Annotated in this window: 47 protein-coding genes and 1 tRNA gene (2 of these 48 cut by a window edge); 28 read left to right on the top strand and 20 right to left on the bottom strand. The window is 71.5% G+C overall.

Annotated features, from left to right (window positions below):
• A protein-coding gene (locus tag ACFYY6_RS16905; RefSeq protein ID WP_389193755.1) for a dolichyl-phosphate-mannose--protein mannosyltransferase crosses the window boundary here: on the bottom strand, window positions 1-905 show its 5' portion. Its footprint begins 934 nt before the window's first position; 905 of the gene's 1,839 nt are visible here — the first part of the coding sequence; the start codon lies at window positions 903-905; its stop codon lies beyond the left edge, outside the window.
• Window positions 906-1,173: 268 nt separating this feature from the next.
• Here ACFYY6_RS16905 and rsmI point away from each other — a divergent pair, with 268 nt between their 5' ends.
• The 5 genes from rsmI to ACFYY6_RS16880 all read left to right on the top strand — a co-directional run bounded on the left by rsmI (window position 1,174) and on the right by ACFYY6_RS16880 (window position 5,575).
• A complete protein-coding gene (gene rsmI / locus ACFYY6_RS16900; protein ID WP_351518949.1) occupies window positions 1,174-2,061 on the top strand; it encodes a 16S rRNA (cytidine(1402)-2'-O)-methyltransferase in 888 nt (295 codons plus the stop codon).
• 153 nt (window positions 2,062-2,214) lie between these two features.
• A complete protein-coding gene (locus tag ACFYY6_RS16895) occupies window positions 2,215-2,610 on the top strand; it encodes a hypothetical protein (protein ID WP_351518950.1) in 396 nt (131 codons plus the stop codon).
• A 144-nt stretch (window positions 2,611-2,754) separates the two neighbouring features.
• Window positions 2,755-3,621: a TatD family hydrolase gene (locus ACFYY6_RS16890; protein WP_351518952.1), complete on the top strand. Its 867-nt coding sequence runs from the start codon at window positions 2,755-2,757 to the stop codon at window positions 3,619-3,621.
• Between the two features lie 92 nt (window positions 3,622-3,713).
• On the top strand, window positions 3,714-4,685 hold the full coding sequence (gene rsmA / locus ACFYY6_RS16885; protein WP_351624087.1) for a 16S rRNA (adenine(1518)-N(6)/adenine(1519)-N(6))-dimethyltransferase RsmA: 972 nt from the start codon (window positions 3,714-3,716) through the stop codon (window positions 4,683-4,685).
• Complete coding sequence (locus ACFYY6_RS16880; protein WP_388650365.1) at window positions 4,682-5,575, top strand: 4-(cytidine 5'-diphospho)-2-C-methyl-D-erythritol kinase; 894 nt, start codon at window positions 4,682-4,684, stop codon at window positions 5,573-5,575. Before rsmA ends, ACFYY6_RS16880 begins: the two co-directional genes overlap by 4 nt.
• 36 nt (window positions 5,576-5,611) lie before the next feature.
• On the opposite strand, the gene ACFYY6_RS16875 is transcribed toward ACFYY6_RS16880, so the two are convergent.
• Entirely contained in the window at window positions 5,612-5,872 is a 261-nt protein-coding gene (locus ACFYY6_RS16875; RefSeq protein WP_351518956.1) for a Txe/YoeB family addiction module toxin, read from the bottom strand.
• Window positions 5,869-6,120 carry a type II toxin-antitoxin system prevent-host-death family antitoxin gene (locus ACFYY6_RS16870; RefSeq protein ID WP_351518958.1) on the bottom strand — a complete coding sequence of 84 codons (252 nt, stop codon included), beginning with the start codon at window positions 6,118-6,120 and terminating at the stop codon, window positions 5,869-5,871. Before ACFYY6_RS16870 ends, ACFYY6_RS16875 begins: the two co-directional genes overlap by 4 nt.
• Before the next feature lie 342 nt (window positions 6,121-6,462).
• Between ACFYY6_RS16870 and ACFYY6_RS16865 the strand changes: the two genes are divergently transcribed.
• The 9 genes from ACFYY6_RS16865 (at window position 6,463) to ACFYY6_RS16825 (ending at window position 20,727) form a co-directional block, all read left to right on the top strand.
• On the top strand, window positions 6,463-8,280 hold the full coding sequence (locus tag ACFYY6_RS16865) for an ABC-F family ATP-binding cassette domain-containing protein (RefSeq protein WP_389193750.1): 1,818 nt from the start codon (window positions 6,463-6,465) through the stop codon (window positions 8,278-8,280).
• Between the two features lie 272 nt (window positions 8,281-8,552).
• Window positions 8,553-10,391, top strand: a complete 1,839-nt coding sequence (locus ACFYY6_RS16860; RefSeq protein WP_351624094.1) for a PQQ-binding-like beta-propeller repeat protein — start codon at window positions 8,553-8,555, stop codon at window positions 10,389-10,391.
• A gap of 340 nt (window positions 10,392-10,731) precedes the next feature.
• Complete coding sequence (locus ACFYY6_RS16855; RefSeq protein WP_389193746.1) at window positions 10,732-12,576, top strand: PQQ-binding-like beta-propeller repeat protein; 1,845 nt, start codon at window positions 10,732-10,734, stop codon at window positions 12,574-12,576.
• 139 nt (window positions 12,577-12,715) lie between these two features.
• Window positions 12,716-14,710, top strand: a complete 1,995-nt coding sequence (locus ACFYY6_RS16850; RefSeq protein WP_351624098.1) for a PQQ-binding-like beta-propeller repeat protein — start codon at window positions 12,716-12,718, stop codon at window positions 14,708-14,710.
• Between the two features lie 312 nt (window positions 14,711-15,022).
• Entirely contained in the window at window positions 15,023-15,718 is a 696-nt protein-coding gene (locus tag ACFYY6_RS16845) for a LuxR C-terminal-related transcriptional regulator (RefSeq protein WP_351518397.1), read from the top strand.
• Between the two features lie 407 nt (window positions 15,719-16,125).
• Window positions 16,126-17,169: a galactose-1-phosphate uridylyltransferase gene (galT, locus tag ACFYY6_RS16840; RefSeq protein ID WP_389193742.1), complete on the top strand. Its 1,044-nt coding sequence runs from the start codon at window positions 16,126-16,128 to the stop codon at window positions 17,167-17,169.
• A complete protein-coding gene (gene galE / locus ACFYY6_RS16835) occupies window positions 17,166-18,146 on the top strand; it encodes a UDP-glucose 4-epimerase GalE (RefSeq protein ID WP_389193739.1) in 981 nt (326 codons plus the stop codon). The genes galT and galE overlap by 4 nt, the downstream gene beginning before the upstream one ends.
• Before the next feature lie 14 nt (window positions 18,147-18,160).
• A complete protein-coding gene (gene galK / locus ACFYY6_RS16830) occupies window positions 18,161-19,381 on the top strand; it encodes a galactokinase (protein WP_389193931.1) in 1,221 nt (406 codons plus the stop codon).
• 473 nt (window positions 19,382-19,854) lie between these two features.
• Entirely contained in the window at window positions 19,855-20,727 is an 873-nt protein-coding gene (locus tag ACFYY6_RS16825; protein ID WP_389193735.1) for a LuxR C-terminal-related transcriptional regulator, read from the top strand.
• Here ACFYY6_RS16825 and ACFYY6_RS16820 read toward each other — a convergent pair.
• Window positions 20,686-21,183, bottom strand: coding sequence for a MarR family transcriptional regulator (locus ACFYY6_RS16820; RefSeq protein WP_351518403.1), 498 nt, complete (start codon window positions 21,181-21,183; stop codon window positions 20,686-20,688). The two genes, ACFYY6_RS16825 and ACFYY6_RS16820, sit on opposite strands and share 42 nt — an antisense overlap.
• A 103-nt stretch (window positions 21,184-21,286) precedes the next feature.
• Between ACFYY6_RS16820 and ACFYY6_RS16815 the strand changes: the two genes are divergently transcribed.
• Both ACFYY6_RS16815 and ACFYY6_RS16810 read left to right on the top strand, forming a co-directional pair.
• Window positions 21,287-22,135, top strand: coding sequence for a trans-aconitate 2-methyltransferase (locus tag ACFYY6_RS16815; RefSeq protein ID WP_388650354.1), 849 nt, complete (start codon window positions 21,287-21,289; stop codon window positions 22,133-22,135).
• Window positions 22,132-22,506: a VOC family protein gene (locus tag ACFYY6_RS16810; protein WP_351518406.1), complete on the top strand. Its 375-nt coding sequence runs from the start codon at window positions 22,132-22,134 to the stop codon at window positions 22,504-22,506. Before ACFYY6_RS16815 ends, ACFYY6_RS16810 begins: the two co-directional genes overlap by 4 nt.
• Before the next feature lie 19 nt (window positions 22,507-22,525).
• Here ACFYY6_RS16810 and ACFYY6_RS16805 read toward each other — a convergent pair whose 3' ends face one another.
• From ACFYY6_RS16805 to ACFYY6_RS16795, 3 genes are all read right to left on the bottom strand, one after another.
• Window positions 22,526-23,128, bottom strand: coding sequence for a Uma2 family endonuclease (locus ACFYY6_RS16805; protein ID WP_351518480.1), 603 nt, complete (start codon window positions 23,126-23,128; stop codon window positions 22,526-22,528).
• A 148-nt stretch (window positions 23,129-23,276) separates the two neighbouring features.
• Entirely contained in the window at window positions 23,277-23,963 is a 687-nt protein-coding gene (locus tag ACFYY6_RS16800; protein ID WP_351518408.1) for a TetR/AcrR family transcriptional regulator, read from the bottom strand.
• The gene (locus ACFYY6_RS16795; RefSeq protein ID WP_351518410.1) at window positions 23,960-24,961 is read right to left on the bottom strand and encodes a fatty acid desaturase; all 1,002 of its coding nucleotides are present in this window, start codon (window positions 24,959-24,961) and stop codon (window positions 23,960-23,962) included. The genes ACFYY6_RS16800 and ACFYY6_RS16795 overlap by 4 nt, the downstream gene beginning before the upstream one ends.
• Before the next feature lie 339 nt (window positions 24,962-25,300).
• On the opposite strand from ACFYY6_RS16795, the gene ppc reads away from it, so the two are divergent.
• Window positions 25,301-28,030 carry a phosphoenolpyruvate carboxylase gene (ppc, locus tag ACFYY6_RS16790; RefSeq protein ID WP_351518412.1) on the top strand — a complete coding sequence of 910 codons (2,730 nt, stop codon included), beginning with the start codon at window positions 25,301-25,303 and terminating at the stop codon, window positions 28,028-28,030.
• An 85-nt stretch (window positions 28,031-28,115) separates the two neighbouring features.
• Here the strand turns inward: ppc and ACFYY6_RS16785 are convergent, their stop codons facing one another.
• The 7 genes from ACFYY6_RS16785 to ACFYY6_RS16755 all read right to left on the bottom strand — a co-directional run bounded on the left by ACFYY6_RS16785 (window position 28,116) and on the right by ACFYY6_RS16755 (window position 33,957).
• On the bottom strand, window positions 28,116-28,586 hold the full coding sequence (locus tag ACFYY6_RS16785; RefSeq protein WP_351518413.1) for a hypothetical protein: 471 nt from the start codon (window positions 28,584-28,586) through the stop codon (window positions 28,116-28,118).
• A gap of 194 nt (window positions 28,587-28,780) precedes the next feature.
• Window positions 28,781-29,374 (bottom strand): aminoacyl-tRNA hydrolase, encoded by a 594-nt coding sequence (gene pth / locus ACFYY6_RS16780; RefSeq protein ID WP_351518414.1) that lies wholly within the window; start codon window positions 29,372-29,374, stop codon window positions 28,781-28,783.
• A gap of 165 nt (window positions 29,375-29,539) precedes the next feature.
• A complete protein-coding gene (locus tag ACFYY6_RS16775) occupies window positions 29,540-30,127 on the bottom strand; it encodes a 50S ribosomal protein L25/general stress protein Ctc (RefSeq protein ID WP_351518415.1) in 588 nt (195 codons plus the stop codon).
• A gap of 192 nt (window positions 30,128-30,319) precedes the next feature.
• Entirely contained in the window at window positions 30,320-31,294 is a 975-nt protein-coding gene (locus tag ACFYY6_RS16770; RefSeq protein WP_073790034.1) for a ribose-phosphate diphosphokinase, read from the bottom strand.
• Between the two features lie 118 nt (window positions 31,295-31,412).
• Window positions 31,413-32,861, bottom strand: a complete 1,449-nt coding sequence (glmU, locus tag ACFYY6_RS16765; protein WP_389193730.1) for a bifunctional UDP-N-acetylglucosamine diphosphorylase/glucosamine-1-phosphate N-acetyltransferase GlmU — start codon at window positions 32,859-32,861, stop codon at window positions 31,413-31,415.
• Window positions 32,862-32,999: 138 nt separating this feature from the next.
• A tRNA-Gln gene (locus tag ACFYY6_RS16760) sits at window positions 33,000-33,073 on the bottom strand.
• Between the two features lie 11 nt (window positions 33,074-33,084).
• Window positions 33,085-33,957 carry a hypothetical protein gene (locus tag ACFYY6_RS16755; RefSeq protein ID WP_351518419.1) on the bottom strand — a complete coding sequence of 291 codons (873 nt, stop codon included), beginning with the start codon at window positions 33,955-33,957 and terminating at the stop codon, window positions 33,085-33,087.
• Window positions 33,958-34,112: 155 nt separating this feature from the next.
• On the opposite strand from ACFYY6_RS16755, the gene ACFYY6_RS16750 reads away from it, so the two are divergent.
• Window positions 34,113-35,441 (top strand): histidine kinase, encoded by a 1,329-nt coding sequence (locus ACFYY6_RS16750; RefSeq protein ID WP_351518420.1) that lies wholly within the window; start codon window positions 34,113-34,115, stop codon window positions 35,439-35,441.
• A gap of 342 nt (window positions 35,442-35,783) precedes the next feature.
• Here the strand turns inward: ACFYY6_RS16750 and ACFYY6_RS16745 are convergent, their stop codons facing one another.
• Window positions 35,784-36,317, bottom strand: coding sequence for an SUKH-3 domain-containing protein (locus tag ACFYY6_RS16745; RefSeq protein WP_351518422.1), 534 nt, complete (start codon window positions 36,315-36,317; stop codon window positions 35,784-35,786).
• 10 nt (window positions 36,318-36,327) lie between these two features.
• Entirely contained in the window at window positions 36,328-36,864 is a 537-nt protein-coding gene (locus ACFYY6_RS16740) for a YwqJ-related putative deaminase (RefSeq protein WP_351518424.1), read from the bottom strand.
• 347 nt (window positions 36,865-37,211) lie between these two features.
• On the opposite strand from ACFYY6_RS16740, the gene ACFYY6_RS16735 reads away from it, so the two are divergent.
• The 3 genes from ACFYY6_RS16735 (at window position 37,212) to ACFYY6_RS16725 (ending at window position 42,208) form a co-directional block, all read left to right on the top strand.
• On the top strand, window positions 37,212-38,189 hold the full coding sequence (locus ACFYY6_RS16735) for an SMI1/KNR4 family protein (RefSeq protein WP_389193726.1): 978 nt from the start codon (window positions 37,212-37,214) through the stop codon (window positions 38,187-38,189).
• 5 nt (window positions 38,190-38,194) lie between these two features.
• Window positions 38,195-40,951: an SUKH-4 family immunity protein gene (locus tag ACFYY6_RS16730; RefSeq protein ID WP_389193928.1), complete on the top strand. Its 2,757-nt coding sequence runs from the start codon at window positions 38,195-38,197 to the stop codon at window positions 40,949-40,951.
• Window positions 40,952-41,242: 291 nt separating this feature from the next.
• A complete protein-coding gene (locus ACFYY6_RS16725; protein ID WP_351518430.1) occupies window positions 41,243-42,208 on the top strand; it encodes a cellulose-binding protein in 966 nt (321 codons plus the stop codon).
• A gap of 147 nt (window positions 42,209-42,355) precedes the next feature.
• Here ACFYY6_RS16725 and ACFYY6_RS16720 read toward each other — a convergent pair whose 3' ends face one another.
• Together ACFYY6_RS16720 and ACFYY6_RS16715 are read right to left on the bottom strand one after the other, a co-directional pair.
• The gene (locus ACFYY6_RS16720) at window positions 42,356-42,496 is read right to left on the bottom strand and encodes a DUF397 domain-containing protein (RefSeq protein ID WP_351518432.1); all 141 of its coding nucleotides are present in this window, start codon (window positions 42,494-42,496) and stop codon (window positions 42,356-42,358) included.
• Window positions 42,459-43,373, bottom strand: a complete 915-nt coding sequence (locus ACFYY6_RS16715) for a helix-turn-helix transcriptional regulator (RefSeq protein WP_351518482.1) — start codon at window positions 43,371-43,373, stop codon at window positions 42,459-42,461. The genes ACFYY6_RS16720 and ACFYY6_RS16715 overlap by 38 nt, the downstream gene beginning before the upstream one ends.
• Window positions 43,374-43,562: 189 nt before the next feature.
• Between ACFYY6_RS16715 and ACFYY6_RS16710 the strand changes: the two genes are divergently transcribed.
• Window positions 43,563-44,072 (top strand): ATP-binding protein, encoded by a 510-nt coding sequence (locus ACFYY6_RS16710; RefSeq protein ID WP_389193721.1) that lies wholly within the window; start codon window positions 43,563-43,565, stop codon window positions 44,070-44,072.
• Window positions 44,073-44,104: 32 nt separating this feature from the next.
• Here the strand turns inward: ACFYY6_RS16710 and ACFYY6_RS16705 are convergent, their stop codons facing one another.
• Window positions 44,105-45,727 carry a cation acetate symporter gene (locus ACFYY6_RS16705; RefSeq protein WP_386606993.1) on the bottom strand — a complete coding sequence of 541 codons (1,623 nt, stop codon included), beginning with the start codon at window positions 45,725-45,727 and terminating at the stop codon, window positions 44,105-44,107.
• A 26-nt stretch (window positions 45,728-45,753) separates the two neighbouring features.
• Entirely contained in the window at window positions 45,754-46,257 is a 504-nt protein-coding gene (locus ACFYY6_RS16700; protein ID WP_351518438.1) for a DUF485 domain-containing protein, read from the bottom strand.
• A 720-nt stretch (window positions 46,258-46,977) separates the two neighbouring features.
• Here ACFYY6_RS16700 and ACFYY6_RS16695 point away from each other — a divergent pair.
• The 6 genes from ACFYY6_RS16695 to ACFYY6_RS16670 all read left to right on the top strand — a co-directional run.
• Complete coding sequence (locus tag ACFYY6_RS16695) at window positions 46,978-50,958, top strand: DUF6923 family protein (RefSeq protein WP_389193718.1); 3,981 nt, start codon at window positions 46,978-46,980, stop codon at window positions 50,956-50,958.
• A 444-nt stretch (window positions 50,959-51,402) separates the two neighbouring features.
• Window positions 51,403-52,191, top strand: a complete 789-nt coding sequence (locus tag ACFYY6_RS16690) for an ABC transporter ATP-binding protein (protein ID WP_351518442.1) — start codon at window positions 51,403-51,405, stop codon at window positions 52,189-52,191.
• Window positions 52,188-54,776, top strand: a complete 2,589-nt coding sequence (locus ACFYY6_RS16685) for an FtsX-like permease family protein (RefSeq protein ID WP_351518444.1) — start codon at window positions 52,188-52,190, stop codon at window positions 54,774-54,776. Before ACFYY6_RS16690 ends, ACFYY6_RS16685 begins: the two co-directional genes overlap by 4 nt.
• 335 nt (window positions 54,777-55,111) lie before the next feature.
• The gene (locus ACFYY6_RS16680; protein WP_386606871.1) at window positions 55,112-55,417 is read left to right on the top strand and encodes a hypothetical protein; all 306 of its coding nucleotides are present in this window, start codon (window positions 55,112-55,114) and stop codon (window positions 55,415-55,417) included.
• A 9-nt stretch (window positions 55,418-55,426) separates the two neighbouring features.
• A complete protein-coding gene (locus tag ACFYY6_RS16675; protein ID WP_389193715.1) occupies window positions 55,427-57,409 on the top strand; it encodes a BTAD domain-containing putative transcriptional regulator in 1,983 nt (660 codons plus the stop codon).
• Between the two features lie 5 nt (window positions 57,410-57,414).
• On the top strand, window positions 57,415-57,671 hold the start of the coding sequence (locus tag ACFYY6_RS16670) for a TOMM precursor leader peptide-binding protein (protein WP_389193712.1). Its footprint extends 2,077 nt past the window's final position; 257 of the gene's 2,334 nt are visible here — the first part of the coding sequence; the start codon lies at window positions 57,415-57,417; the stop codon falls past the right edge of the window.

The raw sequence follows: 57,671 nt of genomic DNA, 5'->3' as shown, positions 1-57,671 counted from the left end.
GCCGCCAGGATGTAGAGACCGTTCCACTTGGTGGCGAAGGCCAGCCCCAGCAGCACACCGGCGGCGATCCGCCAGGGGCGCCACCCGAGCCGCAGATGCTCCGCCACGTCCACGTCGGGCCGCAGCACCCCCTCCTCGTCCACCGGCAGCGCGTCGGCGAGCCTGCGCCGCGACCGGTCCCGGTCGATCAGCAACGCCCCGAACGCGGCCACCACGAAGAACATCAGCACCAGGTCGAGCAGTGCGGTGCGGCTCATCACGAAGTGCAGACCGTCGAACGCGAGCAGCGTCCCGGCCAGGCATCCAAGGAACGTCGAACGGAACAGCCGCCGCCCGATCCGGCACAGCATCAGCACCGACAGTGTGCCGAGCACCGCCACCATGAACCGCCAGCCGAACGGCGTGAAGCCGAAGAGCTGCTCGCCCAACCCGATGATCCACTTGCCGACCGGCGGATGCACCACATAGCCCGGGTCCACCGGGACGGTCACCTTGGACGGGTCTTCCAGGATCAGCTTGTCGATGTTCTTGGGCCAGTCGCCCTCGTACCCCTGGTTGATCAGCGCCCAGGAGTCCTTGGCGTAGTACGTCTCGTCGAATATCAGCGCGTGCGGGCTGCCCAGCCGCCAGAACCGCAGCACCCCGGCGCCCAGCGCCACCAGCAGCGGACCGCCCCACGCGGACCACCGCACCAGGCGCTCGGCCATGGCCGGGGAGATCCCGAGCACCGCCCACAGCTGGGCACCGGGCCGCGTGTACGGGGGGACCAGCCGCTCACGCAGCCCGATCCCGGGCCGGGGCACATGGCCGAAACGGCGCAGCCGTCGCTGCCAGGAGGGCGATTCCTCGCCGTGCGGATGTCCGGCGTCTTGGCCCGGCCGGGCGTCGGGCGCAGTACTCGTCACCGCGCCATCGTAGGGAACCGCCGCGCCGACGCAGGGGACGCGTCCGTCCGGGCGTCGTCATCCATCCCGCGTCATCCGGCGCGGGACTCCCGGGAGTTCCTGGGAGTTCCCGGGAGTCCCTGGGGGTTATGGGGCCAGGGGCCCCTGGAGTCACCGGAGTCCTGGTGGTCCCTACCGTCCCTGTGATCCCTGCGGTCTCTGCGGTCCCGGTGGTCCTGGGAGGATGGCCCATGTGACTGGAACGACCGGAACGAATGGAACGACTGCCATGGCGGGCACGACCGGAACGCTGGTGCTCGCGGGAACCCCCATCGGCGACGTGGCGGACGCCCCGCCGCGCCTCGCCGCGGAACTGGAGTCGGCCGACGTCGTCGCCGCCGAGGACACCCGCCGGCTGCGCCGCCTCACCCAGGCGCTCGGCATCCACACCACGGGCCGGGTCGTCTCCTACTTCGAGGGCAACGAGTCGGCCCGTACCCCGGAACTCGTCGAGGCCCTGACCGGCGGCGCCCGCGTCCTGCTGGTCACGGACGCCGGGATGCCGTCCGTCTCCGACCCCGGCTACCGGCTCGTGGCCGCCGCCGTGGAGCACGGCATCAGGGTCACCGCCGTACCCGGCCCGTCCGCGGTGCTCACCGCGCTCGCCCTGTCCGCCCTGCCCGTCGACCGCTTCTGCTTCGAGGGCTTCCTGCCGCGCAAGGCGGGCGAACGGCTCGGCAGGCTCCGCGAGGTCGCCGCCGAGCGCCGCACCATGGTCTTCTTCGAGGCCCCGCACCGGCTCGACGACACCCTCGCGGCGATGGCCGAGGTCTTCGGCGCCGACCGCCGGGCCGCCGTGTGCCGGGAGCTGACCAAGACCTACGAGGAAGTGAAGCGCGGCCCGCTGGGCGATCTGGCGGCCTGGGCGGCCGAAGGGGTGCGCGGCGAGATCACCGTCGTCGTCGAGGGCGCGGCCGACACCGGACCCGAGGAACTGGACGCCGAGGAGCTGGTACGCAGGGTGCGGGTGCGCGAGGAGGCGGGGGAGCGACGCAAGGAAGCCATCGCCGCCGTCGCCGCGGAGGCGGGACTGCCCAAACGCGAGGTCTTCGACGCCGTCGTAGCGGCAAAGAACGCGGCACGAACCGGCCCTGCGGAAGGCAAAGGACTATCGTAAAAAGCGCGAGCCGCGCACCGGGCTTTTCTGCCATGAGAAGGCCAAAACCGCTCCAACACTCGACAGGGCCTGATGCGCTCCCGCCGGTACGGGCGTCCACTGGACCGGGGACCCACTCCCCGGAGTGCCGGTCCGGAGGACAAAGGAGCAGGCATGAGCGAGATCGCAGCAACCACCGTGCACGAGGCGTACGCCTTCGCTTGCATGAGGTGCGGGTACGGCTGGGAACAGTCCTACGAGATAGAGCATCACGTCGACGGTTCCGGTAGACCCTTCATCATCTACAAGGCGGACGGAGAGCGAGTGCCCTCGCCGCTCTCCAAGCCCACCTGCGCGAACTGCGGCGGTCACGTCGTCCGGATCATGCGGGCCGGACGGGTGTCGGCCGTCGAGCAGCTGCTGGGCCACTCCCGGGCGGACCGGCTCGCGTCGAGGAGCCTCGTCGCCCCGGCGGGCCCCATCGGCGCCGGCGGTGCCATCGAAGCTCCCAAGGGCGAACCGCGCCACTGGCAGCTGTCCAAGCTGCTGCATCCGTTCCACCGGAAGTGACCGGCGGTCCACAGAAGCGACCGGCGTTCCACCGGAAGTGACCGGACGCGGCCGGACATGCGGCGTCAGGTGCCGGGCGTGGATCGCCCGGGTACGGGGAGCTGGTGCGGGGAGCCGTCGTAGGACCCTCGTACGATCGTCGGCATGAGCCGCTCCGAAGCCCCGCCGTTGCCCGAGCCTCTCCGGGTAGCGGTCGCCGATTCGCACACCCACCTGGACATGCAGGACGCGACCGTGGAGGAGAGCCTGGCCAGGGCCGCCGCGGTCAACGTGACCACCGTGGTCCAGGTGGGCTGTGACGTCGCCGGCTCGCGGTGGGCCGCCGAGACCGCCGCCGCGCACCCGAACGTGCACGCGGCGGTCGCCCTGCACCCCAACGAGGCGCCGCGCATCGTGCACGGCGATCCCGACAGCCGGTCGCGCCAGGGGGCGCGTGAGGCGGGCGGGACGGCAGCCCTGCACGAGGCGCTGGCCGAGATCGACGCACTGGCCGCGCTCGACCACGTACGCGGTGTCGGCGAGACCGGCCTCGACCACTTCCGGACCGGCCCCGAGGGCATGGCCGCGCAGGAGGAGTCGTTCCGGGCCCACATCGAGATCGCCAAACGGCACGGCAAGGCGCTCGTCATCCACGACCGCGAGGCGCACGCGGACGTGCTGCGCGTCCTGGCCGACGCGGGCGCGCCCGAGCGGACCGTGTTCCACTGCTACTCCGGCGACGCCGACATGGCCCGGATCTGCGCGGACGCCGGGTACTTCATGTCCTTCGCCGGGAACGTCACCTTCAAGAACGCCCAGCCGCTGCGCGACGCGCTCGCGGTCGCCCCGACGGAGCTGATCCTGGTCGAGACGGACGCGCCGTTCCTGACGCCGGCGCCCTACCGGGGGCGGCCCAACGCCCCGTACCTCATCCCGGTCACGCTGCGGGCCATGGCGGAGGTGAAGGGGCTGGACGAGGACACCCTGGCCGAGGCCGTCGCCGACAACACCGCGCGCGCCTTCGACTACTGAGGGCCTTCGGCCGCCACCGGCGGTGCCTCCCCGCGCGGGCGCCGGGCACGCGCGGGGACGAGTCCCCTCCCGCACGGCCGTACGCTTACCGGGTGAGCACCACAGAGCCCGATGCCCTCCTGGGCCCCGCAGACATCCGCGAGCTGGCCGCCGCGCTGGGCGTGCGCCCGACGAAGCAGCGCGGCCAGAACTTCGTCATCGACGCCAACACGGTCCGCCGGATCGTGCGCACGGCGGAGGTCCGCCCTGACGACGTCGTCGTCGAGGTCGGCCCGGGGCTCGGTTCCCTGACCCTGGCGCTGCTGGAGGCGGCGGACCGGGTGGTCGCCGTCGAGATCGACGACGTGCTGGCGGCGGCCCTGCCGACCACGGTCGCGGCCCGGATGCCGGAACGCGCCGACCGGTTCGCCCTGGTGCACTCCGACGCGATGCTGGTCCGGGAGCTGCCGGGCCCGGCCCCGACCGCGCTGGTCGCGAACCTTCCGTACAACGTCGCCGTGCCGGTGCTGCTGACCATGCTGGAACGGTTCCCGTCCATCGAGCGGACCCTCGTCATGGTCCAGGCCGAGGTCGCCGACCGGCTGGCCGCCGGGCCCGGCAACAAGGTCTACGGCGTGCCGTCGGTCAAGGCCAACTGGTACGCGGACGTCAAGCGGGCCGGGGCCATCGGCCGCAACGTCTTCTGGCCCGCCCCGAACGTGGACTCGGGCCTGGTGTCGCTGGTCCGCCGCACCGAACCCGTCACGACGCGGGCGAGCCGGACCGAGGTCTTCGCGGTCGTCGACGCGGCCTTCGCCCAGCGCCGCAAGACGCTGCGCGCGGCCCTGGCCGGCTGGGCGGGCTCCGCGTCCGCCGCCGAGGCGGCCCTGGTCGCGGCCGGGATCTCGCCGCAGGCCCGTGGCGAGGCGCTGACGGTCGAGGAGTTCGCCGCCATCGCCGAGAACAAGCCGGGCGGGATCGGTCCGGGAGCGAACCGGCCCCGCGAGGACTCGGGGCCGGGTGCGGACACGGACACGGACACGAACGACAACAACACGAACACGGCTTCAGGGAGTGGCGAGTGAGCGTCACCGTCCGCGTACCCGCCAAGGTCAACGTCCAGCTCGCGGTCGGCGCCGCGCGCCCCGACGGCTTCCACGACCTGGCCAACGTCTTCCTCGCCGTCGGCCTGTACGACGAGGTCACCGTCACCCCCGCCGACGAACTGCGGATCACCTGCTCGGGCCCGGACGCCGCGAAGGTCCCGCTGGACGCGACGAACCTCGCCGCCCGCGCCGCGATCGCCCTGGCCGGACGGCACGGCATCGAGCCCGACGTGCACATCCACATCGCCAAGGACATCCCCGTCGCGGGCGGCATGGCGGGCGGCAGCGCCGACGGGGCCGCCGCGCTGCTCGCCTGCGACACCCTCTGGAACACCGGCGCCGACCGGGACGAACTCCTCGCCATCTGCGCGGAACTGGGCAGCGACGTCCCGTTCAGCCTGGTCGGCGGCGCGGCCCTCGGCGTGGGACGCGGCGAGCGGCTGACCCCGATCGAGGTCGGCGGCACGTTCCACTGGGTCTTCGCGGTCGCCGACGGCGGGCTCTCCACCCCGGCCGTCTACGGCGAGTTCGACCGCCTCACCGCCGGTACGGACGTCCCGGCCCCCGTCGCGTCCCCGGCGCTCCTGGACGCGCTCCGGACCGGGGACACCACCGCCCTCGCGGGCGCCCTGGGCAACGACCTCCAGCCCGCGGCGCTCTCGCTGCGCCCGGCCCTGGCCGACACCCTCGCCGCGGGCACCGCGGCCGGCGCCCTGGCCGCCCTGGTCTCGGGGTCCGGGCCGACCACCGCGTTCCTGGTGGCGGACGAGGAGGCGGCACGCAAGGTGGCCGAGGCGCTGCTCACCTCGGGAACCTGCCGCAACGCCCGGACCGCGGTGTCCCCGGCGCCGGGCGCCACTGTCGTCTGACGGCGGGGCGGTACGACATCCCGTGCGGCCGGGGGCTTACCGGCCGTAGTGGTAGCGGCAGGCGGCGATGCGGACCTCTTCGTCGACCACCTTGTAGACGAGCCGGTGCTCAACGGTGATCCGGCGGGACCAGTAGCCCTGGAAGCCGTGCTTCAGGGGCTCCGGTTTCCCCAATCCCTCGTTCCCGTTCCGGGCGACGTCCCGGAGCAGCGCGTTGATCCGCTTGAGAACCTTTCTGTCCTCCACCTGCCACCAGGTGTAGTCCTCCCAGGCGGACTCGTCCCAGACGAACTTCATTCGGCGAGCTCCTGCACCGTGCCCCCGCCCGTCTCCAGACGATCGATGGCGGCCAGCAGACGGCGGGCATTCTCGGGGCTCCGGAGCAGATGAGCGGTCTCCTTGAGCGACTCGTACTCGTCGAGCGCGACGATCACCACCGGCTCATGTCCGGCACGTGTCACTATGACCTCCTCGCGGTCGTCCACGACTGCGTCGAGGGTCTCGGCGTACTTCGCCCGCGATTCGGTGTAGGTCATCGTCCGCACGGCTGCCTCCCGGTCGATTCATATGTACGGAATCCTGTACGTACAGAAAACTGTACGTCGCTCCGAGAGGGAAGGGCAAGGGCCCAGGACTGACAGTGCCGTGCCGCCGTTCTGCTCAGCCGGACCGCAGACCGCGAACGCCTCCGGGGCCTGGCGAGGGAAGGCAGGAAGAGGCGCGGGGAAGCGCGAGGAAGCGCGGAGATCCTGGACCGCCTTCCGGATCCGGGGCCGCTCGTGACCGTCCCCGCGGCCGGTATCGCCTCCGTGACCGGTCGCCGAGCGTTGCCCCGGCTGCGAGCCGACTACCCTGGGACGTCGATCGAACCCCGGGGCAGGAGCGAAATGGCCGTCAATCTGATCAACGTCGAGCAGGTCGGCAAGGTGTACGGCACCCGTGCCCTGCTCGACAACGTGTCCCTCGGCGTGTCCGAGGGGGACCGGATCGGTGTCGTGGGCCGCAACGGCGACGGCAAGACGACCCTCATCCGCATACTCGCCAAGCTGGAGGAGGCGGACAGCGGGCGCGTCACCCACAGCGGCGGGCTGCGCATGGGCGTGCTGACCCAGCACGACTCGCTCGACCCGCAGGCGACCATCCGCCACGAGGTGATCGGCGACCTCGCCGACCACGAGTGGGCGGGCAGTGCCAAGATCCGCGACGTGCTCACCGGCCTCTTCGGCGGACTCGCCCTGCCGGGTTTCGAACACGGCCTGGACACCGTCATCGCCCCGCTCTCCGGGGGTGAGCGGCGCCGCATCGCGCTGGCCAAGCTGCTCATCGCCGAACAGGACCTGATCGTCCTCGACGAGCCGACCAACCACCTCGACGTCGAGGGCATCTCCTGGCTGGCCGGTCATCTCCAGACACGCCGCTCGGCGCTCGTCTGCGTCACCCACGACCGGTGGTTCCTCGACCAGGTCTGCACCCGCATGTGGGACGTCCAGCGCGGCACCGTCCACGAGTACGAGGGCGGCTACAGCGACTACGTCTTCGCACGCGCCGAACGGGAACGGATCGCCGCGACCGAGGAGACCAAGCGCCAGAACCTCATGCGCAAGGAGCTGGCCTGGCTGCGCCGCGGCGCCCCCGCCCGCACCTCCAAGCCGCGCTACCGCATCGAGGCGGCCAACGAACTCATCGCCGACGTCCCGCCGCCGCGCGACACCAGCGAACTGATGAGGTTCGCCAGTGCCCGGCTCGGCAAGACCGTCTTCGACCTGGAGGACGTGACCGTACGGGCGGGCACCAAGACCCTGCTCGAACACCTCACCTGGCAGCTCGGCCCCGGCGACCGGATCGGCCTGGTCGGCGTCAACGGCGCGGGCAAGACCTCGCTGCTGCGGGCGCTCGCCGAGGCGGCCCGCACCGAGGGCGAGACCCAGCCCGCCGCCGGGCGGGTCGCCGTCGGCAAGACCGTCCGGCTGGCCTACCTCTCCCAGGAGGTCCACGAACTCGACCCGAACCTGCGGGTGCTGGAAGCCGTCCAGCAGGTACGCGACCGGGTCGACCTCGGCAAGGGCCGGGAGATGACGGCCGGCCAGCTCTGCGAGAAGTTCGGCTTCTCGAAGGAGAAGCAGTGGACCCCGGTCGGCGACCTCTCGGGCGGTGAGCGGCGACGGCTCCAGATCCTGCGCCTGCTGATGGACGAGCCGAACGTCCTCTTCCTCGACGAGCCCACCAACGACCTCGACATCGAGACCCTGACCCAGCTGGAGGACCTCCTCGACGGCTGGCCCGGATCGATGGTCGTCATCTCGCACGACCGGTTCTTCGTCGAGCGGACCACGGACCGGGTGATGGCCCTGCTCGGCGACCGTACGCTGCGGATGCTGCCGCGCGGGATCGACGAGTACCTGGAACGCCGACGGCGGATGGAGGAGGCCGCGACCCCCTCCGCCGCGCCCGAACCGGCCGGGCGGCAGGCCGCGCCGGCCACGACGCTCTCCCCGCAGGCCGCCCGTGCGGCCAAGAAGGAGCTGCAGAAGGTGGAGCGGCAGCTCGACAAGGTGGCGACGCGCGAGACCGCCCTGCACGCACAGATCGCGGAGCACGCCACGGACTTCGAGAAGGTGGCGAAGCTGGACGTGGAACTGCGCGAACTGGTCGCGGAACGCGACGAGTTGGAGATGCGCTGGCTGGAACTGGCCGAGGACGCCTGACCCTACGGGCCCGGTCGCGGCGCGCGCGACGTGTACGGCGCGCGTCTCGCACGCCGCGTGCGTCGTCACATGTACGGCGTGCGTGATCTGTGCGTCGTGCGTGACCTGTGGGGCGGGACTGATGTGACCGGCGGAACCGGTGGGCCCGGCACGGCTGGTGTGACCGCTGTGGCTGGTGGTCCGGCCGGGGCTCATGGGGCAGGTGGTAGAAAGAAGCCTTGCCCGGTACGGCTTCAGCCGCCGGTCCGATCCGCACGAAGGGGGACGTGCTGATGACCCAGCCGCCCGGCCAGCAACCGCCGCAGGGAGGCTTCGGGGCTCCGTACGACCCGCCGTCGGCGCCGGACACGCCGTCCTCGCCGCCACCCGCCGGTTTCGGCCCCGGCCCAGTGCCGCCCGGCTCCGTACCGCCGCCGGACCAGGCCCGGACCACGGGCCCGTACGCGCCGGGGGCGTACGGCCCGCCGCCCGAGCAGCCGGGCCCTTACGGTGCGGCCCCCGCGCAACCTGGTCCGTACGGTGCGCCGCCCGCGCAGCCGGGCCCGTACGCCCCCGGTCCGTACGCGTACTCGCCGCAGCCCGGCTACGGCCACCCGGCACCACAGCAACCCCAACCCCAACTCCAGCCGCAGCCGAAGTCCGGCGGTGGCGGGTTCTTCCGGGGCAGGCGCGGCGCGGTCGTCGGGGGCGTGCTCGCGGTGGCGCTGCTGGCCGGGGCCGGCGTCTGGATCGCCACGAGCGGCGACGGCGGCGGCGCGGGACCGGTGGCGAAGCCGACCGACGGTCCCGGGACCGCCTCCCCGTCCGCCGATGAGGGGGGCGCGAGCGGCGGCAAGAACGGGGACACCGGGGGCGGTGGCCACGATCTGCGCGCGGAGGCCGCAGAGCTCAACGCCGGGCGCAAGCCCGGCGAGGCCAAGGTGCTGTGGCTCCAGGAGGGCGGCGTCGACCTGCCCCGCAACGGCTATGACGTGCAGGGGCCGTGGATCGTCGGCAACACCATCGTCAAGGCCATGTATCAGACGGTCTCCGGCTACTCCGTCACCGACGGCGGCCGGAAGTGGAGCCTCGATCTGCCGACCAGGCTGTGTGCGGCGCCCTCGCAGACCACCGCCGACGGCAAGATCGTCCTCGGGGTCGAATCCGGTAGCGGGGACAATGCGGTCTGCGACTCGCTCCAGATGGTCGACCTCACCACCGGCGAGGCCGGCTGGCACAAGAAGTACAAGCGGCAGAGCACCTGGGATTCGTTCTCCCACGTCGCGATGTCCATCAACGGGGACACCGTGACGGTGGGCCGGACCAGCAGGACGGACGCCTTCCGGGTCAGCGACGGTGCCCCGCTCTTCGGGGAACTTCCGGGCGCCTGCCAGCCGTTCGGCTTCACGAGCGGTCCTGTGGCGATCGCCGCCACCAGTTGTCGGACGGCGGCCGACGACCACAAGGAACAGCAGGTCCAGCGCATCGACCCAACCACCGGCAAGGTCCAGTGGACGTACAAGGTCAAGAAGGGCTGGCAGGTCTCACAGTTCTATTCGGTCAGCCCGCTCGTCGTCTCGCTGAAGCAGGAGGGCAAATGGGCCGTCGTCGTGCTGAACGAGAACGGGACGTACCGTTCCCAGCTGATCGGTGGCAACGACGACTACATGACCAAGTGTGACGACGAATTCGTCGTCCGGGGCCAGAACCTCGACAACTGCCTCGGTGTGGCGGCTGACGACCAGGCGGTCTACCTGGCGACGAAACCGGTCGGGAAGGACCTGACCAACAAGGTTGTGGCGTTCGACCTGAACTCCGGCAAGGCCAAGTGGGAGGCCGCCGCGCCGGCCGGTCAGACCCTGATGCCGATGAAGGTGGAGGGCGGCAGGCTGCTGATGTACCTGAGCGCGGCGAAGAACAAGGGCGGCGGCATCGCGTCCCTGCCGCCGACCGGTGGTACGCCGCGGATGGAGCTGCGGCACCCGGCGGCGGCGTACACCGTGGAGCGGGGCTTCTCCGATGCCAGGGTCGTCTATCTGAACCGGCGCAGCTTCCTTGTGCACACGACGATCAGCGGCATCAACGATGAGGAAGAGATGTCGATGAAGTCCATGGTGGCTTTCGGGAGTTGACGGTCACGCACCCGCTCGGCGCGGGGTCGGGGAACCGCCCGCCCCGAGGCCGGAGCACCGTACGGCCGGGGGTCGGGGGGCCCGTCCGGCCCGAGGCCCGAGGCGTAACAAGGGCATCACGGGGCGGTTCTCCCTTGGGAACAGGGGGTGGACCGACCCGGTGGGCCGGGTGTTGCGGGTGGTACAAAGAAGCCCCGCTCGACTGTCGTAACACCGCGGGAACCATGCCCGATTCGCTCCTTTCTGCGGAGTTCGGGGAGTCTTGTCGGACTCTCTGTGCTCCTCGGAATCGCGGGGGAGACCGGAACGGGCACCGGACCGCACGAAGGGGGACGTGCTGATGAGCCAGCCGCCCGACCAGCAACCGCCGCAGGGAGGCTTCGGCGCACCGCAGGAGCCGCCGCCGGGGAGCCCTCTGCCGCCGCAGACCCCACCGTCCCCGCAGACCCCACCGTCCCCGCAGACCCCGCCGCCCGCGCAGCCCGGATACGGCTACCCGCAGGCACCCGGTCAGGCGCCCGGCGCCCCCGGCCACGGCTATCCCCAGCAGCCGGGCCCGTACAACCAGCAGCCAGGCCCGTACAACCAGCAGCCGGGGCCGTACAACCAGCAGCCGGGGCCCTACGGTCAGCAGCCGGGGCCCTACGGTCAGCAGCCCGGCCCGTACAACCAGCCGACGCAGCCCGGCCCCGGCTACCCGCAGCAGCAGTTCCCCGGCGCGCCGGTCCCCGGCGGCCAGGGCGGGGGCGGCGCGTCCAAGCGGAAGCCCGCGCTGATCGTCGGCGCCGCGGCCGCCGCGCTCCTGCTGATCGGCGGTGGCGTCTACGTCGCCACGAGCGGGGACGGCGACGACAAGAAGCCCGTCGCGGAGAAGAGCGACGACGGCGGACCGAGCGCGTCGCCGTCCGTCGACCAGGGCGACGGCAGCGGTGACGGACGCGTCGTCGACGAGGACCTCAACGCCGGGCGCAAGCCGGGCGAGGCGAAGGTCCTCTGGCTGCTGAAGAACGACATCGACCTGCCGCGCAACGGCTCGGACGTCTACGGCCCCTGGGTCGTCGGCGACACCGTCGTCAAGGGCATGTACCGCGGCATATCCGGCTACTCCGTGACCGACGGCAAGCCGAAGTGGAAGGTGGACCTGCCCGCCGACCTGTGCGCGGCGCCCGCGCAGACCACCACCGACGGCAAGATCGTCATCGGGGTCAAGAACGGGACCACCAGCAAGGCGGACTGCTCGGACCTCCAGATGATCGACCTGAAGACCGGCAAGGCCGGCTGGAAGAAGTCGATCAAGAAGAACGGCATCTGGGACCTGATGTCGGACATCTCGCTCGCCATCAGCGGGGATACGGTCACCGTCGGCCGTACCGGCAACTCCAACGCCTACCGGGTCGGCGACGGCACGGAACTGTTCGGCAAGCAGCCGGGCAACTGCCAGCCGTTCGCCTTCGCCGGAGGCCCGAAGCTGATCGCCGCCTCCAACTGCCGCACCGGCGACGTCGACAACCCGCAGCACCAGATCCAGGAGATCGACCCGGTCAGCGGGAAGCCCCGGTGGACGTACCAGCCCAAGCGCGGGTGGGAGGTCGACCGGGTCTTCTCGGTGAGCCCGCTGGTCGTCTCCCTGAAGAAGGACAAGGAGTGGAGCATCCTCGCCCTCAGGGAGAACGGGACGCTCCGCACCGGCCTCACCAGTGACAAGGGCGACAAGTTCGCGCCGGACTGCGGCAGCGCGTTCGCCATCTTCGGCAAGTCCCTGGACGGCTGCACCGGTGTCGCCGCCGACGCCAACACCTTCTACATGGCGACCGCGCCGGACTCCGGCCTCGGCCGTACGAACAAGGTCGTGGCGTTCGACCTGAACACCGGCAAGACCAAGTGGAAGGCCGCGGCCCCGGCCGAGCGCGTGATCAAGCCGCTGCGCATGGAGGGCGGTGACGTGCTGCTCTACGTGGAGGCCGGTTACAGCAAGGGCGGCGGCATCGCCACCCTCGCCCCGACCGGCGGCACCCCGAAGATGCTGCTGAGCCACCCCGCGTCGACGTCCAGGATCGAGAGCAGCTTCTACAACTCGAAGGTCGTCTACGCGGACGGCCGGTGCTTCGTCGCGAGCGGCCGGGTCAGCGCGAGCAACGACAAGGAAGAGCTGGAGACGAAGACCATGATGGCCTTCGGCAACTGACGATCCGCGAGGGCTTTCGGGGCGGACCTCCGACGCTCCGGAAGCCCTCGCCGATCACGACCGGCCGACGCGGCGACCGGAGCGTCCGTCCCCGTCGGCCCCGACCCCAACGACTCCCTTCCCCCGAGGTACGTACGTCATGACGCAGCCGCCCCAGCCACCCAACGAACCGCCCCAGGGCGGAACCGGCGCCCCGCAGAACCCGCCGCAGGGCGGTTTCGGCGCACCGCAGGATCCCCCGCAGGGTGGCTTCGGTGCACCCCAGGACCCGCCGCAGGGCGGTTTCGGCGCCCCGACGCCGCCGCCCGCCGACGCCGTTCCGCCCGCCGACGCCGTTCCGCCCGCGGGCGCCGTTCCGCCCGCGGGCGGGCCGCAGGGCGGTGGCTTCGGTGCGCCGCAGGATCCGCCGCAGGGCGGTTTCGGTGCCCCGCAGAGCCCGCAGCAGCAGCCGGGCCCCGGTTACGGCTACCCGGCCGGCCAGCCCACCCAGCCGGGATACGGCTACCCGCAAGGCGGCGCGCCGCAGCCCGGTTACGGCTACCCGCAAGGGCTGCCGCCCGGTCAGCCCCCGCAGCAGGGCTACGGTTTCCCGCCCGGCCGGCCGCCGCAGCAGGGCTACGGCTACCCGACCACTCCCATGCAGCACCCGCCGCAGCAGAACGGCGACGGGGGCGGGCGCAAGAAGTTCAGTACTCAGATGCAGATCATCGTCGCCGCGTCGGTCGCCGTGGTGCTGATCGTCGTCGCCGGTATCTGGTACGGCTCCAGCGGCGGTGACGACGACAAGAAGGACCAGACGTCCCGGTCCAGCGGCGGCACCGGCGGCAAGGAGGACGGCACGGGCGGCACCCTCGGAGGCGGCGGCAAGGAGAAGGCGCCGACGGACCCCAAGGCCGGGGTCGCCTTCCAGGCACCGATGCCGAAGGTCACCGACGTCACCAAGCTCGACGGCTCCTGGCTGACCGACAAGGCGTACGTGAAGACCGGTCTGAACGAGATCGTCGGCTACGACCGGGTCAAGGGCACCAAGCTGTGGTCCATCCCGCTGGCGGGCCAGCTCTGCGCCGCCTCCCGGCACATGTCCGCGGACTACAAGACGGCCGTCGTCTTCGAGGAGGGCAGGCCGACCAAGGGCAAGAAGTACCCGCCGTGCAACCAGATAGGCGGGCTCGACCTGAAGACCGGCAAGCTCATGTGGAGCAAGTCGGTGACCGCCGAGACCAGCGGTGACGCTGCGGTCAGGTTCGCGGAGGTCACGGTCAGCGGCACCACGGCCGCCGCGGGCGGCCTGGAGGGCGGCGCCGCCTTCGACCTGAACACCGGCGCCGAGCGCTGGAAGCCGAAGGCGAGCGCCGACGGCTGCTTCGACCGCGGGTACGGCGGCGGCGAGGCGCTCGCGGTGGTCCGCAGCTGCGGCGGTTACGACGACCCGCAGCTCGTCGTCCAGGCGCTGAACCCGACCACCGGCGCCCCGATCTCCTCGTTCAAGATGCCGCCCGGCGTCGACTACGCGAGCATCGTCTCCACCAAGCCGCTGGTCGTCGCGGCCGACGTCGGCGACACCGCCGGGGACGGCAGTGGCATCTCGGACTTCTTCTCGATCGACGCCTCCACCGGCAAGCTGCTCACCAGGATCGCGGTCGACGGCGACAAGTACGCCGCGCGCTGCGCCTCCACCGAGGTCGAGTCCTGCGGCAAGGTGGCCGTCGGCAACAACCGCATCTACGTGCCGACCGAGGACCACGAGGGCACCGGCGAGTACGGCGACACCAACGAGATCGTCTCGTTCGACCTCACCACCGGCAAGCCGACCGGCGACCGGGCCGACGCGGGCGACCGGTACACGATGTACCCGCTCCGCATGGACGGCGGCAACATCATCGCGTACAAGCGGCCCCCGTACGACAAGGGCGGCCAGATCGTCTCCATCGACGGCGGAACGTTCAAGCAGACGCTGCTGATGGAGAACCCGAGCGACAAGGCCATCCGTGACGTGGAGAGCAGCTTCACGCCGGATTACTCCGAGATGCTCTACGAGGACGGGCGCCTGTACCTGTCCGGCACTCTCGTGAGCAAGCCGCACGGCTCCCTGGACACGGACCGGCGCCTGTTCGTCGGTTTCAGCCGGAAGTAACGAGTGCGGGCGAGGTCGTAACCGCCGGGCGCGGTTCGCGGGGGTGGTGTCCGTCCGTCGGACACCACCCCCGTACGCGTTCGGGGTCCGTGCCGCCGAGTGCCATCGGCACTGCCGCCGCCCGGCCTCGGCGGCGGGCGATTGTAGCAGCGCCCGTTGGACATGACGAGACGTCAACTAGCTGTCGATGGAACGGGATCGGTCATCCGCGTCCTTTGGCCGATAAGGCGTCCGCAGCGCCGGACGAGCGTGTACCTTGCCGGGTCATGGTGGGCCGGGGGGTCTGGCGCCAGTGCTACGGGGGTGTGCTCGATGGGTGTGCGGCTCATGGTGATCGACGATCACCGACTGCTCGCCGAGGCGCTCGCCTCGGCGTTGAAACTGAGGGGCCACCGGGTGCTCGCGGCGGTCGCGCCGGCCGCGGGGGCGGCGGAACTGGTGATCAGCCGGGTGCCCGAGGTCTGCCTGTTCGGCACCGCGGCACCCGCCGAACCCGGAGTCTTCGACCCGGTCGTACGCATCCGGAGGGAACGCCCGCAGGTGGCCGTGGTGGTGCTCGGCCCGGTGCCCAGTCCGCGCGGGATCGCGGCGGCGTTCGCGGCGGGCGCCGCGGGATACGTCCGTCACGACGAGCGCATGGAGGGCGTCGAGCGTGCGATGACCAAGGCGCGAGCCGGGGAGGCCGCGGTGGCACCGCAACTGCTGCAATGCGCCTTCGCCGAGCTGCTCGACCCGGCCGCCGCACCGGACGACGAGGGGCAGCGGCTGCTCCGGATGCTCACCCCGCGCGAGATCGAAGTGCTGGTACGGGTCGCCGAGGGCGAGGACACCCGGCTGATCGCGGAGGGGATGCGCATCGCGTCCAGCACCGCGCGCACGCATGTGCAGCGGGTGCTGATGAAGCTGGGCGTCGGCTCCCGGCTGGAGGCCGCGGCGCTCGCGGCCCGCACGGGGCTGCTGGACCGGGCCGCCACGGTCCCGAGGCAGGGACAGCCGGAAACCGACTGACGCTCCCGGGCCCGTTCCCGGTCCGGGCCCGTTCCCGGTCCGGGCCCGGACCCGGGGCCGTCCCGGGGCCAGCCTCCACAGCCGTTCCCGGTCCACGCCCGCGGCCGTTCCCGGACTCGGCCCACAGCCGGCCACTTCCCGTCCCCGGTACCGTCCCCGGGCCTGATCCCGGCCCCGCCCCGGCGCCGCCACCGATGCTCTCCGCCCCGTCGTCGTTCCCGTCCGTCCCGAGGGCCGGGCCGGTGGCCCGCCCCAGGCGCATGCGTACGCATTCCATTCCGGCCGCGCACCCCGCCTGCGCGGTACCCCTTCACACACCTCGACCCCCGTGCCGCACCTCCGATGCCGCCGTTGACGCCAATGTTGGCTTGTGATTCATTATGTTTGATTGTGTTTGGAGGAGTCTGGTGAAGAAGACGGTTACGACGCTCGCCGACGGCCGGGAGCTGCTCTACTACGACAGCGGCGACGACGTCGTGCGCGACGCCGTCGACCAGCGGCCCCTCGGCGCCGTGTCGACCTCGTCCGAGATCCGCCGGGACCCGCTCCTCGGCGACAGCGTCGCCATCGCCTCGCACCGGCAGGGCCGCATCTACCACCCGCCGGCCGACGAGTGCCCGCTCTGCCCCTCGCGGGACGGCCGGCGCAGCGAGATTCCCGAAGCGGACTACGAGGTCGCCGTCTTCGAGAACCGCTTCCCCTCGCTCGCCGGTGACTCCGGCCGTTGCGAGGTCGTCTGCTTCACCTCCGACCACGACGCGTCGTTCGCCGACCTCACCGAGGAGCAGGCCGCCCTGGTCCTGGCGGCCTGGACCGACCGCACCGCCGAGCTCGCCCGGCTTCCCCAGGTCCGGCAGGTGTTCTGCTTCGAGAACCGGGGCGCCGAGATCGGTGTCACGCTCGGCCATCCGCACGGGCAGATCTACGGGTACTCGTTCGTCACCCCCCGCACCGAGCTGATGCTCCGCTCGGCGGCCACCCACCGCGCCACGACCGGCCGCAACCTCTTCGACGACGTGGTGGACCGCGAGGAGGCCGACGGCTCGCGGGTCGTCATCTCCGGCGAGCACTGGATCGCCTTCGTGCCGTACGCGGCCCACTGGCCGTACGAGGTGCACCTCCACCCCCGCCGCCGCGTCCCCGACCTGCGGGAGCTGGACGACGCCGCGCGTGCCGAGTTCCCGCGGATCTATCTGGAACTCCTGCGACGGTTCGACCGGATCTTCGGCCCCAACGAACCGCCGACCCCGTACATCTCGGCCTGGCACCAGGCCCCGTTCGAGGCACCCGGCAGGGAGGACTTCGGGCTGCATCTGGAGCTTTTCACCATCCGACGTACCTCCGGCAAGCTGAAGTTCCTCGCGGGTTCCGAATCCGGCATGAACGTGTTCATCAACGATGTGCCGCCGGAGGCCGCGGCCCAGCGACTGCGAGAGGTAGCGAGCGAGTGAGCAAGCCCCAGAAGAAGTACCTGGTCACGGGCGGTGCGGGATATGTCGGCAGCGTGGTCGCCCAGCATCTGCTGGAGGCCGGTCACGCGGTCACCGTTCTCGACGACCTGTCCACCGGGTTCCGGGAGGGCGTCCCGGACGGGGCCGATTTCATCGAGGGCCGGATCCAGGACGCCGCGAAGTGGCTGGATCCCTCCTACGACGGGGTGCTGCACTTCGCCGCCTTCTCGCAGGTCGGCGAGTCCGTCACCAACCCGGAGAAGTACTGGGTGAACAACGTCGGCGGTTCCGTCGCGCTGCTCGCCGCGATGCGGGACGCCGGGGTGCGGACCCTGGTCTTCTCCTCCACGGCCGCGACCTACGGCGAACCGGCCACCACCCCCATCACCGAGTCCGATGCCACCGCCCCCACCAACCCCTACGGCGCCACCAAGCTCGCCGTCGACCACATGATCAGCGGCGAGGCGGCCGCGCACGGACTGGCGGCGGTCTCCCTGCGCTACTTCAACGTGGCGGGGGCGTACGGCGGTTGCGGCGAGCGGCACGGCCCCGAGACGCACCTCATCCCGCTCGTCCTTCAAGTCGCCCTCGGACAGCGGGAGTCCATCGCCGTGTACGGCGACGACTACCCGACCCCCGACGGCACCTGCGTCCGCGACTACATCCACGTCGCCGACCTCGCCGAGGCCCACCTGCTGGCCCTGGACGCGGCCACCCCGGGCGAGCACCTGATCTGCAACCTCGGCAACGGCAACGGCTTCTCCGTGCGCGAGGTCATCGAGACCGTCCGCGAGGTCACCGGCCACCCCGTGCCCGAGACCGCGGGTCCGCGCCGGGCCGGCGACCCCGCCGTGCTGGTCGCCTCCGCCACCACCGCCAGGGAACGGCTCGGCTGGACGCCGTCGCGCGCCGACCTGGCCGGGATCGTCGCCGACGCCTGGACGTTCGCCCGCCGAGAGGAACCCACCGCACCATGACCGCGCAGCACCCCCTGACCGCGCCCGACGAGCCGAACGCCACCGTCGGCAACGCTCCCGCCTCCGTTCCCGCGGCGGACATCGACCCGGCCGCGGCCTTCGCCGAGCTGTACGGGCGTGCCCCCGAGGGGATCTGGGCGGCGCCCGGCCGGGTCAACCTGATCGGCGAGTACACCGACTTCAACGACGGCTTCGTCATGCCGCTCGCCCTGCCGCACACCGCGCGCGCCGCGGTCGCCCGCCGCACCGACGGCGAACTGCGGCTCCATTCGGCCGACGTGCCGGACGGGGTCGTGAGCCTCCGGGTCGACGAACTGGCCCCGCGCCAGGGGCACGGCTGGGCCGCGTACCCGGCCGGAGTCGTCTGGGCGCTGCGCGAGGCCGGCCACCCGGTCACCGGGGCGGACGTCCACCTCACCTCCACCGTGCCCACCGGCGCCGGTCTCTCCTCCTCCGCCGCCCTGGAGGTCGTCACCGCGTTCGCCCTGAACGACCTCTTCGGGCTCGGGCTCTCCGCACCCGAGCTGGCGGTCCTCGGGCAGCGCGCCGAGAACGACTTCGTTGGCGTGCCGTGCGGGATCATGGACCAGATGGCCTCCGCCTGCTGCACCGACGGTCACGCCCTGTACCTCGACACCCGCGACCTCACCCAGCGCCAGGTCCCCTTCGACCTGGCCGCGCACGGGCTGCGGCTGCTGGTCGTCGACACCCGGGTCAAGCACGCGCTGGGCGACGGCGCGTACGCCGAGCGGCGGGCCGCCTGCGAGGCGGGGGCCGCCGCGCTCGGCCTGCGCACCCTGCGCGAGCTGCCGTACGAGGGTCTCGGAGCGGCCGTGGAGACCCTGGCCGGGGCGGGTGTGGACGAGTCGGTGGTGCGCTGCGTGCGCCATGTGGTGAGCGACAACCACCGTGTGGAGCAGGTCATCGCACTGCTCGACGCGGGCGACGTGCGCGCGACGGGCCCGGTCCTCGACGCGGGGCACGCCTCGCTCCGCGACGATCTGCGGGTCTCCTGCCCGGAGCTGGACCTGGTGGTGTCGGCGGCGGGCGCGGCCGGGGCCCACGGCGCGCGGATGACCGGCGGCGGCTTCGGCGGCTCGGCGATCGTCCTGGTGGACGAGGCGTCGGCGGACACGGTTGCCGAGTCCGTGACGGCGGCGTTCGCCGCGGCGGGACACACGGAGCCGAGGATCTTTCCGGCGGTGCCCTCCGCGGGCGCCCGCCGCCTCGTCTGAGCCCACCCCTCGTCCGCGTACGGACCACGAACCGCCCCGCACGGTCCGAACGCCGAGTGCGGACCACGAACCGCCCCGCACGGTCCGAACGCCGAGTGCGGACCACGAACCGCCCCGCACGGTCCGAACGCCGAGTGCGGACCACGAACCGTCATGTACGGGCCACGAACCGCCAGCGGAGGAACCGGCACCGCCCACGGACCGACCGGCATCGGCCACCGACCGACCGGAGCCGGTCAGTTCTGGGAATCGCCCTCGGTGCCGGTCGCCCCGCCGTACCCTGATGCACAGCACCGGTGGGGGCCGGTGCCGATTCAGGGGTACGAGACAGTCGGGTACGGCGCCCGGGGCGGTGGCAGTCGACAGCACGGCGGCGGCCGTGGGACCGCGGTCCAACTTCCCGGTCCGGGCGGCCGTACCCGCGTCGTTGCGTTCCTTCGGCGGGCCGGGGGTGGCCCGGCAACAGAGGCAGCATGGGGGTGCCTGTGGCCCGTATCCGGGTTCTCGTGGTGGACGACCACCGTATTTTCGCCGAATCACTGGCGGCCGCGCTGGCGGCCGAGCCCGACGTGGAGGTGTCGGCGGCGGGCAGCGGCCCGGCGGCGCTGCGTTGCTTGGAACGGGCGGCCGCCGAGGGGCGCGGCTACGACGTGATGCTGATCGACGCCGAACTGGGCGCCCTGGCGGCGGTGGGCGGGCGCCGCGCACCCGCGCCCGTACCGGCGCCGCGCGCCGGGGAGACCGCGCCGGTGGACGGGATCTCGCTGGTCGCGGGCGTCCACTCCGCCCGGCCGTCGGTGCGCACGGTGGTGCTCGCCGAGAAGGACGACCCGCACCGGGCCGCCCTGGCGCTCCAGGCGGGGGCCTCCGGCTGGGTCGCCAAGGACTGCTCGCTGCAGCGGCTGCTCACGGTCGTACGAGGGGTGCTGCGCGACGAGACGCACCTGCCTCCGGCCCTGCTCACCGGCGTCCTGCGGGAACTGACCGCGGCCCGCAGACACCGCACCGAGAGCGAGCGGCTCGTCGAGTCGCTGACCCCGCGCGAGCGCGAGGTGCTGCGCTGCATGGTGGCGGGACTGGGCCGCAAGGCGGTCGCGGAGCGCCTCTTCCTCTCGCCGCACACGGTGCGCACGCACATGCAGAACGTCCTGGGGAAGCTGGGCGTGCACTCCACCCTGGCCGCGGTCGCGCTGGCGCGCCGGGCGGGCATCGGCCCGGTCGATCTGGAACCGGCCGGCCCCGCCCTCACCGGGAACGCCCTGCCCGGGAACGCCCTGCCCGGGAACGTCCTGCCCGGGAACGTCCTATCCGGGAACGTTGTCGAACGGGGCGGTCAACTGGCGTAGCAGTGCGGCGAGTTCGGCGCGCTCGCGGGTGGAGAGCCGGGCGAGGATGGCGCGTTCCTGGGCGAGCAGCCCGGCCAGCGACTGATCCGCCTTGTCGCGCCCCTCGGCGGTGAGCCGGACCAGCACGCCCCGGCGGTCGTTCGGGTCCGGCAGCCGTTCCACGAGGTTCTTCTTGGCCAGCCGGTCGATGCGGTTGGTCATCGTGCCCGAGGTGACCAGGGTCTGCGTCAGCAGCTGGCCGGGGGAGAGCTGATAGGGGGCGCCCGCGCGGCGCAGGGACGTCAGCACGTCGAACTCCCACGGCTCCAGGCCGTGCTCGGAGAACGCGATGCGGCGGGCCCGGTCGAGGTGGCGGGCCAGTCGGGAGACGCGGCTCAGTACCTCAAGCGGTTCCACGTCGAGGTCGGGGCGCTCGCGGCGCCATGCAGCGACCAGTCGGTCGACCTCGTCCTCCATGCCGCTCAGTGTAGAGGATCTGTCGATGTGAAGTCTCTTGAACTCAAGTGTCTCGGACTCAAGTATCTTGACATCAAGTTAAATCTGGCGCGATGCTGGCCCCATGACCGCACCCCTCTGGGATCCGCAGCAGTACCTGCGCCACGCCGATCACCGCACCCGCCCCTTCCATGACCTCCTGGCCCGCGTCCCCGACCCGCCGGCCGCTCCCGCACCCCGCGTCGCGGACCTCGGCTGCGGCGCCGGGAACGTCACCGTCCTCCTCGCCGACCGCTGGCCCGGGGCCCGCATCACCGGCTACGACAACTCCCCGCAGATGCTGGAACGGGCCCGGACCCACGCCGGACCCCTCCTGGACTTCACCGAGGCCGACGCCGCGACCTGGACCCCCGCCGAGCCGTACGACCTGATCGTCTCCAACGCCCTGCTCCAGTGGGTCCCCGGCCACGCCGCCCGCTTCCCCGTCTGGCTGGACGCCCTCACCCCTGGCGGCACGCTCGCCCTCCAGGTCCCCGGCAACTTCGACCAGCCCACCCACGTCCTGATGCGGGAACTCGCCGACTCCCCGCGCTGGCGCGACCGCCTCGGCGGCGTACTGCGCCACACCGACGCGGTGCTCACCCCCGCCGCCTACCTCGACGCCCTGACCGTCCCCGGCGTCACGGCCGACGTCTGGGAGACCACCTACCTGCACCTGCTGCCCGGCGAGGACCCGGTGCTCGACTGGGTGAAGGGCACCGGCCTGCGCCCCGTCCTCACCGCCCTCGCCGACGACCCCGAGGCCCGTGAGGAGTTCCTCACCGCCTACCGCGACCTGCTCCGCACCGCCTATCCGGCGGGCCCGCACGGCACGGTCCTCCCGTTCCGCCGCGTCTTCGCCGTGGCCCACAAGGAGACCCGGAACAGGACCCGGACCGACCGCCGCCCCGCGGCCCCCGAGGAGAAGAGATGATCGCCGCCCTCGACCATGTCCAGCTGGCCGCCCCGGCAGGATCCGAGGACACGCTGCGCGCGTACTACGCGGACGCCCTCGGCATGACCGAGATCCCCAAGCCTCCGGCCCTCGCCGCCCGCGGCGGCTGCTGGTTCCAGGCGGGCCCGGTCCAGCTCCACATCGGCGTCGAACAGGACTTCCGCCCGGCGCGGAAGGCCCACCCCGGCCTGCGCGTCACGGACATCGAGACGTACGCGGCCCGGCTGAAGGCGTACGGTGCGGAGACGAGCTGGGACGACGAGCTGCCCGGCCACCGGCGCTTCTTCAGCCACGACCCGGTGGGCAACCGGCTGGAGTTCCTGGAGCCGACGGCACCCGCCGGGCGATGAACGGGAGGCGGCGCGAGCGTCACAGCTCCCTCAGCGCCTCCGGCGTGATGTCGATGTCGATCGGGAACGGGACATGCGTCTTCAGCCGGTCGTGGTGGATCCCCGTCAGCGCGTACGCCCTGGACACCGGGTCCAGCTCGTAGACCCGCACCACCGGGTGGTGGTCGGTGCCCGCCACGTCGACCAGCCAGAAGTTCGGGATACCGGCCGCCGCGTACTTCTGCGGCTTGGTGTCACGGTCGCGCGCCTCGGAATCGGGCGAGACCACCTCGACGGCGAGCAGGACGTCGGCTGCTTGGAAACGGGTCTGCTCGAAACCTGTGAGGGCGTCCTTGCGCACGACGGAGACGTCGGGCTCGGGGGCGTTGCGCGCGTCGAGGACCACCGTCATCTCACGGCGGATCTTGATCGTGGGCGGTGCGTCGGTCCTCAGTCCGTGCACCAGCAGGTCGATCATCGTGCTGTGGAAATCCCGCTGCGGACTCACGAAAACCAGGCTCCCGTCGATCAACTCGGTGTGCGGCGGGAGATCGGGCAAGGCGAACAGGTCGTCCACCGTGTATCCGTCCTGGGGCGGCACCGGCCAGCGGCTGCTGTGTCCGGTGAACGACTCGGCGGTCATGGTTCCTCCCATGGACGGGATTCTCGGCCCTACGCACCACGTTACGGGCCGGTTCACCGTTCCGTCAGTACAACGGGTGAGCCTGGTGCGTCGCGGCTGACGAACGACCGCGGCGCATCGGGCGGCCGGGCACGGTGGCCGCCCGGCGTCAGCTCTTGCGGTGCCCCACCAGCCGAGGCTTCGACTCCAGGTTCTCCAGCCCGTGCCAGGCCAGGTTCACCAGATGGGCCGCGACCTCCGCCTTCTTCGGCTTGCGGGCGTTGACCCACCACTGGCCGGTCAGGGCCACCATGCCGACCAGCGCCTGCGCGTACAGCGGGGCCAGCTTCGGATCGAAGCCGCGGGCCTTGAACTCCAGGCCGAGGATGTCCTCCACCTGAGTGGCGATGTCACTGATCAGGGACGCGAACGTGCCCGTCGACTGGGCGACGGGGGAGTCACGGACCAGGATGCGGAAACCGTCCGTGTACGTCTCGATGTAGTCGAGCAGCGCGAACGCCGCCTGCTCCAGCAGTTCACGCGGGTGCCCCGCCGTCAGCGCGCCCGTCACCATGTCGAGGAGGCGGCGCATCTCGCGGTCGACCACCACCGCGTACAGCCCCTCCTTGCCGCCGAAGTGCTCGTACACCACCGGCTTCGAGACACCCGCACGGGCCGCGATCTCCTCCACGGAGGTGCCCTCGAAACCCTTGTCGGCGAACAGGGTGCGACCGATGTCCAACAGTTGCTCGCGGCGTTCCTTGCCGGTCATCCTGACCCGGCGGGCCCGCCGGGTCGAGGCAGGACGGGTTTTCTCGCTGCTGGTGCTGGAGTCGGTCGCCACGTCGTCAATCATGCCGCGTCGCCGCACGCGGGGTCGCGGCGGGACTCGATACGCCGGGACGCGATCCGGGACGCGTCCGGCCAGCGCACGTCCGACGCCCACCCCAGCTTCTCGAACCAGCGGATCAGCCGGGCACTCGAATCGATCTGCCCCCGCTCCACACCGTGCCGCGCGCACGTCGGATCCGCGTGGTGCAGGTTGTGCCACGACTCGCCGCACGACAGCACCGCCAGCCACCACACGTTCCCCGACCGGTCACGGGACCTGAACGGGCGCTTGCCGACCGCATGACAGATCGAGTTGATCGACCACGTGACATGGTGCAGCAGGGCCACCCGCACGAGCGACCCCCAGAAGAAGGCGGTCGCCGCGCCCCACCACGACATCGTCACCAGACCCCCCACCAGCGGCGGAACCGCCAGCGACACGGCCGTGAAGGTCACGAAGTGGCGGGAGATCCCGCGGATCGCCGGATCCTTGATCAGATCGGGGGCGTACTTCTGCTGCGGCGTCTGCTCCTCGTCGAACATCCAGCCGATGTGCGCCCACCACAGCCCCTTCAGCAGGGCCGGCAGCGTCTCCCCGTACCGCCACGGCGAATGCGGATCGCCCTCCGCGTCCGAGAAACGGTGATGCTTGCGGTGATCCGCCACCCACCGCACCAGCGGCCCCTCCACCGCCAGCGAACCCGCCACCGCCAGAGCGATGCGCAACGGACGCCTCGCCTTGAACGAACCATGCGTGAAATAACGGTGGAAACCGATCGTGATGCCGTGGCAGCCGATGAAATACATCACCACCAGCAGACCCAGATCCAGCCAGCTCACCCCCCGGCCCCAGGCCAACGGCACCGCCGCCACCAGCGCCAGGAACGGCACCACGATGAACAGCAGAAGCGTGATCTGCTCGATCGACCGTTTGCTGTCGCCGCCCAGCGTGGCGGACGGAAGGGCCTGATCAACGGCCGACGACGGCTCGGCGTCGTCGATCACGGCGGGGCTGGTGTTCATGGGGAGTCCCCTGGGGATGAGGAGTGCGACGGACAGTCCTGGCTACGGTTCCGTAACCTACGGTTACGTAAGTATGGCAGCGCGGAGACCCGCCGCACGAGAGCGCGACGGCCGTCCGGGTGGGGAAAACCCGAACGGGCCGCCAGCCATGCCGACGACATGGACACCTATCCTGGTGGAGTCGGACAGCGCGGTCCGCACTCTGCTTTCCGGGGTGGCCTCAGCACCGCTGCCGGCCGCGGCCCCGGAGACCCCGTGCCCGCGCGACTCCCGCCACCACCCACGTGCGGGAGCCGCAACGCGACGCACCTCCTCATTCACTGCAAGGAGCCGCACACTGTGAGCAGTGCCGACCAGACCCACGCCGCCAGCCCCGAGCTGCGCGCCGACATCCGCCGCCTCGGCGACCTGCTGGGCGAGACCCTCGTACGCCAGGAAGGCCAGGAACTCCTCGACCTCGTCGAGCGAGTACGCGCCCTGACCCGCACCGACGGAGAGGCCGCCGCCGAACTCCTCGGCGACACCGACCTGGAGACCGCCGCGCGCCTCGTCCGCGCCTTCTCCACCTACTTCCACCTCGCCAACGTCACCGAGCAGGTCCACCGAGCCCGCGAGATGCGCGACCGGCGCGCCGCCGAGGGCGGAGTCCTCGCCCGCACCGCCGACCGGCTCAAGGACGCCGACCCGCAGCACCTGCGCGAGACCGTCAAGAACCTCAACGTGCGGCCCGTCTTCACCGCCCACCCCACCGAGGCCGCCCGACGCTCCGTCCTCAACAAGCTCCGCCGCATCGCCGAGCTCCTCGAAACCCCCGTCATCGACGCCGACCGGCGCCGCCAGGACCTCCGCCTCGCCGAGAACATCGACCTCATCTGGCAGACCGACGAACTCCGCGTCGTCCGCCCCGAGCCCGCCGACGAGGCCCGCAACGCCATCTACTACCTCGACGAACTCCACATGGGCGCCGTCGGCGACGTACTGGAGGACCTCGCCGCCGAACTCGAACGCGTCGGCGTCGAACTCCCCGCCGGCACCCGCCCCCTCACCTTCGGCACCTGGATCGGCGGCGACCGCGACGGCAACCCCAACGTCACCCCCGACGTCACCCGCGAAGTCCTGATCCTCCAGCACGAACACGGCATCACCGACGCCCTCGAACTCGTCGACCACCTGCGCGCCCAGCTCTCCAACTCCATCCGCTACACCGGCGCCACCGACGAACTCCTCACCTCCCTCCAGGCCGACCTCGAACGCCTCCCCGAGATCAGCCCCCGCTACAAGCGACTCAACGCCGAGGAGCCCTACCGGCTCAAGGCCACCTGCATCCGCCAGAAGCTCGTCAACACCCGCGAACGCCTCGCCGGCGGCACACCCCACCGCCCCGGCTGCGACTACCTCGGCACCGCCGACCTCCTCACCGACCTCGAACTCATCCAGACCTCCCTGCGCGAACACCGCGGCGGCCTCTTCGCCGACGGCCGCATGGACCGCACCATCCGCACCCTCGCCGCCTTCGGCCTCCAGCTCGCCACCATGGACGTCCGCGAACACGCCGACGCCCACCACCACGCCCTCGGCCAGCTCTTCGACCGGCTCGGCGAGGAATCCTGGCGCTACGCCGACATGCCCCGCGACTACCGGCAGAAGCTCCTCGCCAAGGAACTCCGCTCCCGCCGCCCCCTCGCCCCCACCCCCGCACCGCTCGACGCGGCCGGACAGAAGACCCTCGGCGTCTTCCACACCATCAAGGAAGCCTTCGAACGCTTCGGCCCCGAAGTCATCGAGTCCTACATCATCTCGATGTGCCAGGGCGCCGACGACGTCTTCGCCGCCGCCGTCCTCGCCCGCGAGGCCGGCCTCGTCGACCTCCACGCCGGCTGGGCCAGGATCGGCATCGTCCCCCTCCTGGAGACCACCGACGAACTCCGCGCCGCCGACGTCATCCTCGACGACATGCTCGCCGACCCCTCCTACCGACGCCTCGTCTCGCTCCGCGGCGACGTCCAGGAGGTCATGCTCGGCTACTCCGACTCCTCCAAGTTCGGCGGCATCACCACCTCCCAGTGGGAGATCCACCGCGCCCAGCGCCGACTGCGCGACGTCGCCCACCGCTACGGCGTACGCCTGCGCCTCTTCCACGGCCGCGGCGGCACCGTCGGCCGCGGCGGCGGCCCCTCCCACGACGCGATCCTCGCCCAGCCCTGGGGCACCCTCGAAGGCGAGATCAAGGTCACCGAACAGGGCGAGGTCATCTCCGACAAGTACCTCATCCCGGCCCTCGCCCGCGAGAACCTCGAACTGACCGTCGCCGCCACCCTGCAGGCATCCGCCCTGCACACCGCGCCCCGCCAGTCCGACGAAGCCCTCGCCCGCTGGGACGCGGCCATGGACACCGTCTCCGACGCCGCCCACGACGCCTACCGCAGGCTCGTCGAAGATCCCGACCTCCCCGCCTACTTCTTCGCCTCCACCCCGGTCGACCAGCTCGCCGAACTCCACCTCGGCTCACGCCCCTCCCGACGCCCCGACTCGGGCGCCGGACTCGATGGACTCCGCGCCATCCCCTGGGTCTTCGGCTGGACCCAGTCCCGCCAGATCGTCCCCGGCTGGTACGGCGTCGGCTCCGGCCTCAAGGCCCTGCGCGAAGCCGGACTCGACACCGTCCTCGACGAGATGCACGAGAACTGGCACTTCTTCCGCAACTTCATCTCCAACGTCGAGATGACCCTCGCCAAGACCGACCTGCGCATCGCCCGCCACTACGTCGACACCCTCGTCCCCGACGAGCTCAAGCACGTCTTCACCGCCATCGAGGCCGAACACGCCCTCACCGTCCAGGAAGTCCTCAGGGTCACCGGCGCCACCGAACTCCTCGGCACCAGCCCGGTCCTCCAGCAGACCTTCGCCATCCGCGACGCCTACCTCGACCCCATCTCCTACCTCCAGGTCTCCCTCCTGGCCCGCCAGCGCGAAGCGGCCGCACGCGGCGAGGACCCCGACCCGCTGCTCGCCCGCGCACTGCTCCTCACCGTCAACGGAGTCGCCGCCGGCCTGCGCAACACCGGCTGACCCACACCCCGCACCCCGGCCCACGGGGGCGGTTCCGCCAGGGCGACGCGACCGCGCGCCACGCCGTCGACATCGCGGCATGGAACTACAACGCGAAGAACACCGCCACCAGCAGAACCGCCCCCGCGATCCCCGTACCCCACGCGATCCGGGACAGCCGCATACCGCCCCCGATCACCAACGCGGCCAGCACCAGCGCACCCCCCAACGGCACCCACGCGTGCAGAAAACCCGCCACCCCCGCACGCACCACATCATCCGTACCCGGCCGCACCACCACCGGGAAACGATCACCACGCCGCGCCCCGACCGATTTCTCGACCGTCACCCGGGACCGCGCGACCGCCTGCCCCGACGGCGTGAACGGCCCCGTGCACACATCCGCACCACAGCCCGTCACCGTCATCGTCCCGTGCTCACGGCCCTTGCCCAGAACGATGTGGTGCGCCGAATCCCACGAGGACCGCACCCCCGCGACGAGCAGCAACAGAACGACACAGCCCATGGCGGCGGTACGGGCATGGACCACGGCGCGGTGGGAGGAGCTCCGCTTCATGGGCAGCGATCCTTGGACAGAGCGGCACGCCCGGTCAACTCGCACCCGAAAAACACGGCTTACCGTCAGGAATGTCAGCAGTTGCGCACCGCCGCGGCCGTCGTTCGAGATGCGCACATCAGGTCCGGACGTGAGACAAGGCGTCGGGCGCGCGTGCGCCGGATGCGGACGTCGGGCGCGGCGGGCCGGGACCGTCAGGAGTTGTACGCGCTCTGCGCCCGCTCCAGCCCCTCCGCCAGCAGACACTCCACCGCGTCCGCCGCCCGGTCCACGAAATACGCCAGCTCCTTGCGCTCCGCCGACGAGAAATCCTTCAGCACGAAGTCCGCGACCTGCATCCGCCCCGGCGGCCGTCCGATCCCGAACCGCACCCGGTGATAACCCGCGCCCAGCGACTTCGTCATCGACTTCAGCCCGTTGTGCCCGTTGTCGCCGCCGCCCAGCTTCAGCCGCAGCGTCCCGTAGTCGATGTCCAGCTCGTCGTGAACCGCCACGACGCGGTCCACCGGCACCTTGTAGAAGTCGCACAGCGCCGTGACCGGGCCACCGGACAGATTCATGTACGACATCGGCTTCGCCAGCACCACCCGTCGGCTCGACGGCCCCGGCGGACCCATACGGCCCTCGACCACCTGGGCCTGCGCCTTCTGCGCCCGCTTGAACTTCCCGCCGATCCGCTCGGCGAGCAGGTCGACGACCATGAAACCCACGTTGTGCCGGTTCGCCGCGTATTCGGGACCGGGATTGCCCAGGCCCACGATGAGCCAGGGGGCGGTGGCGTCGGACATCTGCGCTCGGTCTCCTCGCATACGGGACGGTCCCGGACCCCGGAAGACCCGGACGGCCCGATCGACAGGATCTCAACAGGGAAACGGGGCGGCGGGTCCCGGACACGGGAACCGCCGCCCCGTCAGTGAAGGTCGGCGAAGCTCGCGGACGAGGCTCAGAGCCTGTCAGGCCCCGGCGCCCTCTGCCTCGGCACCCTCGGCGGCCGGCTCCTCGGCCTTGGCGGCGAGGACCTGGAGCACGATGGCCTCCGGGTCGTCCACCAGCGCGGAGCCCTCGGGCAGCGGGATGTCCTTGGCGAGCACCGACGCACCGGCGTCCAGGCCCGCGACCGAGACCGTGACGGACTCGGGGATGTGGGTGGCCTCGGCCTGGATGCGCAGGGTGTTCATCACGTACTCCAGCAGGTTGCTGCCCGGAGCCAGGTCGCCCTCGACGTGCACCGCGACCTCAACGTCGACCTTCTCGCCGCGCTTGACCGTCAGCAGGTCGACGTGCTCCAGGAAGCCCTTCAGCGGGTCGCGCTGCACGGCCTTCGGGATGACCAGGGTGCTCTTGCCCTCGATGTCCAGACCGATCAGGACGTTGGCCGTCTTGAGCGCCATCATCAGGGCGTGGCCCGGCAGCGCGACGTGGACCGGCTCGGCACCGTGGCCGTAGACGACACCGGGAACCAGACCCTCGCGACGGGCGCGACGGGCGGCACCCTTGCCGAACTCGGAACGGACCTGGGCGGCGAGCTTGACCTCAGCCATGACTGCACTCCTCGTGAGGTGACGGAAAACGTACGGTCACCCGGCCCACGACAGGCCTGCTACGAAGAGCGCGTCGATAACGGACCGCCGTACACATGAGTACGGCCTCCCTCGCCGAGCAACTCGCTGAGTCTACCCGGCGCGGAGGCCGCACCCCAAAGTGGATCTTCCGGACCGTATGTCGCCCGGTGGTTACTGCTCCTCGAAGAGGCTGGTGACCGAACCGTCCTCGAACACCTCGCGCACCGCGCGCGCGATCGTCGGCGCGATCGACAGCACCGTGATCTTGTCCAGCTCCAACTCGCCCGGCGTCGGCAGCGTGTCCGTGAAGACGAACTCGCTGACCTTCGAGTTCTTCAGCCGGTCTGCGGCCGGACCCGACAGCACACCGTGCGTCGCGGTCACTATCACGTCCTCGGCACCGTGCGCGAAGAGCGCGTCGGCGGCGGCACAGATCGTGCCACCGGTGTCGATCATGTCGTCCACCAGGACACAGACCCGGCCCTTGACGTTGCCGACCACCTCGTGGACCGTCACCTGGTTGGCGACGTCCTTGTCACGGCGCTTGTGCACGATGGCGAGCGGCGCGTCCAGCCGGTCGCACCAGCGGTCCGCGACCCGCACCCGGCCCGCGTCCGGCGAGACCACCGTCAGCTTCGTACGGTCCACCTTCGCCCCGACGTAGTCCGCCAGGATCGGCAGCGCGAACAGGTGGTCCACCGGGCCGTCGAAGAAGCCCTGGATCTGGTCCGTGTGCAGATCCACCGTGAGGATCCGGTCCGCACCCGCCGCCTTCATCAGATCGGCCACCAGACGCGCCGAGATCGGCTCACGACCGCGGTGCTTCTTGTCCTGCCGGGCGTAACCGTAGAACGGCACGATCACCGTGATGGACCGGGCCGACGCGCGCTTCAGCGCGTCCAGCATGATCAGCTGCTCCATGATCCACTTGTTGATCGGAGCGGTGTGGCTCTGGATCAGGAAGCAGTCGGCGCCGCGCGCGGACTCCTGGAAGCGGACGTAGATCTCGCCGTTGGCGAAATCGAACGCCTTCGTCGGCACGAGACCGACACCCAGTTGGTGCGCGACCTCCTCGGCCAGCTCGGGGTGGGCGCGGCCGGAGAAGAGCATCAGTTTCTTCTCGCCGGTCGTCTTGATCCCGGTCACAGCACAGTCTCCTCAGACATGTTCCTGGCACCGCGCACGTGTCCCAATGTGCGACGAGCCAGCCGAAATGGGGTGAGCACCTATCACGGTACGCCGTGCACGGCGTGCCTGTTTCCGGTCAGCTTTCGCTGTCGTGCTCCGCGGCGGCCGACTGCGCCGCCTGCGCGGCGGCGCTCCCCGGACGCTTGCGGGCCACCCAACCCTCGATATTCCTTTGCTGGCCACGGGCGACGGCCAGCGAACCGGGCGGTACGTCCTTGGTGATGACCGAGCCGGCGGCGGTGTAAACGCCGTCCCCCACCGTGACGGGAGCCACAAACATATTGTCCGAACCGGTACGGCAGTGGGAGCCGATCGTGGTGTGGTGCTTGGCCACACCGTCGTAGTTCACGAACACGCTCGCGGCACCGATGTTGGTGTGGTCGCCGATCGTCGCGTCACCGACATAGCTCAGGTGCGGGACCTTGGTGCCCTCGCCGATCGTCGCGTTCTTCATCTCCACGTACGTGCCGGCCTTGGACCGCGTCCCGAGCCTGGTGCCCGGCCGCAGGTAGGCGTACGGGCCCACGGTCGCGCCCTCGCCGACCTCGGCCCCGTCGGAGACCGTGTTGTCCACGCGCGCGCCCGCGCCCACGCGGGTGTCCTTGAGCCGGGAGTTCGGTCCGACCTCGGCGTCCTCGGCGAGGTGCGTGGTGCCGAGCAGCTGGGTGCCCGGGTGCACGATCACGTCCCGCTCGTACGTGACGGTGACGTCGATCAGCGTGGACGCGGGGTCGACGACGGTCACGCCGGCCGTCATCGCCCGCTCCAGCAGCCGCTGGTTCAGCAGCCGCCGGGCCTCGGCCAGCTGCACCCGGTTGTTGATGCCGAGGATCTCGCGGTGGTCGTCGGCGACGCAGGCGCCGACCCGGTGACCGGCCTCGCGCAGGATGGACAGCACGTCGGTGAGGTACTCCTCGCCCTGGCTGTTGTCCGTGCGGACCTTGCCGAGCGCGTCCGCGAGCAGCCGGCCGTCGAACGCGAAGACCCCGGAGTTGATCTCCCGGATCGCCCGCTGGGCCTCGCTCGCGTCCTTGTGCTCGACGATCTCGGTGACCGCGCCGGTGGCCGGGTCGCGGACGATGCGCCCGTAACCGGTGGAGTCGGGGACCTCGGCGGTCAGCACGGTGACGGCGTTGGCGTCGGCCGTGTGCGTGGCCGAGAGCGCGGCGAGCGTCTCGCCGGACAGCAGCGGCGTGTCGCCGCAGACGACGATCACGGTGCCCTCGACGGCTCCGCCGAGCTCGTCGAGCCCGACGCGCACGGCGTTGCCGGTGCCCCGCTGCTCGGCCTGGTGGGCGGTGCGCAGTCGGTCGTCGACGGCGGTGAGGTGTGCGGTGACCCGCTCGCTCTCGTGGCCGACGACCACGACGAGGTGGGCCGGGTCCAGTTCGCGGGCGGCGGCGACGACGTGTCCGACGAGCGAACGCCCGGCGATCTCGTGCAGGACCTTGGGTGTCTTCGACTTCATGCGGGTGCCCTCACCCGCTGCGAGGACGACGACGGCTGCCGGGCGTTCGGAGCTCACGGAAATGCCCTTCGGCTTCGGGTGGTGGACATCCGAAGGATACCGGGGGGCCTGTGGGGGCTCGGTGGGTGGACGGGCGGGGGATGCGCGTGCGGACATGCGTACGGGCCCCGACCTTGGTGGTCGGGGCCCGTGTTGTGGCTCCCGGGGAAGGAATCGAACCCTCATTCAATGGACCAAAACCATTTGTCCTACCATTAGACGACCCGGGATGGTTCGTCTGCTATGCCCGAATTTCATGATCGGGCGTAGAGGCAGCTCCTACTATGCCGTACCACCAGCCCTCGATGCGACGGTACAGGTCGGCGCTTTTCAGGACTCGTACGACCAGACAGCCCCGATAGGTCGGACCCGTGTTCTTCCGGTTGGTCCTGGGGGAGTGCTTCTTGAGGGACGTTTTGCCGAATGCCGAGGCGTCGGCGCCCGTCAGGGTCTGCCAGAACTGCTCCGCCGCCGGGACGTCGGCCGTCTCGTGGATGTGCACGTGGAACCGGAGGTGATCCGGCCGCACGCCCAACAGGCGAAGCCAGGCGAGGAACATCTCGATCATGTGGGGGTCGCTGTTGATGAAGGTGACTCGCTCCTGTGGGCGGTGCGGCTTGGCCTTGGAGCCCTCCGCCCAGTAGAGCCCCACGCCGAGCAGGAAGAGTTCGCGTGGGCTCAGCGTCCCGATTTCCTCCGTCGCCACCTGTTTGGTTCGTTGTCGCTCTGCCTCGCGCCGCTTGAGGGTCGCTTCCCAGCCGCGCTTGGCGATGGCCGACGCCTCCTCCCGCGTCCGCTTCCGCTCCGGCTTCGGCAGGTCCCGCACCCACAGGGAGATCGAACTCTTCGAGCACCCCAGCTCCACCTGGATCTGGTCGTAAGTCATCCCTCGTAGCCGCAGTTCCCGAGCCTTCTCACGCAGGTCGTCCTTGGCGTTGGGGCGCTTGGTCCACTCCGGGGCGGGTTCGCCCTCCAGGAGCCGGTTCAGGATGTCGTTGTTGTCCACGAAGAGTCGGTCGCGGATCTGGCGGCGGCTCAGACCCTGGCGGCGGAGGGCGACGGCCTGGGCACGCAGGCCCTCGAAGTCGGCGTACTTGCTCGTGATTTCCGTCATGCGCCGAGCGTCGTCCGGAATGCGGACGTCCGGTGCGAAAGCCTGCTCGATTCGCTATTTCAGGCGATAAGTGGCTGTTCCGTCTTCGTTCGAGGGACGCGCGTGCTGTCCAGGTCGCCCGTAAATGAGGTGCGTGCGCCCGTAGGCTGGTCGGCATGACCGCAACGGGGGAACACCGGGAAGCCGTGGGTGCGACTGCTCGCGGCTATGCGTGGTGGGGACGGCGGCGGAGTGTCGCACTGGACGTGGGGCTCGCGCTTCTGTCGGCGCTGGAGTGCGGCTGGGAAGGGGTGGACTTCGCCCGCGACGCCGCGCTGCCGGTGCCGGTCGGCGTGGTGTTCGGGCTGGTCGCGGGGGCCGTGCTGGTGGTGCGGCGGCGTTGGCCGATCGCCGTGGTGCTGGTGGCGATCGCGACGGCCCCCGCCGACATGGGCTTCCTGATGGGGCTGGTCGGCCTCTACACGCTGGCCGCCTCCGAGGTGCCGCGCAGGATCACGGTCGTGCTGGCGGGGATGTCCTTCGCGGGGTCGTTCATCGTCACGTACGTACGGATGCGGCAGAGCGTCGCCGATCAGGCCGACTTCGGGCCGGGCGACGGGTACATCCCGCTGATCTCCCTCTTCATGTCGTTGGGGCTCACCGCTCCGCCCGTGCTGCTCGGCCTGTACATAGGGGCCCGGCGGCGGCTGATGGAGAGCCTGCGGGAGCGGGCGGACTCGCTGGAGCAGGAGCTCTCGCTGCTCGCCGACCGGGCCGAGGAGCGGGCCGAGTGGGCGCGGACGGAGGAGCGCCACCGGATCGCCCGTGAGATGCACGACGTGGTGGCCCACCGGGTGAGCCTGATGGTGGTGCACGCCGCCGCGCTCCAGGCCGTGGCGCTGAAGGACCCGGCGAAGGCGGTGCGGAACGCGGCGCTGGTCGGTGACATGGGGCGGCAGGCGCTGACGGAGCTGCGGGAGATGCTCGGGGTGTTGCGGGCGGGGGAGTCGGTGGTACCCGGGCCCGCGCGGGCGCAGGTGCCGCTGGCCTCGGTCGGCCGGGCGGCGGCCGCTGCGGCCGAGGCGGCGGCGGTGGAGGACGGCCCCCGGCTGGCCGAGGTGGAGAAGCTGGTCGGGGAGTCCCGGGCGGCCGGTATGACGGTGGAGCTGTCGGTGGACGGCGAGGCCCGCCCGTACCCGCCGGAGGTCGAGCAGACCGCGTACCGGGTGGTGCAGGAGGCGCTGACGAACGTGCACAAGCACGCGGCGGGCGCGAGGACGTGGGTACGGCTGGCGCACCGCGGCTCGGAGGTCGCGATGCAGGTGGAGAACGGTCCGTCGGACGCCGCGACGGCGGATGCCGGGCTGCCGAGCGGGGGCAACGGGCTTGTCGGCATGCGGGAGCGCGTGCTGGGGCTCGGGGGTGTGTTCGTCTCGGGGCCGACGGACGCGGGGGGTTTCCGGGTGTCGGCGGTGCTGCCGGATCCGGGGGCCGCGTCCGCCTGATCGCGGGGGCGCGTCTAGTGCTGTGGCCGGAAAGGTTTGCCGGGAAGCTCGCGGCGTCCGGTGCGGTGCATCGCAAGGCGGAGTATCACCCGTGTGCTGGACGTACTCGGGTGATGCGACAACGCGGCGAGGTGCCGTGCCGGACGCCGCGAGCCGGTGAACCTTGCCGGTCACGGCACTAGGTCGGGACCGGGGTGCGTGCGGGTCCGCGGCCGTCCGATACGGGCGTGCCGGTCCTCCCGGGCCGTGCCGGTCCCATCGGGCCGTGCCGGTCCTCCCGGGCCGTCGTCGGACGGTCGGTCGCTGTTGCTGTTGTTGCTCTCGCCGGGGCCGGACCGGGGGTCAGCCCGCGGTGAGGCGTTCCGGCTGGATGCCCGTGACGAGGCTGGTCAGGGCCTGGTCGATGTCCGGGCCGAGGTACCAGTCGCCGGTGTGGTCGATGCTGTAGACGCGGCCCTCGGTGTCGATCGCGAGGATCGCCTGTCCGTCGCCCTCCTCGCCCAGCGGACTGATCTCGGTCTCCAGGGCCCGGCCGAGGTCGCCGAGGGTGCGGGCGAGGTGCAGGCCGCTCATCGGGTCGATGCGTACCGGCGCGGGTGCGATCTGGCGGCCGGGTGCGGTGGCCTTGATGTGCAGGCCGCCGAACTCCGCCCATGCCTCCACGGCCGCCGGGAAGACAAAGTGCTGGTGGCCGGCGGGGGAGCGGTGGGCGCGCAGGGCGTCGGCCCACTCCTCGGCCCGGCGGATGTCCCAGCGGCCGGGCTGCCAGCCCGCGGAGCGCAGCGCGGTGTCGACGGGGGCGGGGAAGCGGGCCGGGGCGTGGCGGTCGGGGTGCGCGGGGGCCGTCTGTCCGGGCAGGTCGGTTCGGTCATGCATCGGCGCGTGGTCAGCCCTTCTCGGCGGTGGTCGCCGCCCCGTCCGCCGCGAGGTCGACGGGACGTACCCCGAAGTGGGCGAGCATCGCCGTGCAGGAGCGGCACGGCGGGGCGTAGCTGCCGTGCAGGGGGTCGCCGTCCTCGCGGATGTGCCGTGCGGTGAGGCGGGAGTGCTTGAGGGCGCGGCGGGCCTCGCCGTTGGTCAGGGGCTTGCGCCGGGCGCGCTTGGAGCGGGCGGTTTCGGCCGCGGCGAGGTGCCGGGACAGCAGCATGGCCTCGGGGCAGCGGCCGGTGAACCGTTCGCGCTGGCCGCTGGTGAGGGTGTCGAGGAAGTCCTGCACGAGGGGGTGGAGCACGGGGGGCTGGTCGCCCTTGCCCGCGGTGCAGGTGAGTGTCTCGCCGCGTACGGACAGGGCAGCGGCCACCGCGGGGAGTATGCCGTCGCGGCGCTGGTGCAGCCGGGGTGCGTGAGCGGTGCGGGTGCTGCTCCAGCTGAGGCGTGGATCCCCGGGTGTGCCGGTGGGTGTGACTGTTCGTGCGGTGTGCATGGTGCTGTTCCCTCCCGTGCCCGCGGCGGTGGCCGCGTGATGTGCACGCCCCCGAGTTGCGGTGACAGCCTGCCAAATGTCCGGGCTGGTGGGGAAGCTGGGGCGGGGTTACGGCGGTTTGTGTCGCCCTGGGGGGTGGTGCGGCGGCTCCCGGAGGGTGGGGAGTCGTCGCTCGTCCGTCGTGGGTCGTGACGGTTCGTGACGGTGGGGAGGGCGGTCGGGAGGGCGGGGGAAAAGGAGGGGAGTAGGGGCGGTTCCGGGGCTTGCGGCACCGCATAGGCTGTGCGCGGACCGTCCCCCTCGGGCAGGCCGGTCCTCACCAGCCAGACGCAGCAGGGGGCAACGCCATGACGACAGGTCGGCCCGGGCAGCAGGCCGCGCCGCCGAACGCGGCCTATGCCGGGCAGCTCGTGCACTTCCCGGATCCGGTCCGTGCGGCGCGGCATCCCGCGGGTGTGCGGATAGGCGCGGACGGGAGTCCGGACTTCTCGCCGTACGCGCGTGCCGCCGCGGAGATCGCCGAGCCCCCGCAGGGGTTCGGCGTGGACGAGCTGCGGTTGACGGACTACGTCTCGGCCAACGCGGCGCTGGCGGCGAGCGGTCATGAGCTGTGGGACACGATTCCGGCGGTCGCGACGCCGCACGGCTGGACGTGGCACCACGTTCCCGGCGGTCGGCGCATGGAGCTGATCCCGGTCGAGGTCAAGGCGCTGCTGAGGCATCACGCGGGGCTCGCGGCGACGGAGGTCGACCAGGACAAGCGGGGCACCCGGCCGTTGCAGGAGACCCGGCCCGCGCACTTCGGTCTGCCGAAGGGCGCCGTGGCGGTGACCGAGCAGCAGGTGCAGGGGGTCGAGGAGGACCTGGGTTACCGGCTGCCGGGGGCGTACCGTTCGTTCCTCAAGGCGGCGGGTGGTTCGGCGCCGGTCGGCGCCGCGCTCGACGCGCAGCTGGGGCTCCTGGTCGATCAGCCGTTCTTCACGGTGCGCGAGGAGGCCGCCGTGAACGATCTGGTGTATGTGAACAAGTGCCTGCGGGACCATCTGACCAAGGATTTCCTGGGGGTCGCCTTCGTTCAGGGCGGTCTGCTCGCGGTGAAGGTGAAGGGTTCCGGTATCGGTTCGGTGTGGTTCTGCGCGTACGACGACGCGCGGGACCGGGACGGCTGGAACGTGCAGGAGCGGGTGGGCCGGCTGCTGCTGCCGTGCGGTGACGACTTCGATGCGTTCCTGGAGCGTCTGGCGGGCAATCCGCCGGAGCTGGAGACCGTGGCGAACCTGATGGTGGACGGTGGCTTCGCGCGGGCCGTCCCGGTGGAGGGATGAGCGCGATGGTGACGTTCGCGCAGGCGCAGGAGCGCGCCGACGAGTGGATCAACGGCGATGTGCCCGCATATCAGCACCGGGAGGTGCGGGTGCGGGAGTTCGAGCTGGGGTTCGTCGTGTGGGGCGAGGACCGCGCCGAGGGTCCGGTCTCGGACGGCGGCAGGCAGCGGCTGGTGATCGCGAGGGACAGTGGTGAGGCCACGTTGTGGCCGGGGCTGCCGGTGGGCGAGATCATCCGGCGGTACGAGGAGGAGTACGGGGCGGTCGCCGCTGCGCCGGCCGCTCCGGAGCCGCCGCAGCGGGTCGATCTGAATCAGACGTCCTTCCTGTTGAGCCCGCCGGAGTGGCTCCAGGAGGCGGCGGACAAGCTGGGCATTCCCGATCACCGGAACGACCGGAACGACGGTGGGGAGCGGAACGAGCAGGGCGGCCGGGACGACCGAGGCGGCCGGGGCGAGGGCCCGGAGGTCTCGGGCGCGCCTTCGTCGGCCGGAGGTACGGGCGGGGGTGCGCCCGGAGCTGCGGCCGGTGGCGTGTCCGGAGCTGTGGCCGGAGGTACGGGCGGGGGCCGGGTCGAGTACGAGCCCACCGCGAACGACGGTGTTCCGGCGTCGCCGCCGAGCGTGCCCGCCGGTTCTACGCCGTGGGACGGGACCGACACCAACGCGGGTTCGGACGACGGCTCGGTCCCGCTTCCCGCCACGGTGTTCGCGCCGCCGCTCTCGGGCGCCGACGACGAGGGCACCCCGCCGCCGGTCGTGCCCGCCGACGCGCCGACCGCCCTGATGTCCGGTGGCAGTCAGCTGCCGCCGACGGCGATCGTCCCGGGGCTGGACTCGCCGCGCGCCGCCGGTTCCGCGCCGGGGGTGCAGGCACCGCACGCGCCGGGGACCCCCGCGCCCGGCACCCCTGTGCCGGGTACGCCGGGGGCCGGTACTCCCGTGGCCGGCGCCCCTGTGCCCGGTACCCCTGTGCCGGGTACGCCCGTGCCCGGCGCCCCTGGGTCAGGCACGCCCGTGCCCGGTACTCCCGTGCCTGGTGCGCCCGGGGCCGGTGACATCGCGGACGCGACCACCAACAAGGCCGTCGTGCCGCCGCGCGGTACGCGCGGGGGCGGCCCTTCGACCCCGCCGCCGCCCGGTGTGCCCGGCGCGCCGGTGCCGCCGCCCTCGGGTCCGGGCGCGCCCGGTTCCCCGGCCGGTGGGTACCTGCCGACGCAACTCGTTCCCGAGCAGGGTCCGCCCGGTCCGCCGAGTCCGCCCGGTCCTCCGGGTTCTCCGGGTGCGCCTGGGGTTCCTGGTGGTTCGGTGCCGCCCGCGCCTCCTGGTTCGACGCCTCCGCCGGGTGGTGGGGTGCATCACGCGGCGACGATGCTCGCCGACCCGAGCATGGGCGGCCCCGGCCTGCCGCAGCCTCCCGGTCCGCCCGGTCCTCCTGGTCCCCCCGGTCCTCCCGGTCCTCCCGGTCCTCCCGGGGTTCCCAGGGCTCCCGGGGCTCCCGGTGCTTCCGGCGCGCCGCAGCCGCCGAGTCCGCCCGGTCCTCCGGGTGCGCCTGGGGTTCCTGGTGGTTCGGTGCCGCCCGCGCCTCCTGGTTCGACGCCTCCGCCGGGTGGTGGGGTGCATCACGCGGCGACGATGCTCGCCGACCCGAGCATGGGCGGCCCCGGCCTGCCACAGCCCCCTGGTCCGCCCCGCCCTCCCGGTGCGCCGCAGGGGCCCGGTCCCGTACCGCCGCCCGGGCACACCCCGCCGCCCGCCGCCGCGTACGGCTATCCGCAGCAGCCCGGGCAGCCGACCGTCGGCCCCGGCTACCAGGCCGTGCTGCGCTACCGCGCGCACGATGGCAGTGAGCAGCAGCTGATCCGCCGCTCGGCGCCCGGCACTCCGCACCCGGAGTGGCAGATGCTGCACGAGCTGCGGGCGATGAACGTGCCGCCGCAGCAGGTCATCGAGCTGCACACCGAGCTGGAGTCGTGCGAGCTGCCCGGTGGCTACTGCGCGCGGATGATCCGTGAGACCTGGCCGCAGGTGCGGATCACCAGCGTCGCCCCGTACGGCACCGATCACGCCAGCCGGCAGCAGGGCATGCGGCATCTGCTGACGCATCAGGGCGAGCTGCACCAGGTGGCGGACGGTCCCGCGCGCCCCGCGCCGGTGCGGGCGCCGCTCCCGCAGATGCCGCCCGCGCCGCCGGTGCCTCCGGAGGCCGTCGCGCAGGAGATGGTGCAGTCTTTCGGCCCGCAGGGCATCCTGCGCTTCGATCAGCGCGCGGTGTCCCGGCAGGGTGTGCCCGAGACCGTGGCGCGGGCGCTGGTGTGGGCGGGGCTGCCCGCCGACTTCGGGCCGTTCTTCTGGGCGCAGCCCGGGCAGCCGGTGGTGCCGACGCTGGCCGAGCTGGCTGCGCAGCGGCAGGTCCAGGCGGCGCCGGACGCGGGGGCGTACCTCGTGATGGGGACCGACTTCGGCCGGGCGATCTGTGTCCAGTACGGCACCGCGAACGTCGTGGCCGTACCGGTCGAGGCGGGTCCGGGCGGGCAGTCGGTGGCGCCGCAGTTCGTGAACACCGGGCTGCCGGAGTTCCAGCGTTCGATGGCGTTGCTCGGCCGGATGTGGCGGCTGCGCTTCGGACTCAATCCGGAGCAGGCGGGCCGTTGGACGGTCGACTTCCAGGCCCAGTTGGTTGCGCTGGACGCGGCGGCGCTGGCGTCGCCGGAGAGCTGGTGGTCCGTACTGCTCGAACAGATGTGGGACGGGCTGCTCTGACGGATGCGGACGGCCCGGTCGTATGGATGCGGGCGGGTCGCGGGTTCGGCGCCCGGCTCCCGGAAGGGGCCGGGCGCCGTGCCGTGCCGTGCCGTGCCGTGCCGTGCCGTGCCGTGCCGTGCCGTGCCGTGCCGTGCCGTGCCGTGCCGTGCCGTGCCGTGCCGTGCCGTGCCGCGCTGTGAAACCCGTCGCTTCCCTCCGAAAGGCCGTTGATCGATTCCGACTTCTGCGCCGAATTGCCGCATCCTTGACCTGTTGCTGCTGTTCGGCGAGTCGGAAAGAGGCTTAGGGATGAGTTCTGCACCGGGGTCCGGACTTGGCTTCGTAGGCGTGCGGGGGCGCGGCTACCGTCCGGAGCAGGTGGACCGGGCTCTGGCCGGGCTGGTGGGCGAGCGGGACGAGGCGCGCGAGCGGGTGGCCCGGCTGACGGCGCAGGTTGAGGACCTGTCGGCCGAGGCGGTCCGGCTGCGCGAGGTGGTCGCCGGGCTGGCCCCGCAGGACTACGCCTCGCTCGGCGAGCGCGCCCAGCGGATCCTGGCGCTCGCGGAGGACGAGGCCGGTTCCATGCGGAGCGCCGCGCAGGAGGAGGCGCAGGCGCTGCGGGACGCGGCGGACGAGGCGGGCCGGGCGGTGCGCGGGTCGGCGCGGGCGGATGCCGAGGCGATGCGTGCGGCGGCCGTTGAGTACGCCGAGGAGGCGCTGGCCACGGCCCGCACGGAGGCCGAGGGGCTCGTCGCGGAGGCCCGTACGGACGCCGAGGAGACGCGGGAACAGGCGCGGTTCATGATGGAGGAGACGCGCCGTCGCACCGAGAGCGTCCTCGTGCACCAGGAGCAGGAGCACGCCGATCGGTGGAAGACGGCCGAGGAAGAAGTGGCCGAGGCCGAGGCGGCGCAGGTGGCACGCCATGACGAGCTGACCGAGCGGGCGGAGGCCGGGCTGGCCGAGGCGCGGCGCGAACTGGCCCGTGCGGAGGAGGAGGCGCGGCACACCGACGAGAACGCCGAGGCGCGAGCGGCCGAACTGATCGCGGAGGGCAGGCTCCGCGAGGATCGGGTGATCCGGGAGACGGAACGGATTCTGCGGGAGCACGAGGAGGCCCGCGAGGAGCTGCACGCGCACATGACGTACGTGCGCAACACGCTGGCGGCGCTCACCGGTCGGGTGGTCCCGGACCCGACGGAGGAAACGCCGGAGGCTGAGCCCGAGTCGGACGCGGAGACGGGGACGGGGTCCGGCGCGAAGTCGGAGTGCTGAACTGTCGAGTGACCTGAGGTCGGAAGCATGTGTGCCGGGCGTGGCCGCCCGGTCCGAGGTCACCCGACAGACATCTGATGCGGAAGGCCGGCCCCCGTTCCGATGATGGGCGGATCGGTGCATGCCACGGAGGTTCCGGAGCGTCGGCTACCGTCCGGGGCGGAAGCGGTGGTCCTTCTTGAGCTCGGTTATGAACGAGGTCCAGGAGTGCGCGGGGAAGGTCAGTGCCGGGCCGTCGGCGGTCTTGCTGTCACGGACGGGGACGATTCCGGGGAATCCGTCCGCCACCTCGACGCAGTTGCCTCCCTCCTGATTGCTGTAGCTGCTTTTGCGCCAGGCGACGGCGGTCGGATCGGGAAGGGGCGGTCGCGTCATGGTGGTCGTCCTCCATCGCGGATCGGATCGTGTCGAGCGACATGTGAGGGGGCAGGGCCGCTGCCCGGAGGTGATCGTAGGTCACCGCGAAGCGCCTGACCTCCTCCGGTTCCTCGATCAACTGGCCGTAGTGCGCCCCTTCCGTATAGCTGACTTCCGTGCCGTCGGGGAGGTCCAGAACGGTCAGGGAGCCGCCCAGGGCGTCGTGCTCGCCGTGGGCGAACGGCAGCACCTGCACGGTGATGTGGGGTTCCTCGGCCGCGGCCAGCAGGTGGGCCAGTTGGTCCCGCATGACGTCCGGGCCGCCCACCGGGCGTCGCAGCACGGCTTCGTCGAGGATCACCCACAGTTCGGGACGATCGGTACCGCGCAGGCGGTCCTGGCGGACCATGCGCGCCGACAGCCTCTCCTCCAACTGCTCTTGGCTCTTGAGCGTGCGTCCGACGCTCAGGAGTGCCCGTGCGTAGGGCTCCGTCTGGAGCAGGCCCGGCACGACATGCGCGGCGTACTCCCTGATGACCCGGGCCCGAGCCGAGAGGGTCATGAACGCCTGCACCCAGTCGGGGAACGCCTCCCGGTAGACGTAGGGCCACAGGTCGACCAGCAGGTCGTCCGCCACGAGCGCGGTGTCCAGGGCCTGGGCCAGCTCCTCGGACGGCCTGGCCCCGGAGGCCCGCTCGATCTGGGTGATCCGGGTGCTGACGACGTGTGCCATCCTCCCCAGCTCTGCCTGGGTCAGCCCGGCCGCCGTACGGAGTCTGCGTACGCGTGAACCGAACAGAGCGGCCATCGACTGCTGGGGATCGATCGCTTTGGCCATGGCGTCACTTCCTCTGCTTACGGCCCGGACGGTAATGCTTCGTCACCTTCCGACCCTAGGCATGCCGGTCGATTCTTGACTGCGGAACGTAGCGGATTCCGCACTCTGTGGGATGCGTGAGGAACGACGGGATGGGATGGGCGCACCATGCTCAGGGCAGTGACCGTGTCGGACGACGGGTCGGAGCGGGAGCCGGGCGGGGCTTTGACCGCGGAAGGGCGGGATCCGGAGGCGTTCGGAGGAGGCCGACGGACGTTCGTCTCACGGCAGTTCCCTTCCACCGCTCGCGGTGCGCGGCTCGCCCGGCGGGTGCTGGTGAGGTATCTCGACCAGTGGGGGTTCCCACCGGAGTCGGACACCTCCTGCACCGTCGCCCTGGTGGTCGCCGAACTCGCCGCCAACGCCGTGCGCCATGGTCGGGTCCGTGGCCGGAACTTTCTCCTGAACGCGACGTACGAGACGGACGCCCGGCGTATCCGCGTCGAGGTGTCCGACGCGTGCCCGGACCTGCCGCCGGCCGGCCCGTCCAGGCCGGCCGATGACGAGGAGTCGGGGCGCGGTCTGGTCCTGGTCGACGTGCTGGCCGCCCGGTGGGGGGTCGTTCCCCGTGCTCCCTTCGGGAAGACGGTGTGGGCGGAGTGCGTCGCCGAACCGGCCGACGCCGGTTAGCGGTTGATCGTGGGCGGGCCCCGTCGGCGTCGTCATTCGCCGTGCGGCGTCGGTGCCGTGGCGGCCGGGGGCGCGCCCGCCGGTACCGCGCCCGCCAGAATCCGGGGCTCCTCGCTCTGGTAGAGCCGGCGTGCCGCGGGTGCCGTGTTGCGGGGGAGGACCGTGCCGAGCCAGCCGGCCAGGAAACCGGCCGGGACGGAGACGAGCCCGGTCGTGGTGTACGGGTACCAGTTGAAGTCGAGGTCGGGGAAGACCGACGAGGGTGAGCCCGAGACCAGGTTGGTGCCGGGGATCAGCACCAGCACGGTGGCGGTGCCGACGATCAGGGTGCTCAGCAGCCCGGTGCGGGTGAAGCGCCGCCAGAACATGCTGTAGATGAGGGCCGGGGCCAGGGCGGACGCGCCGACGCAGAACGAGAGCGTGGCCAGGGCCTGCACGTTCCAGTGCCGGGCCACGACGGCGAGGGTGGTGGCGAGGATCCCGACGACGGTCGCGGACGCCTGCGCCGTACGCATCTCGGAGAGACCCGGCAGCGGCTTCCTGGCGGGGTCGCGCACCCCGTGCAGTCCGTGGGCGAAGAGATCGTGCGCCAGCGAGTTGGCGCAGGCCAGGATCATTCCGGCGACGGAGGCGAGCAGGGTCAGGAAGATCGCCGTCGTCATCGTCGTGACGACCAGGGCCCCGAGCCGGCCGCCACTCGCGACCGCGCCGGTGACCTGGAGGATCGCGCTGTTCCCGGAGGCCCCGGCGGCGGTGATGCGTTCGTGGCCGACGAACGCGGCGGTGCCGAAGCCGATCACGACGAGCAGCAGACAGATCCCGGCCACCACGGTGATGGCCCAGGACATGGTGCGGCGTACGGCCTGCGCGGACGGGGCGCTCGTCAGGCGCATGGTGACGTGGGGCAGACAGGCGGCGCCGAGTACGACGGTCAGTTCGGAGCTGACCATGTCGAGTCCGCTCCCGTCGAACTGGAGCCCGGAGCCGAGGAACGCGGCTCCCGCGCCGCTGCCCTGCCGGGCCGCCGAGAGCAGGGCGCCGGTGTCCCAGCCGAACCGGCTCATGATCATTACGGCGATGGTGAACGAGGCGACGAGCAGCACCACGGTCTTCACGATCTGGATCAGGGCGGTGCCCTTCATGCCGCCGATCGCCGCGTAGCCGATCATCAGGGCGCCGAGGCCGATGATGGCGCCGGTGCGGAACAGGGAGCTGTCGAACCCCAGGATGAAGGCGAGCAGGTCGCCGCTGCTGGCGAGCTGCACGACCATCATCGGGATGAGCGCGGCGATGGTGGTGACGCAGGCGGTGATGCGGACGGCGCGGCCGGGTGCGCGGCGCACGAACAGGTCGCCCATGGTGAATCCGCCGACGTTGCGCAGCGGTTCGGCCAGCAGGAACATCAGCAGGACGAGCGAGAGGGTGATGCTCAGGGCGAGGATCATCCCGTCGTAGCCGGTGAGGGCGATGATGCCGGTGGTGCCGAGGACGGTGGCGGCGGACAGGTAGTCGCCAGCGAGCGCGAAGCCGGCGCGGCGCGGGGACAGGCCGCGGGAGCCGGCGTAGAACTCTTCGAGGTCGTCGCGGTCGGGGCCGGACATCACGCAGAGCAGCAGGGCGATGGTGCCGACGGCCATGAAGGCCACCAGCGACATCGACCGGGCGGCGTCGTCGAATCCGTTCACCGGTCCGTTCCTCCTCTGCGGAGCCGGGCGGCGAGCGGGTCGACCGTGCGCCGGGCGGTCCGTTCGTACCGGACGACGGCGAGCAGCGCGACGGGCAGTTGGCCGAGCGCGAGCACCAGACCGAGGTTGAGGCCGCCGAACAGGGGTTGTTGCATCCGGTCCTTGGCGAAGCCGGAGAGCAGCAGGAAGACGATGAAGTAGCCGAGTGCGGTCAGCGCCGCGATGCGCCTGAGCGAACGGTACGAGGTGCGCAGCCGGCGCAGATCGCCGTGACGGGTGGGCGGGTGGTCGGGCGTGTGGCCGGGTGTCCGGGTGGAGGGTGACTCGGACGTGGTGGTTCCGGGCGACGGTGCCAGCGGCGGCAAGGGGTGCGAGCGCTGCCAGGGCAGCAGGTAGTCGCCCTGCTGCGGGGGCGGGGGCTGGTGCCCCCGGGGCGGCTGCTGCGACCGTCCGGGCCAGGAGGAGTAGGGGGACGGGGGCGGGGGGTTTCCGTGCGACATCGGAGTGCTGCTCCTTGCGTGGCTCGGTTCCTGGCTGGACGGCAAGGCAGGAGTGCGGGGTGGGGGGAGTGCTGTCGGAAGCGCGAACATTACTCGCCGGTATGCGGGTTTGGGGAGACCCTGGCTCGAACTGCCGAGGGGATTGGCGTAGTTGTGTGCGGTCGTTCGGGAGCGTGGTCCTCGGGGGTGTTCTCCGGGTGCCGCCCGGGTGTCGCCGGGATGTCTCCCCCGTGTGTTGCCGGGGTGTTTCCCCGTGTGCTGCCGGGGTGTCTGCCTGGTGATTTCGGGAGGGGGTCCGGGATCTTCCGCCCGGGTCCTCGGTATGGGGGCGCTCTGGTCCCGGACGGTCCGCAGCCGGTGGTGTGCCCCTGGCCGCCTCTGCGCGCGATCAAGGCTTCGCATTTAGCCAAAAAAAGACAACTAGTGCGGAATGGCCGGTTGGGTGCTTTACTCCTTTCTTAGGTTTAGATGCCTATACCGTCATATGTGCGGTTTCTACGGGGATCTGACGGCATGAATGGCTGGATGTCTCATACAGAGGGGTAGCCAGGAATGGATGCACTGAGGCGGCTCCGTGCCGTGACGAGCGGACCCGGGGGAGGCCGGTCCTGGTGGCCGTCGTCCCGCCCCGGGGCGTACGGGGATGCGAGGCCCGGTACGTCGGCGGGTGCGCACGGGGACGGACGTCCCGGACCGAGACGGAAGCCGGGAGGGTTCTGAATGGCCATCAAGCCCGCACGGGCCGTCAAGCCCGCCCGCCGGGGGCGGCACAGGAAGCGCCGCTCGCTCACCGGACTCGTGGTCATGGCGATGCTGACGGGGTTCAGCGCCGCCGCGACCCCGCTGCTCACCGCCCCCGCCTCGTACGCGGCGCCCGGTGACGCGTTCGACCCGGCCGACCCGACGGTATTCGTCGGGCAGGAGATACCCACCCGCCTCTACAAGGCGATCACCGGTGCCTCCGGGAGCGTGACGTTCCAGCCCGAGGGGACGGCCACAGCCGGTCTCAACTACAACGCCATCAGCTACAACACGGCGGACAACTATCTGTACGGGGTGGTCACGAGCGGGTCGACCGCCATGCCGGTCGGCTCGATCATCCGGATCGGCCAGGGGGGCGTCGTCACCCGCGTGGGCACCGACGTCGTGCCGGGCGGTGCGAACTGGGGGGCCTTCGGCCCGGACGGTGCTCTCTACGTCGGTTCCAGCGCCACCGACGTGGCCTACCGGGTGGATCCCGCCACCGGCAAGGTGACCTCGACGATCCAGTTGCCCATGGTGCCGCCCACCGCCGACCTCACGTACGCGGACGGCTACTTCTGGGGCGTCGAGGTGAGCGGCAAGATGGTCCGTGTCGACCTCCTGGGCGCGACCAAGACGGTCACGGTCCTCGGCGCGGCGGTTCCGGCGGCCGAAGCCGGATACGGATTCGGTGCGGCCTGGACGTTCGGCAACGGCAACATCGGCGTTTCCGACAACGCGTCGGGCACCGTCTATCAGATCAAGATCGCCAACCCGGCCTCGGCGAATCCGACGTTCACCCTTGTCTCGACCGCGCCCGGCCCCGCGAGCGGCAACAACGACGGCGCGGCCTCGCCCGGTCTGCCCACCGACCTCGCGGTCGTGAAGAAGGGCCCCGAGACGTTCAAGCCGGGGACCCCCATCACCTACACCCTGACGGTGAAGAACAACGGGCCCGGCAACTCCAGCGGTTACACCGTCAAGGATGTCGTCCCGGCACCGCTGACCAACGTCAAGACCTCGACGCCGGGGTGCACGGTGGCCGGCAACACGGTGACCTGCGTCGGCGGCCGCACCCTCGCGGGGGCGGAGAACACCATCACCATCACCGCGGACAGCCCGGCCTCGATGACCGAACCGGTCACCAACACCGGGACGGTCGTCGCCAACGAGGAGGACCCGACCCCGGACAACAACGAGTCCTCGACCGAGGGCACCCCTCTGGTCCCGGGGCTGTCGGTGAAGAAGACGGCCGACCCCGACACCGTGAAGGCCGCGGGCGAGAAGATCACGTACTCGTTCGTGCTGACCAACACCGGGAACGTGGAACTGAAGGACGTGGCCGTCAAGGAGACCTCGTTCTCCGGCACCGGCACGGCGCCGGTGGCGCAGTGCCCGGACGGCCCGCTGGCCCCTGGCAAGAGCATGACCTGCACCGCCACGTACACGGTCACGCAGGAGGACATCGACGCGGGTTCGCTGGAGAACACCGCCACCGGCACCGGCACCCCGCCGGACGGGGGCGAGCCCGTGGAGTCGCCCCCGTCCGAGGCAAAGGTCTCGGCGCCGCCCGAGCCCGGCCTGACGGTCGTGAAGTCGGGGCAGAGCGAGAACCCAGACAAGCTGGTGGCGGGTGACAAGGTCGACTACTCCTTCGTGCTGACGAATACCGGCAACGTCACGCTGAAGGACGTGAAGGTGAACGAGGGCGAGTTCACCGGCACCGGCGAGCTGTCGGATGTCGTCTGCCCTGACGGGGCAGCGTCCCTGGCGCCTGGTGCGAGTGTGACGTGTACGGCGTCGTACGAGGTGACGCAGGCGGACGTGGACGCGGGTTCGATCAAGAACTCGGCCACGGGGACGGGCACCCCGCCCGGTGGGACACCGCCCCCGGTGTCGCCCCCGTCCGAGGTGGAGGTGCCGACTCCGGCCGACCCCGCTCTCACGGTGACCAAGACGGCGAAGACCGAGAAGCCCGGCGAGCTGGTGGTGGGCGAGAAGGTCGAGTACGCGTTCCTCGTGAAGAACACCGGCAACGTCACGCTGAAGGACGTGAAGGTGAAGGAGGGTGACTTCACCGGGTCCGGGAAGCTGTCGGATGTGGTCTGTCCTGCCGGGGCCGGTTCGTTGGCTCCGGGTGCGAGTGTGACGTGTACGGCGTCGTACGAGGTGACGCAGGCGGATGTCGATGCGGGTTCGATCAAGAACTCCGCGACGGCCACGGGCACCCCGCCCGGTGGTGGTGAGCCGCCGGTGTCGCCTCCGTCGGAGGTGGAGGTTCCGGCGCCTTCGGACCCCGCGCTGACCGTGGTCAAGACGGCCACGACGGACAAGCCCGGCGAACTGGCCGTCGGTGAGAAGGTCGAGTACGCGTTCCTCGTGAAGAACACCGGCAATGTCACGCTGAAGGACGTGAAGGTGAAGGAGGGTGACTTCACCGGGTCCGGGAAGCTGTCGGATGTGGTCTGTCCTGCTGGGGCGGGTTCGTTGGCGCCTGGTGCGAGTGTGACGTGTACGGCGTCGTACGAGGTGACGCAGGCGGACGTGGACGCGGGTTCGATCAAGAACTCCGCGACGGCCACGGGCACCCCGCCCGGCGGTACCGAGCCGCCGGTGTCGCCTCCGTCGGAGGTGGAGGTTCCGGCGCCTTCGGATCCCGCGCTGACGGTCGTGAAGTCGGCTTCGACCGAGAAGCCCGGCGAGCTGGTGGCCGGTGAGAAGGTCGATTACGCCTTCGTCGTGAAGAACACCGGCAATGTGACGCTCAAGGACGTGAAGGTGAAGGAGGGTGACTTCACCGGGTCCGGGAAGCTGTCGGATGTGGTCTGTCCTGCCGGGGCGGGTTCGTTGGCGCCTGGTGCGAGTGTGACGTGTACGGCGTCGTACGAGGTGACGCAGGCGGACGTGGACGCGGGTTCGATCAAGAACTCGGCGACGGCCACGGGTACGCCGCCCGGTGGTGGTGAGCCGCCGGTGTCGCCTCCGTCGGAGGTGACGGTTCCAGCGCCTCCGAAGCCGGACCTGACCGTCGTCAAGACGGGGAAGGCCGAGAAGCCCGGTGAACTGGTGGCCGGCGAGAAGGTCTCCTACGAGTTCCTGGTGACGAACACGGGCAACGTCACGCTCAAGGACGTCAAGGTGAAGGAGGGCGAGTTCACCGGGACCGGCAAGCTGTCCGAGGTCGTCTGCCCCGACGAGGCCGCGAACCTCGCGCCCGGCGCGAGTGTGACCTGTAAGGCGTCGTACGAGGTGACGCAGGCGGACGTCGACGCGGGTTCGATCGAGAACACCGCGACGGCCACGGGTACGCCGCCCGGTGGGACCGAACCCCCGGTTTCGCCCCCGTCGAAGGTGACCGTTCCGCCCAACGGTGAGGGACGGCTCGACCTGGTCAAGACCGCGAAGCCGGTCGACGTCAACAAGAACGGAAGGACCGATGCCGGTGACCGCATCGAGTGGACGCTGAAGGTGTCCAACAAGGGCACCCGCACCGTCACCGACATCAGGGTGTCGGACCCCACCGCGGGCCAGGTGACCTGCCCGGCGACGAGCCTGGCACCGGGGAAGTCGATGGACTGCACCGCCCCGGCGCACACCATCACCGCCAAGGACGTGACGAACGGAAAGGTCGTCAACAAGGCAACCGCCTCCGGGAAGTCGGGCGACAAGGAAGTCTTCTCCCCCGAGGCCAGCTCCACGGTCGAGATCACGCCGGGCGGCAAGCCCGCCGGACCGGGTGCCCCGAACGGGCCGGGTGCCCCGAACGGGCCGGGTGCCCCGAACGGGCCCGGCAACCCGTACGTCCCGAGTGCCGGGACGTACCCGACGACCCACAAGTCCTCCGGGCCGCTGGCGTCCACCGGTGCCAAGGCACTCACCCTCCTCGGGGTCGGTGGCGCGCTGCTGGTCGCCGGTGGACTCGTCCTCGGTGTCAGCAAGCGCCGACGCCGCACCAACTGACCCGCACCCCTGAAGGGTTGAGGCGGGACTGATCCAGAACCGGCTCGTACCCGCACGTACCGGCGCCCGCCGCGCTCACGGAACCGACCGTGGGCCCGGCGGGCGCCTCCACGTTTCCCGGACGGCTCCGTCCGAGGTGGGAGCCCTTAAGGGCCGCCCCCCACTTTTGCGCAGGGGCGATTCGTCCCGGCGGACGACGTGGCGGTCACGGGTCGTTCCATAGCGTGTTTCCGCAGCGTGCCGCCACCGCGGACGCGGCCGGCCACGAGGGCGGGGTGGGGAAAACCCCACCCGAAGACGGGGCCGTGCACCAGCGCGCCGGACCCGCGAGAACAGCAGGCTGTACATGTACGCCGCGACCACCGCGACCGCGCGACATCCCGAGCACCGCGACACCTCGTACGCCGCGACACCCCGAACACCGACCGAAATAGGAGAAATACCGTGACAACGGCTGTGACCATTCCCAGGCATGGGGGCACTGGAGGGCGTACGGCCGTCGCCGCACGAGCACGACAGGTCGTCAAGGCGTACGGGGCGGGGGAGACCCGGGTCGTCGCGCTCGACCACGTCGACGTCGACATCGACCGCGGGCAGTTCACCGCCATCATGGGCCCGTCCGGGTCCGGCAAGTCGACGCTGATGCACTGCCTCGCCGGGCTGGACACCGTGACCTCCGGCCAGATCTTCCTCGACGAGACGGAGATCACCGGGCTCAAGGACAAGAAGCTCACCCAGCTCCGCCGCGACCGGATCGGCTTCATCTTCCAGGCGTTCAACCTGCTGCCCACGCTCGACGCGCTGGAGAACATCACCCTGCCCATGGACATAGCCGGGCGCAGGCCCGACGCGGCCTGGCTCCAGCAGGTCGTGGAGACGGTCGGTCTCGCCGGACGGCTGAAGCACCGGCCGACCGAACTGTCCGGCGGCCAGCAGCAGCGGGTCGCGGTGGCCAGGGCGCTCGCCGCCCGGCCCGAGATCATCTTCGGTGACGAGCCCACCGGGAACCTGGACTCGCGGGCCGGCGCCGAGGTGCTGGGCTTCCTGCGCAGGTCGGTCGACGAGCTGGCCCAGACCATCGTCATGGTCACGCACGACCCGGTGGCCGCGTCCTACTCGGACCGGGTGCTGTACCTCGCCGACGGGCGGATCGTCGACGAGATGCGCGCCCCGACCGCCGACCAGGTGCTGGACCGGATGAAGGACTTCGACTCGCGCGGGCGGACGTCATGACGGTCTGGAAGACATCGAGACGCAACTTCCTCGCGCACAAGGGACGCATGGCGCTCTCCGCCGTCGCGGTCCTGCTGTCGGTGGCGTTCGTGTGCGGCACGCTCGTCTTCACCGACACCATGAGCACCACGTTCGACAAGCTCTTCGCCGCGACCGCGGCCGATGTCACCGTCAGGCCCGAGAAGCCCGAGGACGACGCCCCGCCCCAGGGGAACGGCAGGCCCGCCACCGTGCCCGCCACCGTCGTCGAGCGGGCGGCCCGGGCCACCGGCGTGCGGCACGCCGAGGGCGCCGTGGTCAGCACCTCCGTCACCGTCGTCGACAGCCACGACAAGAACATCGGCTCGACCACGGGCGCCCCGACCATCGCACGCAACTGGACGAAGAACGACCTGCGTTCGATGGAGATCACCTCCGGTCACGTGCCGCGCGGCCCGACCGAGGCGATGGTCGACGCCGACACCGCCGACAAGCACCATCTGAAGCTCGGCGACACCCTGCGCACCATCACCGCCCAGGGCGACCTCGTGACGAGGATCAGCGGCATCGTCACGTTCAAGGTCACCAACCCCGGTGCGGCGGCCGTCTACTTCGACACCGCCACCGCGCAGAAGAAGCTGCTCGGCGCGCCCGGAGTCTTCAGCGTCGTGTTCGTGACCGCCGAATCCGGCGTCGCCCACACCGAGTTGAAGAAGAACGTGGCCGCCGCGCTCGGCGGAACCTCCGGGTACGAGCTCCAGACCCAGAAGGAGGCCATGGACGCCAGCAAGGACTCGATGGGCTCCTTCCTGGACGTCATGAAGTACGCGATGCTCGGCTTCGCCGGGATCGCCTTCCTCGTCGGCATCTTCCTGATCGTCAACACCTTCTCGATGCTGGTCGCCCAGCGCACCCGTGAGATCGGGCTGATGCGGGCCATCGGATCGAGCCGCGAGCAGGTCAACCGTTCCGTGCTGATCGAGGCGCTGCTCCTCGGTCTGGTCGGTTCCGTCCTCGGGGTCGGCGCCGGGATCGGCCTCGCCGTCGGGCTGATGAAGATCATGGGCGCCGTGGGCATGGAGCTGTCCACCCAGGACCTCACCGTCGTGTGGACGACCCCGCTGGCCGGGTTGGTGCTCGGTGTCGTCGTCACCGTCGTCGCCGCGTACGTGCCGGCCCGCCGCGCCGGGAAGATCTCCCCGATGGCCGCGCTGCGCGACGCCGGGACGTCCGCCGACGGGCGTGCCGGACGGGTCAGGGCCGTGATCGGTCTGGCCCTCACCCTCGGTGGCGGCGCCGCGCTGTACGCCGCGACGCGGGCCGACGAGTCGGGCACGGGCGCGCTGTGGCTCGGCGTCGGCGTGGTCCTCAGCCTGGTCGGCTTCATCGTGATCGGGCCGCTGCTGGCCGGGTTCGTGGTCCGGGTGCTGAGCGCGGTGCTGCTGCGGGCCTTCGGTTCCGTCGGCCGGCTCGCGGAACGCAACGCCCTGCGCAACCCGCGCCGCACCGGAGCGACCGGCGCCGCGCTGATGATCGGCCTCGCCCTGGTGGCCTGCCTCTCGGTCGTCGGCTCCTCGATGGTCGCCTCGGCCACCGACGAACTCGACAAGTCGGTCGGTGCCGACTTCATCGTCCAGCCGAAGGGGGGCTCGGGCGCGCTCCTGGTGGACCAGGCCGCGAAGGCCCTGGAGTCCGCGCCGGGCATCGAGCACTTCACCGAGTACAAGCTCGTCGGCGCCCGGCTCACCACCCCGGACGGCGCCGTCGAGAAGGGCGCGCGCCTGTCCGCCGCCGACCCCACCTACCCGGAGGACGTCCGTCGCGAGACCGTCGCCGGGAAGATCGCCGACGCGTACGGCCCGGACGCCATGTCGGTCGGGGAGAAGTTCGCCGCCGACCACCACATTGAGGTGGGCGACCGGATCACCGTCGCGTTCACGGGTGGTGAGACGGCGAAGCTGAAGGTCGCCGCGATCACCTCGGACGACGCGACCGTCGACCGGGACTCGATGTACGTCAACATCACGACCGCCGCCCGGTACCTTCCCGCCGACGCCGTGCCGGACAACATGCTCATGTTCGCCAAGGCCGTGGACGGCAAGGAGAAGGAGGCGTACGACGGGCTGAAGAAGGCCCTCGCCCCGTACCCGCAGTACGAGGTGCGCAACCAGGCGGACTTCAAGGAGATGGTGGAGGACCAGATCGGTCAGCTGCTGAACATCGTCTACGGGCTGCTGGCGCTCGCGATCATCGTCGCGGTGCTCGGCGTGGTGAACACCCTGGCCCTGTCCGTGGTCGAGCGGACCCGTGAGATCGGCCTGCTGCGGGCCATCGGTCTCTCCCGGCGCCAGCTGCGGCGGATGATCCGGCTGGAGTCCGTGGTCATCGCGGTCTTCGGCGCACTGCTCGGCCTCGGTCTGGGCATGGGCTGGGGCACGGCGGCCCAGAAGCTGCTGGCCCTGGAGGGGCTCGGCGTCCTGGAGATCCCGTGGCCGACGATCCTCACGGTCTTCGTCGGATCCGCCTTCGTCGGCCTGTTCGCGGCCCTGGTCCCGGCGTTCCGGGCGGGCAGGATGAACGTCCTGAACGCGATCGCCACCGACTGACACGACGGCCGTCATCTGATGCGACGGCCGCGACCTGAGGCGATGGGCGCGAACATCGCCGACGTAGGATGACTGACCGGCCCCGGGGTGTTCCTCCAAACACCCCGGGGCCGCCGTCGTGTCATGCCGTGTCATGAAGTGTCGCGCCGTGTCGTGCGGTGTCGCGCCGTGCCCGTGCCGCCCGAATGTTCCCCATGCGCGGGGCGGCCGTTGCACGAAGCTGCCGCGGGACGTGCAGCAAGCTGACACGACCGGGCCCGCTCGTGCCCCTTCCCCGCTGGCATCGTCGTCCTGCCGGGGACCTCCGGCAGGACGTACCAGCCGAAGGGGAAAACGTGTTCAGTTCTTCGCTTTCACGGAAGCCGGCCGGCCTCGCACGCACCGCCGCCGTCACGGGATTCGCCCTCGCCGCGTTCGGGTTCTCCGCGGGTACGGCCAGTGCCGGTACCGTCCCCGCCGAGCGGCCCGCCGCCCCGCAGGCCGCCGCCTCACAGGCCGCCCTCCCGCAGGCCGGGGCCGGCGCGGACTTTCCCGCGCACCTCGTCCAGCGGGTCTGTACGGAGCTGGAGGCGATCGTGGCCCAGCTGCCCGTGTCCTCCGCACCCGCGCAGGTGTGCCAGCTGGTCAATGGCTGGGACTAGACCGCGGTGATGCGGTTTCAGCTGCTGGGTCCGCTGACCCTCACGGACGGCCCGGAGGCCGTCGTGCTCCAGCCGTCGAAGCCGACGATCCTGCTGGCGGCGCTCCTCCTGCACGCCAACACCGTCGTGTCCGCCGACTACCTCCAGCAGGCCGTGTGGGGGGAGGAGCAGCCGGCCACCGCCAAGGCCGCGCTCCAGACCTGCGTACTGCGGCTGCGCCGGCTGTTCACCAAGCACGGGGTGACCGAGACGTCGATCGAGGCGGTGCCGGGCGGCTACCGGATCACCGCCGGACCGCACACCCTCGACCTGCTCGGCTTCCGGGAGCAGGTGAGGCGGGCCGAGGTCCTGTCGCACGACCCGGAGGCGGAGCTGTGCGAGCTCAAGGACGCGCTGTCGCTGTGGCAGGGCTCCCTGCTGGCCAATGTGCGCTCCGACGTACTGCACCGGGACGAGGTGCCGCGCCTGGCCGAGGAGCGGCTGCGGAGCGTGGAACGGGTCTGCGACCTGCTGCTGGTGCTGGGACGGTACGGCGAGGCCCTGGTCGAACTATGGACTGCTACGCGCGTATACCCGGGTCACGAGCGGCTCCACGAGCAGTTGATCGAGGCGCTGTACCGTACGGGTCGGCAGACCCAGGCCCTCGCGGAGTACCGCCGGGTGAAGGGGTTCCTGCTCGACGAACTGGGCGTCGATCCCTCGCCCGCCCTCCAGCAGCTGGAACTCGCGATCCTGCGCGGTGAGGACCTCGGCGCCGCCACCGCCGCCGTTGCCGCCGCGGGCACGGGGGCGGGCGCGCGGATCCTGGAAGGGCCCGTGGTCACGGCGGCGGGCCCCGCAGCGCTGCCGCCGGCCGGCGCCGCGGCCGGGTCCGGAGCGACCGGCGCCGCCGTGCTCAAGGCCGGTGCGGCCACCGGAACGCCCCCGCACGGAGCGGTGGCCGCCGGTACGGCCCCGCCGGGAGTGGCCACCGGCACGGACCTGTCCGGAACGGTCACCGGTGCAGACCTGCCCGGAGCGGCTGTCGGCACGGCCGGGCCGCCCACGGTCTCGCCGGTGCCGAACTTCACCGGACGGGAGGCCGAGACCGCCGCGACGGCCGCCCGGCTCACCGCCCCGCTCGGCGACGCCGCCGAGTACCCGCCCACCGTGCTGGTGTCGGGCGCTCCCGGCATCGGCAAGTCGGCGCTCGCCCACCACGTCGCACACCTGACGCGGGAGCACTTCCCGGGCGGCCGGGTGCTGGTGCGGATGACCCGGCCGGACGGCGAGCCCCGGGATCCCGCCGCAGTCCGGGCGGAGGTGGCGGCGGCCCTGAGTGCCGCACCGGACGGGGGACGCGTCCTGTTCGTCCTCGACGACGTCGTGGACGCCGACCAGGTGCGCCCGCTGCTGACCGCCGTCGCGCGGGCCCAGGGGGCGGTGATCGTCACCAGTCGGATGGGGCTCGCCGGACTCGTCGCCACGCACGGCGGCTGGGTGCAGCGGCTGTCTGTGTTCACCGGGGCCGAGTCGTACGCGCTGCTGCGGTCCGTGCTGGGGTCCGAACGCGTCGAGGCGGAACCGGACGCCGCTCGTCGGCTGACCGGGCTGTGCGGTCAATTCCCGCTTGCCCTGAGGATTCTGACGGCACGTCTGCTGACCCGGCCGGCGCTGCGGCTCGGTGACGCCGTCGGCTGGCTCGGCGACGACCCGCTGGCCCGGCTCACGCTCACCGACACTCCGGGCCTGTCCGTGACCGCCGTCCTCGACGGCGCGCTGAACCGGCTCGACCCCAGGCTGTCCGAGGCGTTCCTCCGAGTGGCCGCGACCCCCGGGGACGGCTTCGGGCCCGAGGACGTTCCCGCCGTCACCGAGGTGGTCCTGGAACGGCTCGCCGACGCCGGGCTGTTGGAGGACGGCCCGCCGGGCCCGTACCGGATCCACGCACTGCTCCGCGCCCACGCGCGAAGAACCGACCAGGAACGCATCCGCCGTACAGAGAAGGTGTGACCCCCATGGCCGAGACCCCCGAGAGCACCCAGAAGACCGCCGGGAGCACCCCCGGGACCACCGGCGGCGCCCCCGGGACCACTGCGACCGCCCCCGCGTCGCCCGCTCCCGTGTCCACCGCCACGTTCGACGCGCTGGCCGCCACCCGGCCACGCGTCCGCCGGGACGTGCTGTTCACCGAGACCCCCGGCGGGGTGCTCTTCCACAACGCCGACGGCGGGTTCCACCTGGCCGGTCGCACCGCCTACCGCTTCGCCTCCCT

The sequence above is a fragment of the Streptomyces sp. NPDC001750 genome (genome assembly GCF_042892615.1).
Lineage (GTDB): Bacteria > Actinomycetota > Actinomycetes > Streptomycetales > Streptomycetaceae > Streptomyces.
This window is presented reverse-complemented; position numbering and strand designations above follow the sequence as displayed.

What these genes read in the sequence shown, in the direction of transcription:
- ACFYY6_RS16895 (WP_351518950.1), top strand. Translation starts at nt 2,215, where the DNA reads ATGAGCGAGATCGCAGCAACCACCGTGCACGAGGCGTACGCCTTCGCT.
- pth (WP_351518414.1), bottom strand. Translation starts at nt 29,374, where the DNA reads ATGTCCGACGCCACCGCCCCCTGGCTCATCGTGGGCCTGGGCAATCCC.
- ACFYY6_RS16785 (WP_351518413.1), bottom strand. Translation starts at nt 28,586, where the DNA reads ATGAAGCGGAGCTCCTCCCACCGCGCCGTGGTCCATGCCCGTACCGCC.
- ACFYY6_RS16890 (WP_351518952.1), top strand. Translation starts at nt 2,755, where the DNA reads ATGAGCCGCTCCGAAGCCCCGCCGTTGCCCGAGCCTCTCCGGGTAGCG.
- ACFYY6_RS16795 (WP_351518410.1), bottom strand. Translation starts at nt 24,961, where the DNA reads ATGAACACCAGCCCCGCCGTGATCGACGACGCCGAGCCGTCGTCGGCC.
- ACFYY6_RS16850 (WP_351624098.1), top strand. Translation starts at nt 12,716, where the DNA reads ATGACGCAGCCGCCCCAGCCACCCAACGAACCGCCCCAGGGCGGAACC.
- ACFYY6_RS16820 (WP_351518403.1), bottom strand. Translation starts at nt 21,183, where the DNA reads ATGGAGGACGAGGTCGACCGACTGGTCGCTGCATGGCGCCGCGAGCGC.
- ACFYY6_RS16740 (WP_351518424.1), bottom strand. Translation starts at nt 36,864, where the DNA reads ATGCACACCGCACGAACAGTCACACCCACCGGCACACCCGGGGATCCA.
- ACFYY6_RS16865 (WP_389193750.1), top strand. Translation starts at nt 6,463, where the DNA reads ATGGCCGTCAATCTGATCAACGTCGAGCAGGTCGGCAAGGTGTACGGC.
- ACFYY6_RS16815 (WP_388650354.1), top strand. Translation starts at nt 21,287, where the DNA reads ATGACCGCACCCCTCTGGGATCCGCAGCAGTACCTGCGCCACGCCGAT.
- ACFYY6_RS16700 (WP_351518438.1), bottom strand. Translation starts at nt 46,257, where the DNA reads ATGTCGCACGGAAACCCCCCGCCCCCGTCCCCCTACTCCTCCTGGCCC.
- ACFYY6_RS16750 (WP_351518420.1), top strand. Translation starts at nt 34,113, where the DNA reads ATGACCGCAACGGGGGAACACCGGGAAGCCGTGGGTGCGACTGCTCGC.
- ACFYY6_RS16705 (WP_386606993.1), bottom strand. Translation starts at nt 45,727, where the DNA reads ATGTCGCTGGTGGCCTTCATGGCCGTCGGCACCATCGCCCTGCTGCTC.
- ACFYY6_RS16685 (WP_351518444.1), top strand. Translation starts at nt 52,188, where the DNA reads ATGACGGTCTGGAAGACATCGAGACGCAACTTCCTCGCGCACAAGGGA.
- ACFYY6_RS16695 (WP_389193718.1), top strand. Translation starts at nt 46,978, where the DNA reads ATGGCCATCAAGCCCGCACGGGCCGTCAAGCCCGCCCGCCGGGGGCGG.
- ACFYY6_RS16845 (WP_351518397.1), top strand. Translation starts at nt 15,023, where the DNA reads ATGGGTGTGCGGCTCATGGTGATCGACGATCACCGACTGCTCGCCGAG.
- ACFYY6_RS16775 (WP_351518415.1), bottom strand. Translation starts at nt 30,127, where the DNA reads ATGGCTGAGGTCAAGCTCGCCGCCCAGGTCCGTTCCGAGTTCGGCAAG.
- ACFYY6_RS16810 (WP_351518406.1), top strand. Translation starts at nt 22,132, where the DNA reads ATGATCGCCGCCCTCGACCATGTCCAGCTGGCCGCCCCGGCAGGATCC.
- ACFYY6_RS16715 (WP_351518482.1), bottom strand. Translation starts at nt 43,373, where the DNA reads ATGGCCGCTCTGTTCGGTTCACGCGTACGCAGACTCCGTACGGCGGCC.
- ACFYY6_RS16735 (WP_389193726.1), top strand. Translation starts at nt 37,212, where the DNA reads ATGACGACAGGTCGGCCCGGGCAGCAGGCCGCGCCGCCGAACGCGGCC.
- ACFYY6_RS16875 (WP_351518956.1), bottom strand. Translation starts at nt 5,872, where the DNA reads ATGAAGTTCGTCTGGGACGAGTCCGCCTGGGAGGACTACACCTGGTGG.
- ACFYY6_RS16675 (WP_389193715.1), top strand. Translation starts at nt 55,427, where the DNA reads ATGCGGTTTCAGCTGCTGGGTCCGCTGACCCTCACGGACGGCCCGGAG.
- ACFYY6_RS16730 (WP_389193928.1), top strand. Translation starts at nt 38,195, where the DNA reads ATGGTGACGTTCGCGCAGGCGCAGGAGCGCGCCGACGAGTGGATCAAC.
- ACFYY6_RS16825 (WP_389193735.1), top strand. Translation starts at nt 19,855, where the DNA reads ATGGGGGTGCCTGTGGCCCGTATCCGGGTTCTCGTGGTGGACGACCAC.
- ACFYY6_RS16855 (WP_389193746.1), top strand. Translation starts at nt 10,732, where the DNA reads ATGAGCCAGCCGCCCGACCAGCAACCGCCGCAGGGAGGCTTCGGCGCA.
- ACFYY6_RS16860 (WP_351624094.1), top strand. Translation starts at nt 8,553, where the DNA reads ATGACCCAGCCGCCCGGCCAGCAACCGCCGCAGGGAGGCTTCGGGGCT.
- rsmI (WP_351518949.1), top strand. Translation starts at nt 1,174, where the DNA reads ATGGCGGGCACGACCGGAACGCTGGTGCTCGCGGGAACCCCCATCGGC.
- ACFYY6_RS16745 (WP_351518422.1), bottom strand. Translation starts at nt 36,317, where the DNA reads ATGCATGACCGAACCGACCTGCCCGGACAGACGGCCCCCGCGCACCCC.
- ACFYY6_RS16725 (WP_351518430.1), top strand. Translation starts at nt 41,243, where the DNA reads ATGAGTTCTGCACCGGGGTCCGGACTTGGCTTCGTAGGCGTGCGGGGG.
- ACFYY6_RS16805 (WP_351518480.1), bottom strand. Translation starts at nt 23,128, where the DNA reads ATGACCGCCGAGTCGTTCACCGGACACAGCAGCCGCTGGCCGGTGCCG.
- ACFYY6_RS16800 (WP_351518408.1), bottom strand. Translation starts at nt 23,963, where the DNA reads ATGATTGACGACGTGGCGACCGACTCCAGCACCAGCAGCGAGAAAACC.
- ACFYY6_RS16755 (WP_351518419.1), bottom strand. Translation starts at nt 33,957, where the DNA reads ATGACGGAAATCACGAGCAAGTACGCCGACTTCGAGGGCCTGCGTGCC.